At 35.9% G+C, this 54703-nt stretch carries 70 protein-coding genes (2 of these 70 cut by a window edge); 11 read left to right on the top strand and 59 right to left on the bottom strand.

From position 1 onward, the window contains the following. From ACNQGJ_RS04410 to ACNQGJ_RS04485, 16 genes are all read right to left on the bottom strand, one after another. A protein-coding gene (locus ACNQGJ_RS04410) for a hypothetical protein (RefSeq protein WP_417969695.1) crosses the window boundary here: on the bottom strand, nt 1-1366 show its 5' portion. 467 nt of this gene lie to the left of the window's left edge; only the first 1366 of its 1833 coding nucleotides appear in the window; it begins with the start codon at nt 1364-1366; its stop codon lies off the left edge, out of view. Continuing rightward, a complete protein-coding gene (locus ACNQGJ_RS04415; RefSeq protein ID WP_417969693.1) occupies nt 1344-3146 on the bottom strand; it encodes a hypothetical protein in 1803 nt (600 codons plus the stop codon). The genes ACNQGJ_RS04410 and ACNQGJ_RS04415 overlap by 23 nt, the downstream gene beginning before the upstream one ends. Before the next feature lie 4 nt (nt 3147-3150). Continuing rightward, nucleotides 3151-7446: a phage tail tape measure protein gene (locus ACNQGJ_RS04420; protein ID WP_417969691.1), complete on the bottom strand. Its 4296-nt coding sequence runs from the start codon at nt 7444-7446 to the stop codon at nt 3151-3153. An 87-nt stretch (nt 7447-7533) separates the two neighbouring features. Beyond that, entirely contained in the window at nt 7534-8076 is a 543-nt protein-coding gene (locus ACNQGJ_RS04425; protein ID WP_417969689.1) for a phage antirepressor N-terminal domain-containing protein, read from the bottom strand. Between the two features lie 129 nt (nt 8077-8205). Continuing rightward, nucleotides 8206-8607, bottom strand: a complete 402-nt coding sequence (locus ACNQGJ_RS04430; RefSeq protein WP_417969687.1) for a hypothetical protein — start codon at nt 8605-8607, stop codon at nt 8206-8208. Continuing rightward, complete coding sequence (locus tag ACNQGJ_RS04435; protein ID WP_417969685.1) at nt 8600-8875, bottom strand: hypothetical protein; 276 nt, start codon at nt 8873-8875, stop codon at nt 8600-8602. Before ACNQGJ_RS04435 ends, ACNQGJ_RS04430 begins: the two co-directional genes overlap by 8 nt. Before the next feature lie 306 nt (nt 8876-9181). Then, nucleotides 9182-9727 carry a hypothetical protein gene (locus ACNQGJ_RS04440; RefSeq protein WP_417969683.1) on the bottom strand — a complete coding sequence of 182 codons (546 nt, stop codon included), beginning with the start codon at nt 9725-9727 and terminating at the stop codon, nt 9182-9184. 65 nt (nt 9728-9792) lie between these two features. Beyond that, nucleotides 9793-10071, bottom strand: a complete 279-nt coding sequence (locus ACNQGJ_RS04445) for a hypothetical protein (protein WP_417969681.1) — start codon at nt 10069-10071, stop codon at nt 9793-9795. 130 nt (nt 10072-10201) lie between these two features. Then, complete coding sequence (locus tag ACNQGJ_RS04450) at nt 10202-10579, bottom strand: hypothetical protein (RefSeq protein WP_417969679.1); 378 nt, start codon at nt 10577-10579, stop codon at nt 10202-10204. A gap of 57 nt (nt 10580-10636) precedes the next feature. Continuing rightward, nucleotides 10637-10969: a hypothetical protein gene (locus ACNQGJ_RS04455; protein WP_417969677.1), complete on the bottom strand. Its 333-nt coding sequence runs from the start codon at nt 10967-10969 to the stop codon at nt 10637-10639. 10 nt (nt 10970-10979) lie between these two features. Continuing rightward, on the bottom strand, nt 10980-11165 hold the full coding sequence (locus ACNQGJ_RS04460) for a hypothetical protein (RefSeq protein WP_417969676.1): 186 nt from the start codon (nt 11163-11165) through the stop codon (nt 10980-10982). A 29-nt stretch (nt 11166-11194) separates the two neighbouring features. Next, a complete protein-coding gene (locus ACNQGJ_RS04465; RefSeq protein ID WP_417969674.1) occupies nt 11195-11674 on the bottom strand; it encodes a hypothetical protein in 480 nt (159 codons plus the stop codon). Then, nucleotides 11658-12593: a hypothetical protein gene (locus ACNQGJ_RS04470; RefSeq protein WP_417969672.1), complete on the bottom strand. Its 936-nt coding sequence runs from the start codon at nt 12591-12593 to the stop codon at nt 11658-11660. The genes ACNQGJ_RS04465 and ACNQGJ_RS04470 overlap by 17 nt, the downstream gene beginning before the upstream one ends. After that, nucleotides 12594-12905 (bottom strand): hypothetical protein, encoded by a 312-nt coding sequence (locus tag ACNQGJ_RS04475; RefSeq protein ID WP_417969670.1) that lies wholly within the window; start codon nt 12903-12905, stop codon nt 12594-12596. Nucleotides 12906-12933: 28 nt separating this feature from the next. Beyond that, complete coding sequence (locus tag ACNQGJ_RS04480) at nt 12934-13926, bottom strand: DUF6712 family protein (protein ID WP_417969668.1); 993 nt, start codon at nt 13924-13926, stop codon at nt 12934-12936. A 2-nt stretch (nt 13927-13928) separates the two neighbouring features. Beyond that, complete coding sequence (locus ACNQGJ_RS04485; RefSeq protein ID WP_417969666.1) at nt 13929-15290, bottom strand: hypothetical protein; 1362 nt, start codon at nt 15288-15290, stop codon at nt 13929-13931. Between the two features lie 719 nt (nt 15291-16009). On the opposite strand from ACNQGJ_RS04485, the gene ACNQGJ_RS04490 reads away from it, so the two are divergent. The 5 genes from ACNQGJ_RS04490 (at nt 16010) to ACNQGJ_RS04510 (ending at nt 17309) form a co-directional block, all read left to right on the top strand. Then, nucleotides 16010-16222, top strand: coding sequence for a hypothetical protein (locus ACNQGJ_RS04490; protein WP_417969664.1), 213 nt, complete (start codon nt 16010-16012; stop codon nt 16220-16222). 12 nt (nt 16223-16234) lie between these two features. Further along, a complete protein-coding gene (locus ACNQGJ_RS04495) occupies nt 16235-16417 on the top strand; it encodes a hypothetical protein (RefSeq protein WP_417969662.1) in 183 nt (60 codons plus the stop codon). Nucleotides 16418-16487: 70 nt separating this feature from the next. Further along, entirely contained in the window at nt 16488-16715 is a 228-nt protein-coding gene (locus ACNQGJ_RS04500) for a hypothetical protein (protein WP_417969660.1), read from the top strand. Next, entirely contained in the window at nt 16699-16893 is a 195-nt protein-coding gene (locus ACNQGJ_RS04505; protein ID WP_417969658.1) for a SymE family type I addiction module toxin, read from the top strand. Before ACNQGJ_RS04500 ends, ACNQGJ_RS04505 begins: the two co-directional genes overlap by 17 nt. After that, nucleotides 16890-17309: a DUF6943 family protein gene (locus tag ACNQGJ_RS04510; RefSeq protein ID WP_417969656.1), complete on the top strand. Its 420-nt coding sequence runs from the start codon at nt 16890-16892 to the stop codon at nt 17307-17309. The genes ACNQGJ_RS04505 and ACNQGJ_RS04510 overlap by 4 nt, the downstream gene beginning before the upstream one ends. Before the next feature lie 327 nt (nt 17310-17636). Here the strand turns inward: ACNQGJ_RS04510 and ACNQGJ_RS04515 are convergent, their stop codons facing one another. The 9 genes from ACNQGJ_RS04515 to ACNQGJ_RS04555 all read right to left on the bottom strand — a co-directional run bounded on the left by ACNQGJ_RS04515 (nt 17637) and on the right by ACNQGJ_RS04555 (nt 23596). Further along, a complete protein-coding gene (locus ACNQGJ_RS04515; protein ID WP_417969654.1) occupies nt 17637-18374 on the bottom strand; it encodes a hypothetical protein in 738 nt (245 codons plus the stop codon). Nucleotides 18375-18510: 136 nt separating this feature from the next. After that, complete coding sequence (locus ACNQGJ_RS04520; RefSeq protein WP_417969652.1) at nt 18511-20217, bottom strand: hypothetical protein; 1707 nt, start codon at nt 20215-20217, stop codon at nt 18511-18513. Then, on the bottom strand, nt 20189-20827 hold the full coding sequence (locus ACNQGJ_RS04525; protein WP_417969650.1) for a hypothetical protein: 639 nt from the start codon (nt 20825-20827) through the stop codon (nt 20189-20191). Before ACNQGJ_RS04525 ends, ACNQGJ_RS04520 begins: the two co-directional genes overlap by 29 nt. After that, complete coding sequence (locus ACNQGJ_RS04530) at nt 20817-21140, bottom strand: hypothetical protein (RefSeq protein ID WP_417969648.1); 324 nt, start codon at nt 21138-21140, stop codon at nt 20817-20819. The genes ACNQGJ_RS04525 and ACNQGJ_RS04530 overlap by 11 nt, the downstream gene beginning before the upstream one ends. Then, on the bottom strand, nt 21127-21291 hold the full coding sequence (locus ACNQGJ_RS04535; RefSeq protein WP_417969646.1) for a hypothetical protein: 165 nt from the start codon (nt 21289-21291) through the stop codon (nt 21127-21129). The genes ACNQGJ_RS04530 and ACNQGJ_RS04535 overlap by 14 nt, the downstream gene beginning before the upstream one ends. Before the next feature lie 2 nt (nt 21292-21293). Beyond that, a complete protein-coding gene (locus tag ACNQGJ_RS04540; RefSeq protein WP_417969644.1) occupies nt 21294-21482 on the bottom strand; it encodes a hypothetical protein in 189 nt (62 codons plus the stop codon). Continuing rightward, nucleotides 21479-21688 carry a hypothetical protein gene (locus tag ACNQGJ_RS04545; protein WP_417969642.1) on the bottom strand — a complete coding sequence of 70 codons (210 nt, stop codon included), beginning with the start codon at nt 21686-21688 and terminating at the stop codon, nt 21479-21481. Before ACNQGJ_RS04545 ends, ACNQGJ_RS04540 begins: the two co-directional genes overlap by 4 nt. Before the next feature lie 2 nt (nt 21689-21690). Continuing rightward, nucleotides 21691-22155, bottom strand: coding sequence for a phospholipase D-like domain-containing protein (locus ACNQGJ_RS04550; protein ID WP_417969640.1), 465 nt, complete (start codon nt 22153-22155; stop codon nt 21691-21693). Nucleotides 22156-22300: 145 nt separating this feature from the next. Continuing rightward, nucleotides 22301-23596, bottom strand: coding sequence for a hypothetical protein (locus ACNQGJ_RS04555; RefSeq protein WP_417969638.1), 1296 nt, complete (start codon nt 23594-23596; stop codon nt 22301-22303). On the opposite strand from ACNQGJ_RS04555, the gene ACNQGJ_RS04560 reads away from it, so the two are divergent. After that, nucleotides 23595-23756, top strand: coding sequence for a hypothetical protein (locus tag ACNQGJ_RS04560; RefSeq protein ID WP_417969636.1), 162 nt, complete (start codon nt 23595-23597; stop codon nt 23754-23756). The genes ACNQGJ_RS04555 and ACNQGJ_RS04560 overlap by 2 nt on opposite strands. A 10-nt stretch (nt 23757-23766) precedes the next feature. Here ACNQGJ_RS04560 and ACNQGJ_RS04565 read toward each other — a convergent pair whose 3' ends face one another. The 28 genes from ACNQGJ_RS04565 to ACNQGJ_RS04700 form a co-directional block, all read right to left on the bottom strand. Then, nucleotides 23767-24576, bottom strand: a complete 810-nt coding sequence (locus ACNQGJ_RS04565) for a hypothetical protein (RefSeq protein ID WP_417969634.1) — start codon at nt 24574-24576, stop codon at nt 23767-23769. Nucleotides 24577-24603: 27 nt separating this feature from the next. Further along, complete coding sequence (locus ACNQGJ_RS04570) at nt 24604-26751, bottom strand: hypothetical protein (protein ID WP_417969632.1); 2148 nt, start codon at nt 26749-26751, stop codon at nt 24604-24606. A gap of 25 nt (nt 26752-26776) precedes the next feature. Further along, nucleotides 26777-27649 carry a S49 family peptidase gene (locus ACNQGJ_RS04575; RefSeq protein ID WP_417969630.1) on the bottom strand — a complete coding sequence of 291 codons (873 nt, stop codon included), beginning with the start codon at nt 27647-27649 and terminating at the stop codon, nt 26777-26779. Nucleotides 27650-27676: 27 nt separating this feature from the next. After that, nucleotides 27677-28261: a hypothetical protein gene (locus tag ACNQGJ_RS04580; protein ID WP_417969628.1), complete on the bottom strand. Its 585-nt coding sequence runs from the start codon at nt 28259-28261 to the stop codon at nt 27677-27679. A 65-nt stretch (nt 28262-28326) separates the two neighbouring features. Next, a complete protein-coding gene (locus ACNQGJ_RS04585; protein WP_417969626.1) occupies nt 28327-28857 on the bottom strand; it encodes a peptidoglycan recognition protein family protein in 531 nt (176 codons plus the stop codon). After that, a complete protein-coding gene (locus tag ACNQGJ_RS04590; RefSeq protein WP_417969624.1) occupies nt 28847-29059 on the bottom strand; it encodes a hypothetical protein in 213 nt (70 codons plus the stop codon). Before ACNQGJ_RS04590 ends, ACNQGJ_RS04585 begins: the two co-directional genes overlap by 11 nt. Further along, nucleotides 29056-29373: a hypothetical protein gene (locus ACNQGJ_RS04595; RefSeq protein ID WP_417969622.1), complete on the bottom strand. Its 318-nt coding sequence runs from the start codon at nt 29371-29373 to the stop codon at nt 29056-29058. The genes ACNQGJ_RS04590 and ACNQGJ_RS04595 overlap by 4 nt, the downstream gene beginning before the upstream one ends. Nucleotides 29374-29459: 86 nt before the next feature. After that, nucleotides 29460-30020: a hypothetical protein gene (locus ACNQGJ_RS04600; protein ID WP_417969620.1), complete on the bottom strand. Its 561-nt coding sequence runs from the start codon at nt 30018-30020 to the stop codon at nt 29460-29462. A gap of 12 nt (nt 30021-30032) precedes the next feature. Beyond that, on the bottom strand, nt 30033-32549 hold the full coding sequence (locus ACNQGJ_RS04605; protein WP_417969618.1) for an SGNH/GDSL hydrolase family protein: 2517 nt from the start codon (nt 32547-32549) through the stop codon (nt 30033-30035). Next, the gene (locus tag ACNQGJ_RS04610; RefSeq protein ID WP_417969616.1) at nt 32546-33043 is read right to left on the bottom strand and encodes a hypothetical protein; all 498 of its coding nucleotides are present in this window, start codon (nt 33041-33043) and stop codon (nt 32546-32548) included. Before ACNQGJ_RS04610 ends, ACNQGJ_RS04605 begins: the two co-directional genes overlap by 4 nt. Nucleotides 33044-33737: 694 nt before the next feature. Further along, on the bottom strand, nt 33738-33929 hold the full coding sequence (locus ACNQGJ_RS04615; RefSeq protein ID WP_417969614.1) for a hypothetical protein: 192 nt from the start codon (nt 33927-33929) through the stop codon (nt 33738-33740). Nucleotides 33930-33952: 23 nt separating this feature from the next. Continuing rightward, nucleotides 33953-34081, bottom strand: a complete 129-nt coding sequence (locus ACNQGJ_RS04620; protein ID WP_417969612.1) for a hypothetical protein — start codon at nt 34079-34081, stop codon at nt 33953-33955. A 17-nt stretch (nt 34082-34098) separates the two neighbouring features. Continuing rightward, complete coding sequence (locus ACNQGJ_RS04625; protein WP_417969610.1) at nt 34099-34440, bottom strand: hypothetical protein; 342 nt, start codon at nt 34438-34440, stop codon at nt 34099-34101. Between the two features lie 166 nt (nt 34441-34606). Further along, the gene (locus tag ACNQGJ_RS04630; RefSeq protein WP_417969608.1) at nt 34607-36217 is read right to left on the bottom strand and encodes a DNA cytosine methyltransferase; all 1611 of its coding nucleotides are present in this window, start codon (nt 36215-36217) and stop codon (nt 34607-34609) included. Between the two features lie 5 nt (nt 36218-36222). Continuing rightward, nucleotides 36223-36999 carry a DNA adenine methylase gene (locus ACNQGJ_RS04635; RefSeq protein ID WP_417980314.1) on the bottom strand — a complete coding sequence of 259 codons (777 nt, stop codon included), beginning with the start codon at nt 36997-36999 and terminating at the stop codon, nt 36223-36225. Beyond that, nucleotides 36996-37262, bottom strand: coding sequence for a hypothetical protein (locus ACNQGJ_RS04640; protein WP_417969606.1), 267 nt, complete (start codon nt 37260-37262; stop codon nt 36996-36998). The genes ACNQGJ_RS04635 and ACNQGJ_RS04640 overlap by 4 nt, the downstream gene beginning before the upstream one ends. Beyond that, nucleotides 37259-37534 carry a hypothetical protein gene (locus ACNQGJ_RS04645; RefSeq protein WP_417969604.1) on the bottom strand — a complete coding sequence of 92 codons (276 nt, stop codon included), beginning with the start codon at nt 37532-37534 and terminating at the stop codon, nt 37259-37261. Before ACNQGJ_RS04645 ends, ACNQGJ_RS04640 begins: the two co-directional genes overlap by 4 nt. After that, nucleotides 37534-38247 carry a hypothetical protein gene (locus ACNQGJ_RS04650; RefSeq protein ID WP_417969602.1) on the bottom strand — a complete coding sequence of 238 codons (714 nt, stop codon included), beginning with the start codon at nt 38245-38247 and terminating at the stop codon, nt 37534-37536. The genes ACNQGJ_RS04645 and ACNQGJ_RS04650 overlap by 1 nt, the downstream gene beginning before the upstream one ends. A 1-nt stretch (nt 38248) precedes the next feature. Further along, a complete protein-coding gene (locus tag ACNQGJ_RS04655) occupies nt 38249-38386 on the bottom strand; it encodes a hypothetical protein (protein ID WP_417969600.1) in 138 nt (45 codons plus the stop codon). 11 nt (nt 38387-38397) lie between these two features. Next, the gene (locus tag ACNQGJ_RS04660; protein ID WP_417969598.1) at nt 38398-38889 is read right to left on the bottom strand and encodes a hypothetical protein; all 492 of its coding nucleotides are present in this window, start codon (nt 38887-38889) and stop codon (nt 38398-38400) included. A gap of 10 nt (nt 38890-38899) precedes the next feature. After that, nucleotides 38900-39067, bottom strand: coding sequence for a hypothetical protein (locus ACNQGJ_RS04665; RefSeq protein WP_417969596.1), 168 nt, complete (start codon nt 39065-39067; stop codon nt 38900-38902). Next, nucleotides 39068-39349: a DUF3127 domain-containing protein gene (locus ACNQGJ_RS04670; RefSeq protein WP_417969594.1), complete on the bottom strand. Its 282-nt coding sequence runs from the start codon at nt 39347-39349 to the stop codon at nt 39068-39070. Between the two features lie 17 nt (nt 39350-39366). Continuing rightward, nucleotides 39367-39549 (bottom strand): hypothetical protein, encoded by a 183-nt coding sequence (locus ACNQGJ_RS04675; RefSeq protein WP_417969592.1) that lies wholly within the window; start codon nt 39547-39549, stop codon nt 39367-39369. A gap of 24 nt (nt 39550-39573) precedes the next feature. Then, nucleotides 39574-39801 (bottom strand): hypothetical protein, encoded by a 228-nt coding sequence (locus ACNQGJ_RS04680; protein ID WP_417969590.1) that lies wholly within the window; start codon nt 39799-39801, stop codon nt 39574-39576. A 20-nt stretch (nt 39802-39821) separates the two neighbouring features. Then, complete coding sequence (locus ACNQGJ_RS04685; protein WP_417969588.1) at nt 39822-42701, bottom strand: hypothetical protein; 2880 nt, start codon at nt 42699-42701, stop codon at nt 39822-39824. 3 nt (nt 42702-42704) lie between these two features. Further along, nucleotides 42705-43214, bottom strand: coding sequence for a hypothetical protein (locus ACNQGJ_RS04690; RefSeq protein ID WP_417969586.1), 510 nt, complete (start codon nt 43212-43214; stop codon nt 42705-42707). Nucleotides 43215-43312: 98 nt separating this feature from the next. Further along, entirely contained in the window at nt 43313-43909 is a 597-nt protein-coding gene (locus tag ACNQGJ_RS04695; protein ID WP_417969584.1) for a hypothetical protein, read from the bottom strand. 10 nt (nt 43910-43919) lie between these two features. Beyond that, the gene (locus ACNQGJ_RS04700) at nt 43920-44189 is read right to left on the bottom strand and encodes a hypothetical protein (protein ID WP_417969582.1); all 270 of its coding nucleotides are present in this window, start codon (nt 44187-44189) and stop codon (nt 43920-43922) included. A 104-nt stretch (nt 44190-44293) separates the two neighbouring features. On the opposite strand from ACNQGJ_RS04700, the gene ACNQGJ_RS04705 reads away from it, so the two are divergent. Both ACNQGJ_RS04705 and ACNQGJ_RS04710 read left to right on the top strand, forming a co-directional pair. Next, the gene (locus tag ACNQGJ_RS04705; RefSeq protein ID WP_417969580.1) at nt 44294-44623 is read left to right on the top strand and encodes a helix-turn-helix domain-containing protein; all 330 of its coding nucleotides are present in this window, start codon (nt 44294-44296) and stop codon (nt 44621-44623) included. A 189-nt stretch (nt 44624-44812) separates the two neighbouring features. Then, entirely contained in the window at nt 44813-45622 is an 810-nt protein-coding gene (locus ACNQGJ_RS04710; RefSeq protein ID WP_417969578.1) for a zinc-dependent peptidase, read from the top strand. Between the two features lie 29 nt (nt 45623-45651). Here the strand turns inward: ACNQGJ_RS04710 and rpe are convergent, their stop codons facing one another. From rpe to ACNQGJ_RS04735, 5 genes are all read right to left on the bottom strand, one after another. Further along, on the bottom strand, nt 45652-46314 hold the full coding sequence (gene rpe / locus ACNQGJ_RS04715; protein ID WP_417969577.1) for a ribulose-phosphate 3-epimerase: 663 nt from the start codon (nt 46312-46314) through the stop codon (nt 45652-45654). 415 nt (nt 46315-46729) lie between these two features. Next, nucleotides 46730-47593 carry a sigma-70 family RNA polymerase sigma factor gene (locus tag ACNQGJ_RS04720; RefSeq protein WP_007137700.1) on the bottom strand — a complete coding sequence of 288 codons (864 nt, stop codon included), beginning with the start codon at nt 47591-47593 and terminating at the stop codon, nt 46730-46732. Nucleotides 47594-47756: 163 nt separating this feature from the next. Next, nucleotides 47757-49892 (bottom strand): polyribonucleotide nucleotidyltransferase, encoded by a 2136-nt coding sequence (locus tag ACNQGJ_RS04725; protein ID WP_417969575.1) that lies wholly within the window; start codon nt 49890-49892, stop codon nt 47757-47759. Nucleotides 49893-50045: 153 nt separating this feature from the next. Continuing rightward, nucleotides 50046-50312, bottom strand: coding sequence for a 30S ribosomal protein S15 (rpsO, locus tag ACNQGJ_RS04730; protein ID WP_066079886.1), 267 nt, complete (start codon nt 50310-50312; stop codon nt 50046-50048). 112 nt (nt 50313-50424) lie between these two features. After that, complete coding sequence (locus tag ACNQGJ_RS04735; RefSeq protein WP_417969573.1) at nt 50425-50880, bottom strand: GAF domain-containing protein; 456 nt, start codon at nt 50878-50880, stop codon at nt 50425-50427. A 75-nt stretch (nt 50881-50955) separates the two neighbouring features. Here ACNQGJ_RS04735 and xrtF point away from each other — a divergent pair, with 75 nt between their 5' ends. From xrtF to ACNQGJ_RS04750, 3 genes are all read left to right on the top strand, one after another. Then, the gene (gene xrtF, locus ACNQGJ_RS04740; protein WP_417969571.1) at nt 50956-51504 is read left to right on the top strand and encodes an exosortase family protein XrtF; all 549 of its coding nucleotides are present in this window, start codon (nt 50956-50958) and stop codon (nt 51502-51504) included. Continuing rightward, the gene (locus tag ACNQGJ_RS04745) at nt 51482-51925 is read left to right on the top strand and encodes an exosortase F system-associated membrane protein (RefSeq protein WP_417969569.1); all 444 of its coding nucleotides are present in this window, start codon (nt 51482-51484) and stop codon (nt 51923-51925) included. Before xrtF ends, ACNQGJ_RS04745 begins: the two co-directional genes overlap by 23 nt. 415 nt (nt 51926-52340) lie before the next feature. Beyond that, nucleotides 52341-53021 (top strand): DedA family protein, encoded by a 681-nt coding sequence (locus tag ACNQGJ_RS04750; RefSeq protein ID WP_417969567.1) that lies wholly within the window; start codon nt 52341-52343, stop codon nt 53019-53021. Nucleotides 53022-53090: 69 nt separating this feature from the next. Here the strand turns inward: ACNQGJ_RS04750 and groL are convergent, their stop codons facing one another. Beyond that, nucleotides 53091-54703: the 3' portion of a chaperonin GroEL gene (gene groL, locus ACNQGJ_RS04755; RefSeq protein WP_417969565.1), read on the bottom strand. The gene runs 13 nt beyond the window's last position; 1613 of the gene's 1626 nt are visible here — the last part of the coding sequence; its start codon lies beyond the right edge, outside the window; the stop codon is at nt 53091-53093.

The following is a 54703-nucleotide window of genomic DNA, read 5'->3' on the forward strand; positions in this document are numbered from 1 at the left end:
CAATGTCAGCAAATTTCAAAAGAAATGAGGTACCCTGACTGAATTTTCTAAGCGGTTTTTTAACCTCTGTAAACTGCAAATCTTCTACATGTTGATAATCTATTTCATCCTCAATAGGATTCATTATGGCCAGTTTGTCAATGATATTCAAATCATAATTGAACCAGTTTTTTACCACTTTGATAAAATCTACAAAGTTGATATCAGGAACCGCCCTGGTTAAATCAATTTTATTTTCATTTGCCACTGTAGGAACTGCAGCACCTGTACTGTCATTCAACCGCAAACATGATATGGTTAAATCAAATATTACAACTTCTTCTGAAAATGCCTGATAGCTTTCTATCAGCAATTCGTTTGGGTTTAAATCCGCAATGGTTTCAAAATCTAAATCGACACCTATGTACCTAACGCGATCAAAAAGAGTTCCATTGGCTTCATATTTATAAATAATTTCTCCTCGATATTTGATATAAAAATAGGAGAATTTCTTAGGAAACGTCACTAAATTAAAAGTGCCGGATATATTATATTTCCCCGGATTTGCTAGAAGTGTTAATGAATTGAATTGCAACGCTTTTACCCGCGGACCATTATTATAATTGATTTCTGAATAGTCCGCTGACATTTTTAGAACGGTAATAGCTGGCTGAAATGTTGGTTTTCCAAAATAATCTACATCACCAAAAAGACAAGCTTTTTTTAGCCGTGGATCATTCAAAATTTTTCCCGACAAAGTATAACCACCATCAATCATTCCGCGCTGCAGAATATGAATCCAATAGGGTAGCGGTTGCATCACATTTCTATTATATGTGACATCGGCAACGGTATCCACAGTATTTGTAAGGAATGCGCCGGACACACGATTGTTAATGATTCCTTCAAAGCCATTCCAAAGCGCATCGGTAGCATCGTATTTATCCACGTGAATTTGCGGGAAATTATAATTTACCGCAGGAAATGTTTGCAGGATTATCGTCTCGGCATGTGCATAGATTGTAGTTCCTTCGGGTAAGTCAAATTTATCAAGTGATAATTCCGATAGCTTCTTATCAAAACTTGGTAATTGTTCGAATCCAAAACGCACCGTGCAACTTAATTTATCCTGGTGCGATTCTATCTCAAAAACTGCCTTTTCAATTTTATTGTTATGAACATAAAGCAGTTCGAAATACGTTTCCGGAATAGAATTGTAAAACGAAATGAAATCGAACGCAATATCCAAATCCTCAGTCAAATCAATATTGAAAGGGAAGGAATATTTGGTAAAAAACGAATCGGAAAACCAATTGTTTTCTTCGGTATCTGATACTTTGAACGGCGTTAAATCCAGTTCAAATTTAGAGTGAATAAGTTTCCTCATTATACTTTTGGTTTATTTGAAATTCAAGTGGATAGGAAATCAATTCTTCTTCTAAATCCTTTTTTGGTAGTTTTTTACTAATTGGTCGCAGCGATATTGTAGTATTACCTTGCAACAACCACGCTCTTTTGGAACGCATAAGGCTTTCAACTGTATCAATATCTGAAAATAAAAGCCATCCGGTATTGATATATAATTTCACCATTTTAGAAGATGATAAATGTTCCAGTCGCTCCACTAAATCAATAAAAACAGTTTGGGATTGAAATTCACCTTCGGGATCTATCGATGCAGAACCGGTGCATTCCATGGCCGACTGAACCAAGAATTCATTTTCCCAAACAATCATATTCGAATAATTATTATCCGGGAAAAGAATGTAGGTTTTTTTTGGAGCCAAAGCATTTGTTTGCCCAACCACATCGATCACGTATTGTATCAAATCCCCTTTTTCAAAATCCGAAAACAATACTTTTTTACAAAGTACCACGCCAGTTGAAGCGGGCAAAGCTAAACTATTTAATAGGATTCCATTTTTGAATGTTCGTAATTCATAGCTACCTGCAGGTATTAAAATATTCAAATAGGCAAAGCTGTTTTTTGTCACTCGGTTCGGTGCGGGATTAAAATCCAAAAAGCCTACATTAGTAATCCCCCTACTTAATCCTGCAATAATAGGAATATCAGCCATCGTTCCGGAACGCACTACCGTTGTATCTGCAATATTTATTTCGCTGCAAGTGATTTTTAAAGTGGCTTGCTTGTACTGCAATAGCGAATCATTTACATCAGTAAACTTTCGCATCAAGCGATGGATGATTTGTCCTAAATTTTCTTTCGCATATCCTTTAAACAAAACAATTTTTAGTGGTATTAAATATTCATTAACGGCATTTGTAAAGAAATCGTAGGTCTTTATTGTGGAATCAAATTGAAAATACGTGTCCAGATTTGTGGAGCGAAACTCAAAGAATTTTGGATCTAATGTAAAGGCTTTGGCTGTAGCCAAATAAGGATTAGTCAGGAAGTCAGAAATCCGAGTTACTTCCATCGTAAATGCAATCGTTCCATAAGCAGCATTATTTTTTAGGACCGCAAAACTTCCTGCTAAGTCCGCAGGGAGAAACGTTCCTGATCCATCATAATAAGCGGTTGGTGTTATTGAAACAATGGCATTTCCAGAACCCGTAACCGTTTGATACGTTCCAGTTCCATCCGTAACGATTGCCATCGTAACACCTGCAGTTGTAGAGGAAAGAACAAAATTAGGTTTTCCCACCACTTTCCATAAATCGCCACTCATAGCTATACCAAATTCCTCAAACGCTGTATTTTGTTCGTGTCTGAAATTTAATGCTGTAGGACTGAACGTAATTACTCCAGCAGGTGGCGGAGTGAAGGTTTGATTGTTTATGGTTACTGTAACATTTGCAGTTGAAGTACCCAGAACAAAAACGGCATCACTATAATTAGCCGTAATTATAACTTGACCGGTTCCTTCATTTACAGGGCCATTAGTGGCGGTAATCGTAAATAAATTAGTGGCATTAAAATCTAGATCAAAGGAAGATTTATAGTGGTTGGAAATATATCCTATGTAACGTTCTGGATGAATTCCGTCATACTCATAAAACGGAGGTATTTTGACCGTTCCCGCAGTAGTTCTTGCATCTTTGAAAACTTCATTTAAATTTAACCCAAGTTTATTTTCGCTTATATTAAGTACTTCATTAAAGTTTGGTACCGTGAGGAAATCTATGGTTATGCTTGAATATGCCATGGTTTTATTTTTTAGATTTGTTTCTCAAATCGTTATAATCGTTAATACTGTCTTGAATGTTTTTGGCTGATTGCAAATCATTTTTAAAAAATTTACCCGTAACGCCTTTATCGCGCAAGTCTTTCAATACCGATGTATTCTCTGCAACTAGCGCCATCATCATTTGCATCATTTGATCATTACCAGAAGAAGAGGAGGAAGGAGCGGATGATGTAGCCGGAACTTCATATCGTTTCATATCCTGATTGTAGTATCCTTGCTCAAATCCTTTGATTCCCCTCAAGTCACGTACGAGTGCCTCTTTGACGTCAGGATTCATTTGCGTCCAAGCTTTATTGTCGATTACCATTTCGGGACCATTCTCAGCCACAAGGAAATGACTGGTATTGCTCACTAATCCTGAACGGGTTTTTCCCTGGTAACTTGATTTGAACATTTTACCATCTTGTTCGCGTTTTACGTATTCAGGATAAAGACCGCTTTCGTATCCTTTGGCGGGTAAGGGAGTTCTTAAAACCGTGGCTAATTGCAGTGCACCTAATGCGCCCACAACGCCCGACATAATACCTGCAGTGATACCAAAATCCGCTTTTGGAAATTGTGCCCAAATACCAATAATAGCTTGCGCGGTTGACTGGATGATACTTGCTGCAGAAATCAATCTTTGTCGTTTGGCTTGCTTGTATTCTAAGTCGGCTTTTTTGTTATCTAAATCCGAATCAATTTTCTCAACGCTTTTATTGTAATGACCCTGAGAAATCATACCAGAATCCAATTGCTTTTTTAGCTTGTTTTTCTTGGCATCTGATGCAGTAGTATATTTTTTTAATTGAGCATTTTCATTGGCACTCAAAAATTCATTGTATTTTGCATAAGCATCGGTTAAGGCTCCAACTGCAAAAACCATTTCGTTAATTCCCAATTTTCCATTGGCTAAATTATCAGAGAACTGCACCCAGTTTTCAGGAGTAAAACCAAATATATCAGTGTTTTTACCACCTAATCTTAATGCAGCTGCATCAGCACCCGCTTGTTTGCCGGTGAGTTCGTTTTTCTTGGCAATCAGTTCCGATAATGTCAAACCAACTTTGGCAGCTTCTTGGGTAAAACTTTCCACTTGCTCTGGGGTAAGCAAGGACATATCCATTTTACCAAAGTTGCCTTTACCTACTATAAGGTTGAATTGATCAACAAGTTCTTTAAGGAATTTTTCTTCTTCAGCCAATTCTGATAATGCAAAACTTTTGCGCAGTTTTTCCTTGGCAAGTTCATTGGTTCCAAGTTTCGCTAACTCCTCATTGAATTTTGTTTCACGGAGCGTTTTAGCGAGATCATACGCTTCTTTTCTTTTTTCTAAACTTTCCTTAGTACCTTTTTCTTGAATAATGCCAATACGAACGTTGTGGAGATTTAATTTATTTTCTTTAATGACATTAATTTTATCATCAAAAGCCTGATTTTTGGCGTCCCAACCTTTACGTAAACCTTCTAATCGGTTCAGTTCCGCTTTATCGCCTGACTCTTTAGCTTTAGCGATATCTTCATTTAGTTTTGCCAATTCTCCGGTATGCACTTTCTTTTTTTCTAAATCCGCAATTTCACGAAGGTATCTTTGCTGTTCAATTAGTAATTCTTTTTCAGCACCTTCAGCCATTAATGCCAATTTATCATCCTGATATTGACGATCGAGGTTTAATAACTCCTCATTATTTTTGGTAGCTTCTTCAAGGTTTTTACGGGCAATCTCCGCTTGTGAAGAATTTGGATTTCTCTTAGTACCACTTCCTGAACCAGCGCCTGTAATATTCTCAGGCGTATCATCTGGAGTAGTAGTCTCAACTTTTGTTACTAAACTATCTACTAAGTTTTTTTCGTATTCAGGTTTTAAAGCATTTTGTTGTGCTTCAATATCTTGGATTTGTTTGTCTTTTTCATCAAAACCAAAATCCGACATGTATTTATTTACAATCCTATTAAAATTCTCTTTGGTTACACCCTTAAATTTACCTCTAACATACTGCTCAAAGTCTTTTCTTGAAGTAAACGAATCCATTTCACTACTGCCTAAAAAACCGAATGTACTGTCTTCACGATAATCTCCAGCTGTTTTACTTTGAACGTCCAATTTCTGCTGTTCTAGCTGTTCCATTTTATTAACAACTGCGGTGGCTCTTGCTTTTTTATAAAGTGAATCAATATAACGGTCTAATAATTTTTTTCCTTCTAAAGTTTTAATGTTTTCTAAGGTTAATCCTTTAAGGTATTCTGGTGCAATCTCGTTCAACCTTTTTATTGCCGCTAATTTTTTGTCCTTAGATACCGTTTCGTCATGTATTACTTTGACTAAAGCTTCTACTTCGTTTTTTTCTTTAGAGATACTTTTAACAACTTCATTTTGAATATCCGCTTGCATTTGAGAAACCTTACTAGCTTTAGAAGTTTCTTTGCTAAATAAAACCATTGCGGCAACAACAGCCATAACAGCTACTAGAACTAAACCCAAAGGATTAGCACTAGCCGAAGCATTAAATAATCGCATTGCAGCAGTTGCCCTTACGGTATTACCAGTAATGGTGTAATATGAAGCCGCTAATAATAATTGAGCGCTTCGAAGAATCCCCGTCATTACAGCACCTCTATTTTGAATCGCGTTTAAAATCTGGGTTGCAGTAGCTAAGCCATTTGTCCATAATGCGGTAAGTTTTACTGCTGCATTGTACGATAGATATGAAGTTACTACTATAGCGATTATTTTTATCATGAAGATAAACCTATCTCTCAATCGTTGAGCTGAACCATCGGCGTCATCTGACGCACCGATTAAATTCGCTAAAGATGTTACTGCAGTAGTTAACCAAGAAACAAAAGTGTCCGAAGAAAACCATCCTGTTGTAGTTTTCTTTATTTTTTCTAAAGTTGCAGCAAGATTTGAGTTTTTAATATTGAATTCTTCTGTCAAGGAGGTTCCTTTGTTAAGTGATTCATTTGCCAAATCTATTTTTTGTCTGAATAAATCAGTATTTTTTGCTGCGGAACTAATAATCATTCCTACTTCATTGTCATTTAATTTTAGTGAATCCAGAAGTGAAGCCTGTTTAGTTGCATCTTTTACCTTGCCAAATGCTTCAGTAAACTTCAGGAAGAATTCTGTAGGGTCCGTATTTATTAATTTAGTAGCTTCCTCGTTTGTCATTTTCATAAATTGAGCAAACTTAGGCGTGTCACGCGCTGCAATACGGAGCAATTTTCCGTAATTATTTCCTGCAATTTCAGCATTTATACCAGTTTCTTCGAATGCGGCTCCAAGTCCTAATGCTTCCGTTATTGATGGTTTTAAACCAGCGGATAATGTACCTACTCTGGTCACGAAGTCTGAAATATTAGCAGCAGTTGCATTACCATCTGCACCCAAATCATTCAAAGCGGAACCTACACTTTCAAAAGCCAGTTCCACTTTAGCATCTTTCAATTCGTCATATAAGTTTTTTATTTTACCCAATTTAGTTGCGACTTCTTCGGCACCACCTTCAAATGAATCTCCAAGAGCTACTCCTGCCTTATCCATAACTTTTACGAAAGCCCCAACCTCTGACTTAGCAATGTTTAATTCTCCAGCAACCTTAGCAATACTTAATAAATCAATACGTTGCGAACGGGTTTTAAGTAGTCCAAAAGATTTAGTCAATTCATCGACTTCCTCTTTTGTCATTCGGGTAGTCTTCATTACATCAGCTTGAGCATCGGATAATTTACCGTTGTAATCAATTATTTTTTGAATGGAAAGTACCACCCCAGTTATTGTTGCAATAAAAGAAAGGGCTAAAGCTTGGTAACGATTGAATCCGTCAGCAAGGGAACTAATGGAAGACTGGGCAGTTCTGGAACGGCCTGATAATTCACCTAATCGACTATTGACTTGTGTCAGTTCAGCCTGATAACGTACATAATCGTCAGAACCTGGTATCAGATTTCGCAATGTATTGCGCAACATGGTAGCTTTGGATTGCAATTGTCCCATCGTTAAGCCAGTAAGTCCTATTTCTTTTTGAAGTTCAGACATGCGGTTTTTATTGGCTAAAACTTCCGCAGTATTTTGTTTCATCGTAGCGGTCAGTAATTTATACTGATCCGTATCTTTTTGACCTTGTTTCTCGAGTAATTTCTTTTGGAGCAGTAACGATTTGTTTTGTTCATTAAGCGAACGGGTACTTTTTTCTAAATCAAAAAGTTCTTTTTGAGCGGAATTACCATTGATTATCATGGTTAATTTCATTTGCTCGTCGGATATAGTCTTTGCCATTAGATACTGATTTTCAGTAAAATTGGCATTAAAAAAGGGGTAATGATGTGACACGAAAAAGCCCCGTAATTACGGGGCTTAGAGTGGTTATTCTTTGAAATCCATCATCAGTTGATTATTGTTAGCTTTCCATTCTTCGAAAGTTGTTTTTCTGAAAACATCGCGCTCGGTTCGAATTTCTTTTAAAAGTTTTTCAGCGTTCTTAAAATGGTTTCGTGCTTCAGCTTCTTTGTCTACATATTCATTCAACTTTTTTTCTTTTTCTTCTATGAATGATGAATGTTCGGTAAAATAATCAAATAGTGCTCTATGGCAAATTTTCTTATATTGAATTAATGATTCTCGAACTTCATCTTTTACGTTTTTAGAAGAAATTGAAAACACCCAGCCAAAGACAAATTCAAGAGGAATACATTTCATTTCCCTCGTTTTTCCATCTGCACCAACTGTCCCCCTCAGGGGGATAGTTGAATCTAATAAATCATCGTTTTCTAACTTTTCTAATTGCGAAGTATAGTTTACCCCAAGTGCTTCGCAAATTGGTTTTATTGGAACAAATTTTTGTCCTTCTTCATCGATTACAATTACAATTTTTTGATTGTTGATTGTAGAAATTAATTGTGTACTCATAAATAATTATTTTTTGTAGTTTATTTCTTGCAAATATATATTAAATACTTGACAAGCAATACTTTAATTAGACTAAATTGAAACTTTAACATTTGCAAATAAAAAAAGCCACAATTATGTGGCTTTTAGTTATTCGGCTATTTCAAAAATTGATACTTCATATTTGGTGGTAAAAACATTGTCATCATCTACGAGTACTAATGTTTTGTTTTCCAGCTTCCATAAACTTTCGGCATCTATCGTGAAATTGCCTTCGCCTTGAAAATCCTTAGTATTACGATACAATTCCTCGCATTGGGTTAGTTCTATAAGTTCCTGCATCGTGATATTTCCTTCTAGGAACGAATGAAATTGTGCCTTATCAGCATACAATGTTTTACCGGTGCTGGCAAAGATGATTTTGAGTGGTTCATAATCACTGAAAGCAGGTGATTTCCAAATCAAGATCATGGCTTCTTGAAAGGTTTTGTTTTTTAGCGATACTCTAATGCCCTTGGCGTAGAATATTTTTATGGCTATTACACTAGACATATCCTTGCTCTTTACAGGCTTCATAGACTTGCTCCGTAGAAAATGGCTGCATGGTTTTCCCAAATTCCCGAATGAGATTTAGGCAACGAATTAGTTTTTCTCGCATGTGTAAATCGTTGGCAAATTCTGTTTGCAGGAACAAATCAGCAATTTCTTGCATGTCATCTGGAAAATCTTCTACAAATCCTTCACTAGTTCTTTCGCCAACAAATTTGGCTACGGCGGGCATTACATCATGGTAAGATGTTTCGTTCTCTGTGTTCAGCATGATTTTGAGATATTAAAAAGCCCACAACAAAGACTGCTGAACACAAAGAAACTTTGAAGATATCCGGTCTTACTCCGGACTTCGATGTTGTGGGTGGATTATTTAACTTTTCTGGGTGAAACATAAGTTTCTGTTTTTTTGTATTCAGCAAAGCAAAGATATATTATTTATATATACGATGTGCAAATGCACATCAAAAAATATCCTACTCAATAAAGTAGGATATGATTATTACTATTGCAAGCACTATTATGCAGAAGTACCACCAATTAGGATCACGAAGTCGGTTGTAGTGAAAGTTACTCATTACAATTTAATTAATTTATAAAAGTCTAAGGTTTCCTTTAGCATTTCCTTCATGTATTTGTTTATTCTAAAATCAAAATTGTTTTTTTCTCCAACATATCTCACTTCAACATCTGAAGTAGTGTTAGATATTTTTTCCAATGCTTTAAATATATTTTCATCAACATAAATTCCTGTTATCTCAGATATTCCAGATCCATATATAACTTCTCTTTTTACATTATTAAGCTGGTATTCAATTCTTTCATTATCAACTAAAAATATAATAGAATTTAAGAAAATCCATTCCTTACCATAATAGGAAGTTTGCATGAAAAAAGAAGCTTTTCCTTGATTTATATTTAAATAAAATTGTAATCTTCTAGAATCATTTTTTTTTAATGCAATAGTAGTAATGTTTGTAAACTTATCTTCATTTATAGAAAATTTATTTAGAATGTTTTTTGGTGCCTTATCTAAATTTACATTGAAAAATTGTGGTTGATTCACATTTTGAGCAAACCCAATAAATGGCATAAATAACAACAATAAAATAATTTTTTTCATAGTTTAAAATTTAAGGTTAGGCTATAAATATAAGAAAATCCCTCGATTAGGAGGGATTTAGTAGGTTAAGTTACGTTTATTTTGTGTTGGTTTTTATAGTTTTCACAGGATTCTTGTATCTCATCCTCGCTAAATGGTGCTAGTGCTTTGGCAAAAGTAGTGGTGAGTTCTTTAAAACGGAGCATTTTACGTCGTGTTTGTAAATCATTGCCATATTCAGTATCTAGTAATAAATCAAATACTTCCTGAATATCGATGGGCATTTGCTGGATTTCTTCATGCAATAAATCACTGGATAGAAAATTAGTGATGGATCCAATGACAGTTTTTTTTTGGGGTAACATTTTTCATAATTAATTTTTATAATTAATCTCAAATATATTTATGAATGAAATTATTTCTTTACGGGAAACCGTAAAAAGTAGCGTTTTTTATGGGAAACCGTAAAAAAATAAATCCCTCGCAGTGGAGGGATTACTCTTCTAAATTTCTAAGTTCTTCTTTAATGGCATTGGTAAAACCAAAATGCAATTCCTTGATTACATTGTTGTAATGGCCCCAAATAATCTTATTGTGTATTGGGTGGGATTTCTTGCGTGTTTTGCCTTTACTGCTAGTGCGGGTTTTCATATCCACAAATCGATGTTTCTTTAAGTGAGTATATCCTAATTCATTTTGATTTACTGTGAAGCTTCTTCCAGAGTTCCAGTCGCTGTTCTCAAACCCACGCCCTGAAATATAGGAATGTTGGGCTTGATCAATATCCTTAGCGGTGTCTTGCAGCACACGGCGGATAAATCGCCCTTCAAGGATTTGGTCTGACAGGTTTTCTCTGGATTGAATTAAGTCCATAAATTAAAATATTATTTATTTTCATTACCAATAATTCACACAAATAGATGAGAGTAATTAAATATGCTTATCGAAAAATTTATTAAAGTTTTCCCCAGTAAAATCAATAGCTATAAAATTGGGAGTTTCCAATTTAAAAACTCCATTTTTATAATTTGAGAGTCTTTTTATTTGTGCGTGAGTCGGCATTTCTTTAGAAAAATAGTCTTTAAAAGATGTAACTGCATGCTCGAATAAATCAAAGGATTCAGGTTTAAAATGCTTCACAAAATTCATTTTAGATTGTTTAAGTTCAACTATGCAATAAAGCTCATTAAACATAATTAAGCCAACATTTATTCGTTCGTGTAAACCAGTATTGAAATATAAAATTGATGTATATGTTTTCATAAAAACCTATTTATGATTGGATTATTTCAATCTTCTTTAACTGGTACAACACATTAAGCATATCGCCAATGGTGGGTTGAGAACGATCATTGAGCCAGTTGAAAACGGTGTTTCTTGTGATGCCTTCGAGTTGGTTGTAAATGGCTTTTGTTTGAATAACTTCCTTAAATAATAATTCAATTTGTGCGGGTGTCATGGCTTTATGTTTTGCGTAAATATACGCAATTATAAAGCGCTATCCAAATTTATTGTTACCGTCCAGCCGTTGCATCCGTTCATTTTCCAGACAGGGCGCACACTGATGGAATCTTCTTTTAACCAAGAAAGAAATCCGCAGAAAACACCATCTACATTCGCTTTATCTTCCAATAATTTATACACAAAGGCTTTTGCCTTGATTTGTGTTTGAACAAAAATATTTAGAAAATCATCGCGATCATTATCTGAATAATCGGTTTTGTCCAGGATAAAGAATTGCAGGATGTTTTCCCATTTCTCAGTGTCTTGCTCGCCTTTCATAGTGTAATCCGGCATTACTGAAATCAGAAAGGTATTGTCTCCACTTTCGCGTTCTTTCAATAGTTTAGCAAGTTCGCTATCATCGATAATCATATCGGTGAAATTGAAAAGCTTATTGTTAGTTGAATCGCGCAAGGCTTCACATAATTCTGCTTGATATTCTAGTAATCTATTTAGTGGTAGCATTGGCTTCGTGTTTTATTCGTTCGAGATCTGTTCTTCGTAGGTCATACATACGTACCATTATTTCCCAAAAATTAGTATTATCGACTTCTTTTATGTTTCCAAACGTGCCACTTTCGGCCATCGAGAACGCAATACTATCCATGCCTATTCCTGGTACATCATTGTTGGACGATTCCTCAGTTTTACTGCTTTCGAATAAAATAGAAAAATCTATTTCCTGACCGCCCCAGAGTATTTTGGCATCAATAAGGTATTTTTGAAAGCTCGCAAACAGCAGATAAAATCCGTAAATAAAACCTATTGGCACAGTCTTTAATCCTTTGGCTCTTTCGTCCAAAGTGTTCGAATTATACCGCTCCCTAATGTTTCCGTCATATGATGCTAATCGCTTTTTGATGCAATGAAAAGACTTTTTAGGTCTGTAAAACAACGCTGTCAATAAGGTTAGAATATGCATATCACCGGTAGCGTGGAAATCGTGAAAAAGCCGTAATCCGTCCCGATATTCTCCAAAGGTCATATCGCGAAACTGATCTGCTGGACCGTAATAGGTTATCATGAGTGGTTTGAAACTAGGTACCGGATTATTAGTATAATATTGCTTGATAATTTTCACACCATTATCGTCAGTATCAAAAAATTCATCGATTAGTTCCGAGATCATATAAATGTTTGCAAACTTTTCGGCTTGTATTGCCTTCTGTTCCTCAGTTTGATTTTCTAATTCCTTTATTGTTTTTGGAATCATATTCATCAATTTATAAACGGCATGGGTGCGAAATTCATCGTAATTGATAGCATCATTCTGAAAATGAAAGATGAGTTCGCACATATCAATATACTGCTGTTGGTCACATTCAGATAAATCGCTGGGGATGTAGCGTTTTATTTTGGCATCAGGAAGTTCGATGGTATGCATCTATGCAGATAGTTTTAAGTTGTGGTATAATTTAATTCCAAGCTGCTCCATTTCTTCTCCATATTTATGAATCACTTCTTCTCTAATTTCAGCATTAGTTTTATACCACGGCGGAATAAATTCAGAAGATGTATTAATGGTTATATAATCCCGTACCATCTTAATAATTCGCCCTTTCAAAATAATCCTATCCACTTCACGATCTTCAATGGTTTTGTAGAGCTTATTGTTGATTTTCTTGAACTGATTTATGGTTCTAAAGTTTCTCAGGTAGTTAAGTAAAAAGGCAATTTTGTTAAATAAGTATTTCATTGATAAAGGTTTTGGATGGTTTTATTAATTAAGCTGAAAAATAATTGTCACCGTATATAATATCAGGAGTGACATTAGTGGTTTCGTCAACTACTGGTGGCGGTTCTAAAAGCGTTTCTATTGCTTTGATGGCTCTGTCAAAATCCAATCTCCATGCTTGAGCGGCTTCTTGCGTTTCGTTTTTCAACGATGGTTTTGCTCCTCGTGTTGTGGCTCGATCACTGGTTACATGTTGCAGGACACCTTCCGGATATAATTGTACGGATAGGCGGGGCATTGCCCATGCAAACGAATACGCTACCGATGCTTTACGGATTAAGCGAATCAACTCTATGTCCGTTGCATCGGTTATTGGCGTACTCTCTTTTAGCGCCAGTTTCAATGCGGTAATTTTTTCGACACTCACGCGGGGACGAATTTCATATTGCTCGCAATCCGAAATGCCTGGGGCTAATTTTAATAGTAACAGTCTGGAATTGATTGGGAAGATATCGTCAAAGTCTTTTACTGTTCTAATGAATAGATTATGAGTTGCTTTGAAGGCTTCGCTATTGGTCCAGATGGAGTATAATGTGGTTGTTAATTCGAAATCAACTTTGGAGCGATCCAAAAATTTAATTAAGTCATCTAATGATCGGTAATATCTTTTTTCGAGTGCTGCATTGTCACTATCAATCATCCATTGAAACGGTAGTTTTTCGCCCTCGTCCTGACGCATCTTTCGACCGTTATTAGTGTGCGCTAAATCATTCGATGGAGCGTGCAAACGATAGGCATTTACGGCTATTGGATACCTAATCGCATAAACGAAGGCTTTATCGTTCTCGGCTATGGTTCCATCAGCATACGCTTCAATAGCTTTTTTATAAACTTCGATTCCTACTAAATCAATCACATCGTTTGTGGCAGTGATAATATCCGGGATAAGATTTTTTAGCTTTAAATCGGCATCAATAAATCCTAGTAATTCTTTAAGTTCCGTATTTCCTGCAGTCGTTGTGGTATTGAATAATATTTTCATGACTATTGGTTTATTATTCTGTTTTTAGGTGCGATATCCTGCTCTTTTTCAGCTGGCTGATGATAGAATCCAAGTTTTAATTCAGATGTTGGGAAGTTGACTTTGATAGCATAATTTATTGCCTTCATAATGATCATTTCGGGAATATCAATTCCTGTTTGAAGGAATGTTTTTAACGCATAAATTTGTTCAGAACCGCTATCACTTTTCCCACTTTCGGAAACATTACCCAAAGCCGAATGTAAATTTAAACCTGCTGATAAAGCGTGATCCGCACGTTCTGATATTGATATTTGCGCCTGAACAAAATCCTTAATATTTTGGTCGATTACTTTTATTTCCCATCCGTGCTCAATTAAATTTGTTCCTTCAACCGTGAAGCTTTTTGTGGTATGCAGGTATTTCCCGGTGTTTTCATCCCCCGATAACACAACTGATATTTTTTCAAGGAATTGTTTTTGAAAATCCAACAACATTGATTCTTTAAAAGGAATTGAACGCTGATTGCAATTTGTTACCATTTCAGTCCGTTTTTTATCCCAAAAAGCCTGAGGCGAAACAATATGGTATTTTAAATTTATCGAATTCTTTGATAATGCTTTGAATATTAACGGCACTGAGGTAGAGCGATTCAACCATTCAAGCGAACCATATAAATCTGGTACGGTATAATAATCGGTACAAAAACTATACATATTGGAATACAATACCGAATTTGGATTAGCAAAAGGATCTGTGAAATCAAATAGAGGATACACTTTGTACTCGCTTAGCGAATTAACAGCGTTAAATGAATAATCAGATAGCATTGCATGAGTAGCTTCCCTGTTCTTGCTGCTCTTGGCTGTAGCCAAACGTGTTCTGTCCGGGAATAAATGATTTATTCTAGATATAAATGGTTTACCTACACGCGAACCCTTGGTTAACTCATAACGGGAGAATATTCCCTCTATATGTTGGAAGTCAGTACAGGCCTTGATTAAATACTCCTCAAAATTCCATGACTTCAACCAGTCCATGATGGCTTTATCCATTACCCACTTACGCGTTAGTACGCTATCAGTGATGTCTTCGCTGTATAATTGAGGACCTAATCCCCAAATCAATTGTGTCTTCTTTTTTAAAATACCAGGAGCGATATAGTTTGTTTGAACAGTGTGCTTGATTATATCTGGAAGATCATTGTTAGCACCAAAAGGATAAACCAAGTAATCACCAATGTAGTTGTGCTTATTGTTCCAGTCAAGATCGTTGCTCTTTCCCTTCAATTGGTAGAAGTCACGAGGTGTCTCGCTCACTTGGTACGTGAATGCTACGTCAGGCGTATCTACTATTGCGTCTCTGCCTACATACTCTATGTTCATGCTCATGGTGTTACTGTATATCCGTTAAACTTCATTAATAATGGTAGGTAGAACCAACGCTTGCCGTCATGTGCATTCACATATCCTATTAAGATGTCAGCCTTCTTGCTTTGGTCATCACGGTAGCCCTTTCTTAACTGTGCGTTTGTGACATCCTTGAACCCATCAGTAGTACCGTTTGTCTCATTGAATGATAGGAAACTAAACGTGAATGGAATACCTAATTCAGTAAGTTTTCGCATTCTTTTCAGTGCATCGTACAACTTGATGGTCGGTGACATGTAATTACCTTTTATTAATGTTATACAATGATACTATTACCATAGGTAATACAGTGTGACATGAACAATAGCAAGGGGTTAGGTTACCTGCGGAGCGTAAACGGTGGGCGGTGGGGCGTCGCCATCTGTCATATCTCTGCCCTTTCGGGTCGGAGGTAACGAGAAAACCGTTTTTGAGCGGGACGGTATTTCGAAAGAGAAAAAGCAGAATTAACCCTTTTTGATTAGTGTTAATTTGCTGATTTTCAATTTCTTACGGTTTTTGTTTTTTTTGTAACGCCTTTGTTATGAACTTTTTAAAAGGTAAATTTTCCTATTTATAATCATTCTTTATTTAGTTTTTAGGGCTGAAAACCCTATTTATTACCTCTTAATAATTGCGTATAAATACGCTTTTTTGTATCTTTAAGTATTAGTAATCAGATAAATAACAACAAAATGAACACAGTAAAAAAAGAGGTAGGACAGGTTTTAGTAGTTAAACCATTACCAACATTGGCAAAAGTAGAAACACCCGTAAAAGACGAGAAAGCAACCGTAACCGCATTGATTGAAAAGTTTGCTCCAAAATCACCACCAACCGCAGAGGAAAGAATTGGGAGAATACAACATTTTGAGGCGCATTCTAAAAGGTTCAAACACCTTAAATAAAAATCCAACGACTTGAAAATGTTTGATGCAGGGAATGACAAAACAAATGCAAAAATTGTTCTTAAAAACTCCGCAGGTTTTGAGTTTGAAGTGAGTAATTCTAACGTGATTAAAAAGGTTCGGGATGCGATGGAAACCGAATTAAACATTCTACTAGCAGAAGCAGAAAACGAGGTCTTAAACTTCGAAATCTAAACTAAAAACAAAAATCCTCTACTGGTCGAAGAGTAGAGGATTTTAAAAACCACTAAATTATATACAAGCCATGACGCCGATACAATCTAACAGCCACAAAAATACATCTTTTAAATTGTCTGAACAAGTAAAAGAAACACTCCACGCCAAAGGGTATTCCTTCCTTTTTAATTTTGAAGACTTCAAATACTACAAAGCACAAGCTAAAAAAGCCTTTAATAAAGTACAAGCGATAACAGATTTATTTATCCAGGATAACCAACCTACAAAAAGCGATTATCATGGATACATTTTTTAACATTCGAAAACTTACCGTTTCTTCTCAATATGTGAAAAACCTTTGGAAGAAACCCACCATAAAACCAAAATTGACTATTTCGGGCGAATGGATGAAAAAGGCAGGTTTTGAAGTAGGGGAGAAAGTAACCGTTTCAGTATCTCAAAATATGCTGATAATTACACGGATGAATTTATGACCATTCACCGATACAACCCCGATAAACCCAAGAAAGAAACCGTTTTTTATATACAATCTCATGGCTTGCACGCAGGGCGACCACTCAAAAAACCCATTCCCAACAGTTGGGAAATGGACACCGAAACAAAAAACGCTTTCGAAATTTGTTTTATGGTTTACAATTCTAAATTTTTAAAAAATTATTTACGTGGTTCCGTGATTCCTTTTTTGAGTTTGCACGAATACAAGAAAATAATACAACCGCTTTTTACTAATCCGGTACAACATGAAGAAACAACACTAAAAAAACTCAAAACATTGCAGCTGCTTGATGTAGCGATACAAAAACAGGAAGACACCCGAAAATATTACACCGAACTAAAAACTGCCATAGCGCATGAACTTTTAAACGTATTCCAAACAAAAAGCCATTAATTAAGTGGCTTTTCTGTTATAAAAAAAATTCCGCCCAAGCGGGCGGAGATTTGACTTAGATTTTTCTCTTTTTTATATTTACATAAATCATAAATATCATTATTAAAATACTGTAGTTACTAGGTTGTTTGTCCTGATAAAAATACAAGAATGACAAAGTTAAAAAGTAAATCAGTGGACTGTAAAAAGCAATTAAATCAATTACTTTACCTAATCTTGATATCATGTTATTTTTATCATTTTCTTTCATAATTCAAATTTATAAAAAAATTCCGCCCAAGTGGGCGGAGGTTTGACTTAAATTTTTTTTTCTAAAAACTATCGTTTTTATATTATGTTTATTGGAGTTGGTTTTCTATATATTTCTATTTCATCACCGAGCCCTATTTTTTTCAATAAAAGCTTTCCTAAAGTTGTTATACTAACATAACTAGTTTCAGGTTTTCCCGTATTTCTATTGAATTTTGGAAGTTCTTTTTCTCTATCCATTTTTATCTGACGATCAATTAACCCCAGTCTTTCTAAATGTTCTATATAGCTGTCTTGGACAATGTAATCAATAAATTCTTTTTCATTTTTATGTGAATATTTCTTTTTCTCATCGAAAACAACTTTGTGTTTTTCTCTGAATTCTTCATCTCCACCCATAGTTGGATGTAAATAAAATCGTAACCATATTATTTCAATATCATTTAACTCATTTATCAGTTTTAGTAACTGTTTATATTGAATCATTTTAAGCTCTTCCGACTCAATTCCATTAGCAATTATGTTAATGATATACTCTCGTCTTTCGTCAGACATTACTCTAGAGGATATATAAAAACTCTCTTCAATTAAATCTATAAATTCTTCGTTTTTTATTAATTTATTTAATTTTTCTACAGGAATTAACGATAATCTTTCGTCAAGCTGCTTCACGTATTTAGCTATTCTATCAATTCTTTGATTTGGAATTACATTTCCAATTATTTCACCTAAAAAACCTAATTCCGGAAAAATTATACTTGCAGCAATTTTACTTATTGCAACGCCATAATCTGTTTTATTGTTTCCTAATTGCATAAACATTTCATTTACAGGTTAATTTTAAATCAGCCATTGAAACCTTCTTACTTAAACGTTATTTTTCAGAAGGTTTCCCTACTTGCCAAATTATAGACTCGAAGTCATTTGCAGGTGACTTCAAATATACACAAATTTAATCCCCCACACTCGGGTCCATACCCGTAAACTGGCTATGCGTATTCACCATATCCACAAAAGCCCTGCGATAAATCAAATATTTGAAAGCATCCGAGAAATTCGTAGAATACATCGGTCGTAATAAAATCGGCAAACTTTCCGAAGATTTATCTTTAAACAAAGTTCGGGAACCAGTAGTGGTAAAAGATTTCAATTTGATTTTAGTGAGTTCTAAGGAACTTTTCAGGCATTTGCACTGGAACTTATCAATTTTAAGTTTTAGTAAACCCTCGGCCGTTTCTCCCATCAAGGCTTTGGCAAATGCAAACTCTTGGTCTTGGTAAATAGTCCCTTGACCTTCGGACATTAAATTGACAGTCCAACCAGTAGAAGAACCGTTTTCCCATTCAATCGCATTTTTGACCGCATTCGCCCAGTCACGTTTGGTAGATGCATTTTGATTTCCGGAGCGGTCATAGTACAAATCAATAATTTTCACCTTATGATATTCATAAAATTTACGAAATTTTTTACCCATTTGAACTTCATTCTCCGGAGCCAATGTATAGAATTCTTTAAGGCAATATAAGTAGTTCCCTCTAGGCTGTGCCGTCACTAAACTACACATATCGCCAAAATCCATACCGCCTTCCATCTTCGCATTGTGGTCGATGTATCGCAATGCCAAGCTGCTTTCCTCAATCACCTCCGTCAAAGAAAATTTGTCGTAGTAAGACGAAATCACGCCATCATCATAAAAATGATGCTCGCCAAGATTTCCATAAAATTTTTCGCCTTTCTTTAAATTGATTTTCAAAGAAAGAATCGCACTTTTAAATTCCTCAATTCCCAATGCTTTTAAACTATCGGCAAAATAGCCTTCGGTCAAAATATCAACGTTGACAAGAGAAGAAACCACATAAAAGAAAGTCAAATCCTTGCGAACCCGAATCCATCTTTCTGTCCAGCGAACTAAATTACCTTTCAGTTTTTCAATGGCTGCATAATCGCCAATTTGTTTGTAAGAAAGGATTTCCCGCTTAATCTCATTCAGCACCAATCCCACTTCAAGAGCCAGTTTTACCTGGTCTAAATCCATGTTCTTTTCATCCTGCATAATCCAATCTTCATCACCATCAATGATGTTTGGCATATCCGTAGTAAAAGTGGTACCACGATAATACACCGAGTGGCCAAACATGGTATATTCTCCACGAATAGCAGGAGTCAGTTTTTTTAACTTGGCAAATTTCAGTAAACGCGCTTCATCGCCATACATATGCTGGTACGAACCACCCGCTAATCCTCCTGGTTGATCAAGCGAACCCAGATTTATAAAACAGCCGTTAAACACCGAAATAGTATGCTTGTAAATTTCTACCGGCTTGTAGGGAAGTTTAAAATGCGCAGGAGGTCGTTTGTCCGTAACATAGTGGATTCCTTCTTTCCATCCTTTACGATTCCATCCCTCGAGTAGCGTAGGGACAATATTTTTTAAGCAGTTGACATACGTATCCGAAACTAATACCTGATAGCTTTTTGGCATGTCATAGATAACATTCTGTGACCTTTCGGCAATAATATCAGCCGTTTTTGCTGTAGCACGACCCGCTATTAATCTCAAATGTTTGGGAGCAATCAAGAAAATTAATGTTTTCAGCCAACTGGCATAACGACCTTGTACATCAGTATCATCAAGACTTACGTGGGTTTTCCTGCTCATCTGGGAATATTTTTAACTTAAATCCGGGGATTAAGGCTTCTTGTTTAATTCTTATTCTTTCTTTCTCAGTGATTTCAGGGAACTTATCAATCATTTCAGCTAGTTTCTGACGGTTTACTTTAGGCATATCAAGCGCGTCAGTGTCCCATGTGTAAACGACAAACGGCGCTTGAAAAATTTCAGCAGGAAGTTCCTCTTTGTCAGGATCATTCACTCCACGTAATACCGATGCATCAAGACACATTTTGATTACTTTTTGGGCATCACTTACATCTTTGACTGTGAGCATCGCAAAGTTGATCATCTTCTCCATTTTCTCTGCGTAAATGTTACGCCATGCGTCTTTAGAGATTTTAGAATCCCGATAAAAATATTCCTGCGCCTCGTCACAAACTTGTGCAGCTTTGTATCGGGATAGTTTGTATTTTGGGGCAACCATCAAATGCTTTATGATGGCTTCTTTACTGCCATATAAGTCCATCCGTAGAAACATACCCCGAACCATATCCAATAGTTCTAAGTAATCTACAATATGAGCAGGAGCATTTTTAGGATTACCGGAATCCATAAAAGCGTAAATGTCATTTATGTTAACTTGATCAATAGTCATCTCCAAAAAGTATTCTGTTTCTAATAGTCTCCACTTCCGTATCTTTTCGCAATCCTATAAAGATTTGCGCTGCAGTAATATTCCCTGCTTCGGCTAATTCCTTTTGTTTATTGCTAATGTTGAAATCAGATACTAATTTCCCTCGCTCGTACGCTTGCCTAACCAAACTTTCTTTCTGGTACCACAATTCCAAAAATGCCTTTTTATCTACATCAAGATAAAGCGCAATTTTCTCCGGCGAATAATTACACCCTGATAAATTATGAATATGAGTATATTCCTCTTCCGAAAATTTGAGTTCAAGTAGATTCATTTTTGGTTAGAATTAAAAGATAAATACCCAGTAAAAAATATCCAAAAGACAACGCTACTATTGGTTCAATAGGCATTGATTTTGGCAAATAATCAGTAATAATTCCAAGTATCAATGAAAGTGTGATCAAGGCAATCCCTATTTTTTTCATAGCTATACTTTTTTAGATTTCATTACCAAATTGTACAACAGCACCGGAATGGTCAACACAAAAAAGCACAACACCAGTACACCTATAAAAATGCCCACAACTGAAACCAACGATATCAAAACCGAAGCCGCCAACAGTATCAATGCAAGCACTACACAGGCTCTTATAAATCCAAAGAATATTTTTTTCATAATTCAGCTTTTTTAATTGCAAATCCCTGTTTTTCAACGTTCGAAAGAAATTTATCAAGAGACTTATCTTCAACCATTTCTAAAATGGCTCTTACATCACACATAGATATGACTTCCACTTGCCTTTTTATTACTGTAAAATTCCCTTTTTTAGTTTCTATAGATCTAGTTTGTAAATATTCTATAGCTTTTTTTATATCTGACATAATCAATATTTCTTAAGTTTCGAATCCGTAAACAACTTCATTCTAAAATCATATAACCCCTTGCTATTGGCAAACACGTACTGTTCATAATGCGCGTTCTCGCTCCAGTTCCCCGAGCCTTCAATCACATAATAATGATCGTGCGTCAGCAGTAAACAAACTTTTGCATGTACCCATGCATACAGTACGGTTACATTTGGCCGACTCTTTGCCATGGCCATCAGGTTATCAATCACAAGAGGATTTCGCTTGATCATACTGTCGCTAACGAGTAGCGTGATACGCTCAATTTGTCCCTTGTCATGCATTTCAATTAATGCATCAATAACCTTTCTACTGATGCTGTAAGTCGAAGCGTGCAATTCCTTGATAGGATATACTTTAGCCACAAGCGGAATAAAGGTAAACGCATTAAAAGCCGTATCACTTTGCAAAAAGAAAAACTCTTCCGGAGTGGGGACCCGCATCAGGTCATTCTCTAACGAAGACACCTTCTGATAATGCGCTGCCAAATATTTTGATGTAAATAATTCAGTATGTTTATCCTCCACTGGCACATCTTCCTTTGAAATGGGCGGGGGGAGGAGTTCCTTATAATCAAACAACCCCATTTTACTTAGGATTGATTCCTAATTTCTTATTCACTAAGGCTAATTTTACTTCACGTTCCGCAACCCGATTTGTAATCAATTCGATTTTCTCCGTGTTTTTGGCTTTCTCGGCTTTCGCCAAAGAGTTTCTGTTGTCACTAAAATATTTTGCAGAAGAACCCTTGTAATTATTTAACTGAGCAGGTGTCATCGCTTCCACTTCGCGAGTCAGTTGCAATCTTTTGAATATTGGATGCAATCCCAAGACTTTACCGGTAGTTTGATAGGCGTTCAGTTCATCGTATATTTTTTGATTTTCATCAAAAGACTGAATAGCTGAAGCCGCTATTTCTGCTTTTAAATTATCTTGCATGTGAACTTCCCCCGATTCTATTCTTTGTAAATCAGCATGATTTTTCAAATATAAATTCCAAGATGTAATTTTATCAGCTATCAATATTTTGAATTCATCCGGACAATCCTTTTCGTTCAAGAAAGGAAATTCAACACGAATAGATTTTGCATCTATTTTAGGCAAGCTTTTCAAGGTTTCAAGTTCATCCTTCAAAACTTCGTTTTCCTCCTCTAATTCGTCTTTTTCATCCTGTAAATCTTCCTTTTCCGCTGTTAAGTTTTCGTTTTCTTGCTTCAAAATTCCAAAATCAACACCAAGCTTCCCATCGATGTTCACGACACCATTGTCATTAACATCAATATCAATGATTGGAGTACCAGGATGCGAATCATCAGGACGAGTTCCTTCTATTCCTGTAATATTTACATTTTGTAGATTGTTAGGAACATTCTGCAAATCATTAGGCACATTCTGCAAATCGTTAGGAACATTATTTAAATTAGTAATCAATAATTTATCCGATTCAATTTTTTCTAGAGCTTTAATTAAACCCTCTGAAATTGTATCATAATTACTGTTTATTGCTAAAGTTAGAATTTCTGTTAAATCACCAGTAGATAATTCTCTTTCAATTCCCCACGCAATTAATTCTTCCTCAGTCATTTCAAATGCTGATTTAGAATAGAAATATTTAGTTTGAAAAGCACCTTCTGTACTTTCGACTTTCGACATTTGACTTTCGACAACTGACGCCACTTTCTCCACATCAGTAATCCCATGTAATTTTTGCAAATCATACAATAGGTTTTCCAAACCACGTTCTGAGAATCCCGCAGCATTGACAGACCTTTCCACACCAAAGTTTTTCCCTTCGGATTTTCGGTATAATTCAAAGGCTTCATTAAACTGATTGTATTTCTCTTTGGGTAAGTTCTGCAGGAACTCGATTACTTTTTGTTTCATGACTATTTTTAGTTTAGTTTTTCCACTCTGGCACCCTTTCCTTTGGAGAGGGACGGGGAGAGGATTTGGATTGATTGTAAAATTGGTAATTACCTATCAAAAACACTGTGACATGAAAAAAGCCACTGCAATTGCAGTGGCTTTTCATCCAAAATACTAACCAAAAAATACTATCCTCTAGATATCTCTGTGAAAATAGTTACCGCACCGGCTTTGAATACTTTTAAGTGAATTACAGCACCCGCTAATCCAGTCCAAGTAGTACCTGAAACTAATAAGGCTGATTTATCGGTCACCCCACTTGCTAATGTAGCAGGAGCAACACCACCACCACCTATCAGCGTGATAACATCACCATGCTCAAGCGTGTTTGTGGCAATCGCTATTGAAGCCGTGATTGCTAAACTAGGCAATTGATATGCAAACCCATTTGTAACGTTTAAAGCTACAGCTGTAGAAGAAACTACAGTAAAAGGATCTACACTTGGAAGTGGACCAGTAAAATGACCAGGTAACCATTCTGTTTTGGCAAATTGCTCAAAAACTAGCATGTGTTTACGACCGTCATTATCATCCTGTCCTGCAGGTTTCAATTGAACCGGAGCACAAGCAGTTCCTACCACTTTTCTAAACGCGTCCTGACAGCTTCCGTGAATCACAATACATGGCTCTCCTAACCATTCAGCAACAAACTCATTTATTTCTAATTGACTTCCCGGATGTTCTCCTTCAAACTTCTGTTTCAAGGAAATTGCATCTTCGTCACCATCACTTTCGTACGGCGCTTTAGTTTTAGAAGAAGTCAAATAGATTTCCGCTATTTTAGGATTTGGTTTTAAGGTGAAGGCTCCTTCCATCAAAACCTTCTTAGAATTTCGGGGAGGCCATGTTGCAATATCCTTTACTGCAACAATCAATACATTAGGCGTTTTTGCAGCTGCAGAACCCGAGGCCGTTTTCTTTATTTGTTGAATATACATATCTGTAAATTATTACGCTTATTTATACTAAGCTGTTATACTTCTTTCAGTCTCAATCCAAGTTCCATCCACTAATGTAAGTTGAATGAAATCGTTACTATCACCCAATGTCGCTGCAGAAGCTACATTGATGTTTCCAACATCAGATAAAGTAACATCAACACCTAAGGCATCAGTTCCAAATATCTTGATAGATTTTCCTTCTACACCATTAATCACGCTTGTAATTGCTGTTGATGCTGCTCCGTTAAATTTAAAAACAACTCCTTCATTAGCATCTACCGTTGCTGTATTAAAAGTGGCATCAGGAATTACCGTAGTATCTGGCGCAGCAGTTCTTGATAATTCTTTTACTGTACCGTCAGCATTTACATATAAAGTCAATGTTCCGCCTGATTTCAAATTGAAAGCAACATCACCAATTAAGGAAATTTTCACACCATCAACTACATTCTTAACCGCTAGTAAAGTAGTGTCTCCTTTTATTTTCAAAACAGTACCAGGAGTAGTTCCGGTAAATTCTGTTATATCAGTATGAAACCCTTTAGTCACATATAAGTTTTTGAAAACCGCTTTTACTTTTCCAGTTTCATCATCGTTCACAGGAACATAGAAATCAGTAGGGAAAACTGGAACTGTATTAGACCAAACCGTTTGTACCGCAAATTCTAATGGATCACCCGCTTCAACGGTATTACCAATATGAATGAAACGAACACCCATTTTATAATCAGCCCAGATATAAATCATACGTTTCAAGTACTCAAAGTGGTACATTGATTTTTCTGCAGGTACATTTTCAAGGATTTCAATATTATCATCAAAAGTCATGAACATAAAGTCAGAACCTGCCATGTCGATAATTCTCTCAAACTTAACGTTCGGGTAATCTTTTGGCGTTTCAGGATACCCTTTATAATCTTGGTTTACACCATACAAAGTTTCGCTTCTGCGTTTGTAGGCTCTCAACCACTCATCAGATAGGTATAAAACCAATCCTTGTTGCTCTCTCACGTCTTGTGGCAATGCTTTTATAAGACTATCTACATAATCCACAATGTTTGCAGTGGTAGGCATACCAAGGTCAAAAGCACGGTATTTTTTAGTAACATCACGCGCTTGCTGAGCAATGTACAATAAACCATTCTGACGGTTGATGGATCTACCGGCAACAGTAGCATCTTCCGGAGTGGCAACATAAACCCCTTTTATTGTAGCAATACGATCTTCCACTCTTGCTTTTTTGTCCAGTTCTCCTACTAAGAATTTCACGAATGAATCTTTGTACGGCTGAGAACCTTCTTTATTCATGAAGTTCAACCATGAAGCTTCAATTCTTTGCAAGAAGTAACCAACATACTCGATATCAATTTGGATTGGAAAAATTTGTCCTTCTTCCGCTTGAATCGTTTGTTTGTTTTTAGGCAACCAAGGCAATTTTCTACCTTGAGAGATTTCAGCAGTAGCGATGGAACCATCAGATACTTTGTCATCTACTTTCGTTCTTTTTAACCAGAATGTTGGCAAGCCAAAAGTATCACGGTGCAAAGACTTAATCGCCTCAGGATTCTGACGGAAATACAAATCTAAATCGTCATTCAATTTCTGAATAGTCGGCTGACTTGTAAAATCAGTAGCAGTAATTACTTGCGCTGCTGCTCTTTGATTCCAAGGGCGACCTTCAAACGCATCAAATGCATTAGTCGTAGCAAATAAATGTGTTGCGGAATGCGTTGCTTTTGTCATTTTTCCTCCTGTTACTACTGCGAAAGGTTTATCCCCTTCTGGCTCAGCGATTAATTTAGCAATGATACCTTCTTGCTGTTTTTGTTTTGCTCCAATCGCTTTAATTAATGCTAAGGTTTCAGAATCCCCTTTGTCATCTTTTGCAATTGTTGCCAGTTCTTCTGCAGTAAGATTAGATTCCGCCACTAAAGCAGCAATTTCATCTTGTACAGCTTTCAACTGTAGGTTGTTGTCAGACATCGCTTTTATCTCACCGTTAATTCCGTTGATTGCAGCTGCTGCATCTTTTTCGCCAAGCGTATCGACAATCTTTTGTCGTTGTGCGGCATCCAAATTAATTTCCTGCCCTTCGGCATTAATCGGGAGTTCTTTCACGCCCAATAGTGCGCTGAAGAAAGCGACTGTTTGAGCCATAAGTTTCCATTTCATAGGAGTTTTTGTTTTAGGTTAAAAATTATTTATAGTGGTTCAATTCACTCGTAACATGAAGCCTTTGTATGGCTTGGTCTTGGCTGCCTATAGCATCTATCATTCCGTACTCAAGGGCTTGGTCTGCGCCAAAGGTCTTTCCGGTCAATACGCCAATTTCTTCTTTTAAATTAGTACAGGCGGCTCGTACATCATCTTGAAATTTTATAGCCAGAGGCGAAAGATGTTCTTTCTTGATCAATTCATAATCTCCTTTAAGCATTAGGTTCCAAGCTTCGTTTTTATGCGCACTTTCATCTGGATATACATCATGAAATACATAACCAAAACTTTCAAGGTACTTTCTGGTATCCACATAAGACATCACGATTCCAACAGATCCAAAAGCGGCCGAAACATTATTGTCAGCCATTTTATAGTCGGATATGGCACACATGGCCCAATATCCTAACGAAGCGCATTGATCTGCTAATCCTACAATGGGTTTCTTTTTGGTTTTTCCAAATTCTTTAAAAGCACCAATTGCCGAAACGGCTCCCCCTGGAGAATCCACATTAAAAACAGTTCCAATGATGTTTGGATTATTATCAGCAGCACGAAGCGCATTGACTATTTCTAAACCGCCATAACTCCACCAGTCCCCGTATTTCATAATAGGACCTATCATATCAACAACGGCTACTGATCCTGCCGGAGCATCGAGCATTCCGTTAGAGTTGGGATAAACAGGCTTTCCGTTATCATCGAATATGGATAAAATTGCTTTTGTCGTTTTTTCAAATGAAATTTCTTCCCCAGTAATTATTTTATGAAAAATACCTGCGTAAGCATTAACGCCCTGCAGGGACATTAAGAATTCGCCACGCATCAAATCCATTAAAGAGTTATTTACTTTCATGACTTCTAATTTTTTACGAAGGTGAATTTATTTAGAGAATAACGCTGTGACACGTTTAAACCACTTAAAGTGATAGTTTAAGTAATCCAAAACAATCCCAATGATGACGATACCTATCATCCAAAACCAAGTCCAAAAAGTAAAACCTGATTTATCCAAAGTGTTTTTTACAACCTCAATTTTGGCAGCGGCGCTATCTTTTGTTTCTACTTTTCCTGCAGATTCCTTTTTATGGAATTTCTGGGAATTATCGGAATTATCGATTTTCTGATCCTTCAGTTCTGTGGTCGTTTCCTCCGTAAGACTGGCATTATTCAAATCGTGTTTTTTGCCTTGAGGATCTATAACGCTTGCAGGCTTGGTAGCATCTACAGGCGAGTACGTTTTTTTTACAGAAACCGTTTTGGTTTTATCATCAACTTTCGTCTTGATATCAACCTTCACATTCGTTTCGGAATTTTGGGAATTTTCGGATTTTTGGGAATTTTCAATCTTGATTTCCTGTAGATCGCTTTCAGTTGTTTTCTTTTTGGAGGAGCAGGAGGAATTTGCAATTCCAAATAGGATAGCTATTACCCATAACAAAATGTGATTTCGTCTTTGATTATTCATACAATATTTTTTATTATTATTATGTTTATACAGTCACCCAGTTCTGGGAAAGAACAGGTAGCGGATTATCTATTTTTAGGGAGTTTCAATTTATGATACATAACATTTTCTTTCAACATCAAATCCTCATATTCTGTGTAGGCATCAAATGAGGGACACTCTTTGATACGTTCCCATGACTCTATGGCTCCGTTTTTGTTTTTATCATTGGAAAAATGATAATGCCCCACAATCATTACGTTTTGCAAGTCGTTTCCATTAGTCGAAAGCCAATTCATCATTAATATGATTTCTTGCAGGATACCGTCTCGCTGTGCTTGCGTGCGGGTATCTTTTGCCACTTTGACATTTTCATGCAGCACACCACCACGGTAACTAAGATGTAGTGATTGCGAATTAAAACCGGCAACTCCATTTGTGGGATTGTTGTACTCTTCCAGTCTATGAGGAGTTCCGTCATAATCTATCCATGTGGCGTATCCTGGTGATTTCCATCCCAAGGTTTTTTTCCAGAAATCCTGCATGCTTTTCAGGGTTCCGTGTCCCGCTTGGCAATGAACTACTATGTATTTTATATTTTTGGCTCTATTGCTCATGAGATTGTTTTTCTATCTGAATACTGTCTAAAACTAGCGTGCATTCAATTTGACTAATCAGCGTATTAATTTTTTGTTCTTTATATGCCGCTACTTTTTTGCTTTGTACTATTATTTTTGGAGGATAATCAGGCAGTTGTTTTGGCGAAAGCATCAATGCGCTAAACGCCACTATTCCTAAAATGTAGAGTGGTGTTTTCATGATTCATTTTTTATTTGTTTCCGTTCTTTTTCCTGTTGAAGTAAGAGTTCCAGAAGATGATTGAATTTGTCCGTATAGAATTCCAATTTTGCATTATGCTCTTTAAAGTCTCTGGCGCGATAATTATTAATAGTATCATTTCGATTAGAAAGCACAGTATAATTTTCTCTATGTTGCTTATCATTGTAGTAGGATAATGTGATTATAAAAACAATAACTATGATATAATTCAATTGAACTCTTTTCGAAGGTGACAACTGAAAATACCAGTCAAATAGCTTGGGGAGTTCTCGGAAAAAGTCAAGGATTTTCATAGAGCATGTAGGTTTGATTCAAAAGTATATTTTACTTACAAAAAATACTGTGACAAGAAAAAAGCCTGACTTTTCAGGCAGGCTTTCTAAGCAATTTCGTAATTCATAATCTTGGCTGACTTCTTGGTCTGGAACCGAGAGATTATCTTACTGTTTTTTTTTTCGCGGTAATACAATTGCCGCAGGGTATCGTTAGAAAAACCAAATTCCAACAGATCATATTTATCTATAAACTTATCAATTGCCGAAACTACTACTGCTTCACCATTATTTTCAATACAGCCATTCATATACGATACGTAGGACATCCGGAACATATCTTCGAGCAAGTCATTTATATCGTCATTGGCTTCCTTGGGGAGCATCAGGAAGGAGTTCCGCCCGCTCTCGTGCTTGTAGAACTGTCCTTCGTATTTCTTTCCGTTTCCATCATCTGAAATGGTTAGGAATAAATTAAAATTATCCACGTTCAAATGCCGTTCCGCCTTCACCATCAGCAACCGTATGATTCGCCCAACAGTAGATACCATAGGAGAGTATATTACGGCTTTGACTCTCTTATTGCCATACGCCACTTCTTTACCATCGCTTTCTTTAAAAAAGAATGGTACTAAGTGTGGCCGGATAAGGATTGGGACTATGGACATGGTTGGGTTTTATTACTGCAAAACTCTTCTAATCATTGAATAAACACTATTTGCTATTTGCTCATTTCCGTATCCGTTAGGGTGAACGGTGTCTGCAAATTGTTTTTCAGTTTGTGAAACATCGGCAAACTCGCAAACTTTTACCATAGAATACGGATAGCCGTAATCTCTGTCAATTGTTAGAGAATTTGGAGCCACCCAAACATTTGCGTGATATTTGAATCCCGTTTCGTCCTGATAAAACTTGGCGGAAATTGCGTTGTTTAACAACATCATTTTACGTTTCAATTCGTTGGTGTTTCTCGATGATACAAAGTTCTCTCCGTTTGCTCCGTAAGGCTCTAAACCGATGATGATTTTGCAGTTTGGAAAACCTTTGTCAGCACTAAGCACTTTATCAACGATTGAAGTTAAATTCGTGATTATATCAGGTATAAGTGTTGCTCCGTTAAAAAAGATACCGCTTAAAACATCGTTAATACCACATTGAATATGAAATATATCAATTGAAGCCACCCCTTTAGCAGTAGCGTACGCTTGGTAATTAATTTGGCCACCTACATAAAAAGGGGAGATGGAACCCGTAAAAAATCCAAAAGTCTGCCCTGAATAACCCTCGTGTTTGACTGCCGAATTAAAACCGTTTACTTTTGTTCCAACCATAACAGGCGTGAAACCACCATCAGAAATAATTGCGTTGTAAAGTTTTAAAGCACTTTCTCCTGTACCACCTTCGGTTAAGGAATCGCCCGCCATTACGATATTCTTTGTGCCTGTTCCTGCTGTTTTTGAAACCGTTTTTATTTGAAAATCTTTCGTTCCCACAACCTGCCTTTTATAGTCTAAAACATTGCATCTGATTATATGCGACTGCCCTGCTGTTGTAGGTTTGAATTTCAAAGAACGGTCATTTATTGTTATCCCTGAACTATCACTGTTAGAAGTCCAACCTAAAGTAATGTTTGTCAAAATAATTTCAAAACTATCTATTTGGTTCGGAATATCTAAAATGGAATTTTTGTAGATATTCAATTCTTTACCTACCACCGCATAAATCACATCAGGGATTACAATTTTATTAGACAAATCTACTGTCAATTTTTTATTAGTTTGGTATTCCATTTTATTAACCAAAGCTAAAATAGGAAGCTGAGTCGTATATCCTGTTGCATCTAAGAAGTAATTAGTCTGCGGATTTCTCAATTCTAAAAGCGTTGAAGCTACTCCTGTATAAGAATTTTCATTTCTGAACATTCTTAACTTTTTATTTACATTTTCAAAATAAATGTATAAGTCTTTGTCATCAGGATATTCAATAACGTTGTCAAAAAAGCACTCAAACTGGATACCAGAATTAGCATTAAAATTGGTGAATTCTTTAGTTGCTATCAAAGCTGTGTTTGACGAGGTTGGATTCCATTGAGCGATTCCGTCCGTAGTTTTATATATTTTCATTGTTACTGTTTCTCCGATTGTAGAACACAAAATCCAAGCAGAAAAAAAGTTAAACTGCCCTTTAAATTGGTTTCTTTCCAATAACCAACCAAGACCACTACCATTAGTTGTCTGACTTTCAAGCGCTGTCATTTTTTGTTCCAACGGATCGTTTAAATAAACCACAGGAGAAACAATAATTTCAGCCGTATTTAAAAAAACATTTTTAACTTTTATAGACGGTAAAGTAAAAGGAATATAAGAACTCGTATTCACAGAACTCAACGTAAACATAATTCCGTTTATATCTCCTGTTCTGTAATGTATTTTTACAAAGTAAGCGTTAGCAGGAGTCGTAACGATATTGGCATAAAGCACCGATGACAAAAATTGTTTATTAGTGTCAAAATAATAAATGTAATATTCAGGCGTACCAACTCTTTTATAAGCAGTGTTTGGAGTTACTGCCATAAAATCCGAAGTTCCCTCTACTGTTGACGGTGTGAAATTAGTATAAGTGTCGCTATAAACCCCTGCCGAAACCGTTGCTTTATTAAATAAATTGACAGTTTTTGCTATATCAAATAGTGGTTCGCCTGAAATATAACCACTCAATCGGTCATCCCATTTAGTAGAAGTAGCAGGAACATCGCCTGACACCGTAGCGGAATTTGCCGTCCAATCTTTGCCTTGATAATTTACCTGATCTCCAGAAGAGTAAGATTGAGCTATCCAGGTTTTTATCTTACTGTCAGGAATAACTAAAGAAGATTTGGTGATGCTAAAAGCACCTGCAGCATCCCGTATAATAAACGCAATTTCATTAGCAGCAACAACAAATCCGCCATAATTTGCATACGTTCCTGGTTTAATTGCAAGCCAATACGCTGTGCCAGTTCCGGCAGGAGTAAAGGCAGGTTCAGCCGCGCCCAAGAATGTAGATTGCTGGATCACAGCCATTTCATTCACGGCATTGCGCAATTGGTTTATTTCTTCGGCGGTCATGCAATATTCAGCGCCATATTTAGCAATGAAATCAGCGAGTAAAGGACTGTTTTTCTTGTCAGCCCAAATAAGAGGTAAGTTAGCACTCATAAGTATAGTGATATAGGGATTAGGGTAGGCAGGCCTACGGAATGAACATTTGAAACAAAACCAGCCGGAGAGATAGCAATCGTCTGGAACTTCGCTTCGGCAGTCTTGATGTTGGTTTCGGTTTTTATTTTTGGTCGGGCATTTTGAACATAATCGTTTCGGCCGATGACCAGATCACGTCCATCAGTTAATTTTAACTTAACGAACTTCACTTTATGCATCAGTTCAATACGTTCTGCTCGGTTTTTGTCATTCGCCGGAAAACGAATCGTAACACTTTGTTTGTATGAGGTTCCGGCTAAGCTGCGTTCGCTTTCTTCACCAAAAGAAACCGAGCCTAAACCCACGTACGTTTTGGCAAAATCTACGGCAAACATTGTGGAATTAAAAAAGGGTTGCCAATCAGGAATATTGGCGGCGGTCACTTCGCCCCTAAAAGCGAGTTCTACACCACAAATATTCGGATTAACAGCAACTCTATCAAGGATTTCCATCGATTTTATTTTTTATAAATATAATCAAAAATATATTAATAGTAAATTTTTTACATACAAAAGTTTACTAAAAGTATATTTTTTGTTTTAAATAAATTGTGACAAGTTCTCCGGAGAATCTGTAAAAGGCGATATAAAAATGTAAACTTGTAACCGAGCAGTTTAATAGTGTGTGAGTACCAATAAAATAGGGGTTTCAGCAGTTACATTGAAAATGTAACCAAAGCCATTATTGATATTGTAAAAATGTAACCTCTTTTATAGTTACATTTTTTTTGTAACTGTAGTTACAATAATAAAAGTAAAATGTAACCTATAATCCCTTTGTTTTCGGCATCTTTCGGCAATGGTTACAAAGTTACATTTTTTTTGATGTTTTTATAATATAGGGGGCAAGGGGGAAAATGGGGTAGGAATGCGCCTACTTTGCATAAATTGCAAGGAAAAGTAACTTTATTGTAAATTGCTGTGAGAAACGGCCTAAAAACCGCTATAATAACTATGCAAAAAACCCACCAGTTACTATTGTTCACTGGTGGGTTTATAGCGATTTCGTCTACAGAAAGCATAAAGTTATTTATACAATCGCTTGAGGGGTTTTTTGTTATTTCATGGGGTAGTGTTTTAAAATTTTAACGTTGGCTAAGCGCAATACTCCCGATGGTCATACTGGCGCCTAGCCGGGCGTTATGCCTCATTCTGTAGAAACACGAAGCAAACGACCCGCAGCATCGCTATTCGATATTTGTTTAATTCCATATTGATACTTACAGCTGTCGCATTTTTTAACACTCATTTCTGAACCGTTTCTAGTTGTTTTAACTATTACTTTTACGTTCCCATTGGGGCATTTCCCACAATTAAGAAGTTCTGTTGTGATTTTCATGATAATCTAATTTTTATTTACTGTTACTCTTCCCGTTGCTTTAAAAATTCCTCAATTGCTTTTTCCGTGTTATCAAAAACATACCATACTTCATGACCGCAATCTTTAGCCCAGTCAATAAATTCTCCTAATAATTCTTTTATATCTTCCATTTTTTTGTCTTTAAAAGTTAATAATGCTTAGCACCGGTTAATTCATCAAATTCTTTGGAAAGATGATCCAAACACCCAAAATTGAAAGCCGTGGTGTCAGTTAAGAGTTTCAACATGTTGGCGGTATCAGCTTGTTTCTCCAATTGTTCCGTTGGGGTTTTATAATCCGCTGCTTTACTGTAAAACCGAACCTCATTATCCTGGTACATGTACGCACAGGAATAGGAAGGATTCAAGTGTACAAAATATTCACCATGTCCGGGCGAATGCAAAGCAACTGCAGCTGCTAAGTTGTGTTTGCGTAAAACTTCTTTTATTTCTTCAGCTGCTATTTTTAATGTGGTTTCTGCTTGATTCATTTTTTTTGATGTTTTTTACTAATTAATTCAAATGCCTCCTTCCAGAACTTAGACTCAGGTTGCTTTTTAAAGGCGGAATCCGTCAAGTTATAAAGATGGGCTACGTTCTTAGTATTGTTTATTGTTGTCTCTAAATTTGACCCTTTAAATGGTGATTCTTCCATGATTAAGCCGCTAATATCCATTCCACAATACCGTCATAATTTGCTTCGACCAGTTTTTGCGCAACCAGTGGCACAACTGAGTTACCTATAAACTTCTTCTGATCGGTTTGTGTTCCTTGCAGTTTGTAACCTTCCGGAAAACCTTGAATACGTAACATTTCATCTACGAGGAGCATTCGCATTTTGATATCGATTATCCCATGCTCAGCCATGAATTCCTTAATTTTTACCATAACGGGATTATCATCTTCATAAATGATAATAGATCCTTCGCCCGTTTCCGTACTTACAATGTAGGGCGGTTTCTTATCCATGCGGGCAATGAGCGTGAAGCAAGGCTGTTCGATAGAACTTCCTTTGCTCGAAAACTGCGGATTAAGCAACCATTTTTGAACATGTACCAAAGCTAATTTTGGATTATTCGTTATGGTTCCCGCTGGCACTTCAATCGAAGCAGGAAGTGAATTTCCATACTGTTGTTCGATGAAATGTGAATTGACTACAGCAACCCTGTCTTTTGTCGTAAGCGTAGGACATACACTGTCTAGCGAATGCAAACCGCTTTTGCCGTAATACGTATTCAAATGAATGGAAGAAACCACCGCATGACTGTTTTGTGTGGTTAGCGTTCCGATAGGTTCCTCCGGTGACTTGCATCGTTGCGCATCGTTCCCCGAATTATATGCAGCTGTGAAAATGGTTTTTACAATATTGTGAACGTTACCGGAAAGTATAGTTCCCATTGGTCTGTCCAATGATTTCGATTTTTCCTCTGGATTCACGCTTCCTCCATTATTTCTGTAGGTGAAATTTACTTCGGAACTGAATTTTACTAATCCTGCATAAATGCGTTCCAGTGTATTATCTACCAAAGGTTTTTTTCTGTTGAAAATACTTTCTCCTTCGATATCCAAAAGCAAAACTTCACGAACGGCCTTCCATTTTGTTCTTGGTTTTTCAAATAGACCAGGAGTGCTGTTTACTTTTTTGCTGTGGGTAGCCTGTGGCCAGTTGATGGGCATTCCTTTTTTGGCAAACTGACCAAAGAAGCGCTCACGGGAAGTGTACGCTCCAAAATCAGCTGCATTCAATAAACGATAATCAAAATTGAATCCTCTTTTCTTGATATTGTTTACCCATTTTAAATAGTCTTTGCCTTTATCCTTACTCACGGGTTTGCAAAATACATCCAGTGGACCCCACGCCATAAATTCCCGCACGTTTTCAATGTATAGATAATCCGGATTCAATTCGTCAATGTACATGAACAAATGTTCAGCAAGTGTGCGACTGTCCGCGTTACGAGGTTGACCGCCTTTGGCTTTGCTATAATTGGTACATTCGAGGGAAGCCCAAATATTGATTTTACAGTTTGGGTCTTTTGCTCTGATTTCGTCAACGAGTTTCTTAATTTTCAACACGACTGCAAAATCCCTAATATCTTCGGTAAAATGTATTGCTTTGGGATGATTAGCTTCGTGAGCTGCAATGGCTTTGGCATCGTGATTAACGCAAGCCAATACGATTGCATTGGCTTCGGCTAAATGGATTCCTGTGGTTGTTCCTCCTGCTCCGCAAAAGAGATCTATCCAGTATATGGTTGGGTTTGTCATTTGGGTTATTTTAAATCCATTGAAACTTGATCAATAGAATAATTTGTAATTAGAATTTCAATCTTTCTATTTTTGATATTTGATCTCTCGCCGATAGTTATAATATTCAAACCTCTTTTTTTTGCTTCAGCAATAACATATGGATGGTTGAACTCTGACATTGCCGATTTTATACCACATGTTTTCATTAGCTCGAGACAATCTAAAGTGTCATGTTTTGTCCATTTTGGAACCCTGTAAGTTGATTCAGTATCTAGGTAAACCGGATCTAAAAAAATGAAACAAGATTCTTTATCGTTCAGACCTTTTGAAAATGATATACAGGGAAGCACTTCTCTAAAATCTCTGGATAATATTTTACTGTTTCGTAAGTGATCAAATGTTGCATCCATATTTTTCAAGATGCTTTCTTTAGCATTATCCAGTCCAACTCGAAGGGTATCGCCTTTTCCTAAATAAGTGAAATTCGAAAGGAATAAAAACCGAACTGCTTTTTTAAGCGGATCTGATTCTTGATTTTTCTTCCAGTGCTTTATCAGACTTTCCGATATCGGCAATATTTCAATTTGTTTGATCAAGTCAGCTTTTCGATTTTGCACCATTAAATATAAATTAGTGACATCATCATCTAGATCGTTTAAAATTGAATATTTCGGTTTTGGTAGATAAAAGTATGAACCGCCAGCACCGAAAAATAATTCTACTCGCATACGATGAACTGGGAAATATTTACTTATTTTCGTCATTAGTCTCCTTTTATTTCCCATTCTCGTCAGTATCATGATGCTTCTTTTTTATCACTTGATTCGATTAATTCTACAGTTGCAGCTAAAAACATCATTTGCATCATTCCATCATTTTGATAGGTCTCGGTTTTACTGATTTCTAATAAAGCAGAAATTTCATCAATACTTTTTGATTTCATCACGGCTTCTAATTTTTCAGTGTAAAACTTGATTTTTTCGGGAAATTCAGCTGCAAAAAATCGTTTGGCAGTGTCTCTGCATTTTTTCATTTTTTGCGAAAGTTCAATTGCTAACATCATACTCCAATATGTTTTAATAGTTTCTCAATATATCCGTTCTTTTTAGTATGCGAAATTCGCTCCATTAGGTACACTTTTATCGGGTAGCTGTCATTGTCTTCGGCGGTGGCAAAATCTTCTCCACAAGTGGCTGAATTTCCTTTGGCATCAATCCAAATGTACTTTTCTGCCATTGGCAATTCCGGTATTGCTCCGGGAAAGGAATTGATCCAGTTTCTTTTGGAACCAACTACATGAACTAACGTTGCTTTTATTTTTATTTCTTCGGCCATTATATAAAATCTAAAGGTTTTTCGATTTTTTCAAACTCATACACCCAAACGAAAGGGTTTGCTTTCCAAGATTCCACACCGTTGATGTAGTGCCAAATGAAATAAAAACCATCTTTATAAGAAGCTTTATCTTTGTAGTAATTATCCCAATTTTTAAAGTTTTCTTGAATCATAGAACCGTTTTTGTAATACAAAAAATGAGCACCTTCGGCTTTTGCATCAACCTCACTGATATCTTGCAAACGTTCTGCACGAATGGATTTTATTTTAAGGAAAGTTCTACATGCTTCTTTTGGCATGAATATGGAAGGTTTCCATTTATGTAATTTCCCTTGCTTCTTGCACTGTTCAATGTCAATTAATGCTTTTAGAGCAAGTATTCCAGTAACATTAACTTTATTTAATCCTTGATTGTTTGTTGCTTTGTAGTTTATTTCTACTGATGATGTTTTGTTCAATGATTTATCATGAGGATTATAATCTGCTGAAAAATATTCAATAGTTTCTCTTACCCAAAGCACATCGCCCACTTCATATTGACAAAATTCTATCGGAGGTGGCTCTTTGCCTTCGCCTATAGATACAAGCCATCCTTTTAATTGCAAAGGATATTTTATAACTCTCCTGGTCTGCGTTTTTGTTCCGTTCATTATCGCCTGAACCATTGGCGTAGAAAACAATATGGGATGAAATTTGGTAGTTTTATTTTGCATTTTAAAAAAATATTATAATGGTTAGTGTCATAGCTGCTAAAAATCCAATCATAAACCAAAATACTTTGGTTACTCGGAGATCTTCTTTTTCTATTAATTGGCGCGTTTCTGAATACAAATTGTATTTTTCTTTTGTCATGGCTTGTTGTTTTAAGCGGTTTTTTTAAATTCTTTTATTCTAAAATGCTGTCTTTCGTTTGGGACAAAAATTTGGTTTTTGGCAACTAAATTTTCGAGATACAAACTCGTTATCGAGTTGTCAATATAAAACGGTCCCAATAGTTTCTGGTTAGCATAGGTATAATACAAGCGATTCATCTTGATGTGTCGCGGAGTATCTTTGAGGTCGTCTATTGAAGCTTCGCGCAGCACTAAGTCAAACAGGAACTCATTAGTCACCACGTTTGGCATGTGGGTAATAATCCCAACTAAACCCAGTTGCATCCTAATAAACAGATCAGTAAAGTCACTGTAATCAAAGATGGTGCGTGGTCCGTAAATGGCTTTTGTTTTTTGGTCTAAATAAAAAACCGTTACATTGTCCTTTACGCCTTGTTTCGATTGCATGTTATACAAATCGCCGGTAAACAAATCTTCCTTTGTGGCTCTTCTTATTGCTGTGCGAACTTCTAATAGTTTCATATGGATATTTTTAAATTTCCCGAACTCGTTGCTGTGATTTCTCGCGGATAAAATTCTCTTGAAGGATTGTAATATCTCCATCGCCCTTTAAAAAAAGCAATGCGGTCAATGCTCTAATGATTTCTTCAAAATTGAAGCAGTTATTGAATATCAGTTCCAGTTCTTGATCGCTGTACATCTACGCTAGTTTTTCGATTTTCCAACCTTCAATCGTATAGAAAACAGAAACAACACCTTCTGGATTTTTCCATTCCCGACCCTTCAGGTTGACATCTATTTTTAATTTTTGTTCTGGTGCTAATCCATCCAGTAACGCACAATTTCCTTGTTTGAATTCAATCTCCACCGTTTGTGGATATTGCTCGTCAGTAACTACATGAACTTTCTGTGTTTTGAAATCATTGGCTCCTGACAATTTTACTTCTAATACTCTTACTACTTTTCCTAAAACTTGATTCATGTTTAATTATTTATTAGTTATTTTTTTAAATTAGATAAAACTTTTACTAGCATATCAGCTATTTCTTGCGTTTCTTTTTCAGTTTCCTGTTCCTGTACTTTACATATAAAGCGCTTAATGGAAAATACATTCCCGGGCTTTACTTCGCCTTCAATAATATCAGTGCCTTTTCTGTCTGTATGCTTTATAAATTTTGACATGTTTTTTTTTATTTAAATGATTTATTATTCTTCAAAAGATTCTAATTCAATTTGATCTAAATTGTCTAGCAAGTTTTCAACTTCGGTTAAGTAATACTCCCATTCTTCACCTTTTTCACTCTCTTTATACTTGTCTGATTTTTCATCAAGCCAATCTTTTTTAGAGTCTAATTCTTCTCTGATTTGTTCTGATAATTCTAATGCATTAGCTAATATTTTGACTAATGCTTTAACATTTTTTAAATTTGCCATTTGTTTTTATTTTATTATTCTTAGTTAAAAATTTCTTCTTCAGTTTGGTATTCTGTTACGTTCTCCGCTTGTTTGAAAGCGTCCGGGGTTTCAATGGTTCTGATAAAAAAGGCTTCCTGTGATTTCCCATCTATCTTCTGGATAATGCGCCCTTTATCATTTTGTAATTCCTTTGGATTAAATATATATCCGTTCAATTTGGAATAAGCGATCATGGCTTTTTTGAATTTGGTCACCAACCACTTGCTTCCTTTGTTCGCGATTTGGTAATTTTCGAATGCAGCCTGTTTCGAAAAATAATTATCCAAGTATTTGGGTTCTTCGCTAAAAGTGGTTTCGTTTGGAGACATGGTTTCAAAAAACGCTTCGGCCCATCCCATAAATGCATCACCCATTTCGGCCTGTAAACTTCTTTTGGTCACATTATCCATCGGAGGATCTACTTTAGTTGGGTGTCCTAAATAAAACTGGATGCATTGAATGCAAAAGTTGTAGTAGGCATTCCATTCGGCTTCGGTGAAATCTTTGAATAAGTTTCGCCCTGCAAAATCATCTGATACCTGGCGCACTTGCTTGTATTCGCCATCCTTATTGTAGTGGTAATAATCAGAGAATACCGTAAACAATAATCGTCGTACCGTGGAAGGGTCGGGGTCTCTTACGGTAAAATTGGAAGAGATCACAAACTTGGGTGCTTTGCTGAAAGCGATTTCAAAAGGAGTTCCGTTTTTTGGATTCACCTTCAACGATCCTGTGATGGCCGAGAAGTAATTTTCGAACTTTAAATATTGTGAAGCATCATCGATCAAGATAAAATCTGTGTCTTCGTCAACACCGTGATATACAAATTCCGATTCCACGTTTTTTTGATTTCTTCCCTCAATATAGAAACGTCTCAAAAAGTTGTCTAGGTAGCTATATCCTAATGATTTTCCGCTACCTCCATGACTTTCGCCATTGTCAGAAATCTTATTGTCCATGGCAAAAACACACCACGCGCGGCTCTCGTCTTTGTATTTGTGCAGGATGTATCCAATGGAGTACATCTTATTAATCAGGTGTAATTTTTGCTCGTAAACTTCGTCTTCACTCAAATTAGGACCCGCAATATTGAACTGGTTGGCTTTGAAATATTCTTCTTCTAACGATGGTTTTTTACCTTCGAAAGATTCTTCCAAATCCTTACGCCAATGCACACGGGAAGTGTTTATGAGATAATTGAAAAACGGATTGTCTTTCTTGATAACATCAATGTCAAGATTCCCATCGGCATCAGTTGAAATATTGAAATGTGGCTCTTCTTTCTTGATGTTGAAATCAATAATCTTTTCCTCCCAAACAAACTTATCGACTTCGCCTTGCTTGTATTCAAGGATTTCCGTAGCGGTTACCTTCCAAACTTTCTTAGTGAAAAATAAATACTGCGTGTGCCTGTCAGCATCGGTGAAATCAATTTTTATCGTTGGTAAATTAGACATCGAGTTAGCGCCAACCTTTGGAGAATTATACACATAATCACGTAAATCAGGATGCATCTGGCGTTCCTGCAAAAATCCATGAACATAATTCTGTATTTGATCCGGACGCAAGATTTTTACAATACTACCTTCTTTTTTGATGTAGATATACCCATCTTTCACGTTCTTGTTTTCGTAACGGCCAAAACCCATCAAGGATAGAAAGTGATATAATCGAGTATTGGAAAGGTTGTAATTCGTTTTTTTATTGTGAAAGTATTCCGTCCAGAACTGCATAGGCAATGCGTTGTGAACGAGTTTGTCTAATCCAGTAGTAAATGCATTAGCATTATCCTTACGGTACATTTTCTCTACATAATCCTTCACATCTTTGCAAGGATTCCCGCGCTTGTCTTTGTATTGTTTTAGCGTTTGTGGCAACCAAAGCAATTTGATATCCAAAAATTTCAAGCCCATTCCAATTGCTTGTTTTATACCAGTATTATCTAGGTCAGCAACGTAGTAAATCTCTTTTGCCCAAACTTTTAATTGTTTAAATTCGTCCCACTCTAAATGGTCCGTTTCAGAGTTGAACCAAATAGGAAATTTACCGAAGCTTCGAAGGTTAATCCCATCAGAACCACCGCTGACAATAAATACAGCATCTAATCGTGGATCATTCTTTTTGGTCACTTTTCTTTCATCATCCCCATTATCGGATTCATCTGTTACAGAATAATCACCCTCCGCGTCTTCCTGTGCCTTTTTATTTGCTTTGAATTCCTTTTCAATTAAATCTAAACCAAATACATGACGGGCAGGTTTTGCTCCTGCATAGCTAAATCTGAACCCTTTATCTTCAGCATTTGGTTGGTATATTTTTTGCCATGTTCCAAAGTCAAAAACTGAAATAGGATATTCATCCGTAGCAGTAACGATTGTGGCTTGGTTGGTTTTTAAATAGGTAATTGATTCACAAGAACGCAACTTGAAATCCGCACAATGTTGTTTATTCACACGAGGTCCAATAAGTGCCAGTTCCGTAGCTGTAAATTCTTTGTAAACAATATGTTTAGTGTCGGGAATTTCTTCTGCAGAAAGAGAACGTTGCTTTATTATTGGTTTGTACACTTGCTTTTCAGCACCTTTAATATTATAACGTGAACCAAGAATAGCGCAAGCTTCTTCAAATGATTTGTCTTCCTCCAACATGCAAACTTCAATCCCATTTCTGCCAATACTGTCCCCACCATAATCAGTAACTCTCCATACTCCGTTTTTACCTTCTTTTAAAGCAGCAGAAGCAGTATTCTCTGATTCTCTAATCTTAAATTGTTTAGTGGTTTTGGTTGTTACTTTTTGAGCGTTTTGATAATAAGAAATTATAATTTCAAGACCACCGTTTGTGGCGTCAAGAATGTCGGAATATTTTACGTAGCTCATAGGTTAGGCCTCCTGATGGTTTGGGGTTAATATTTCAGCGTCAATAACTTTTATTTCCAATGTTTTTAATGGAGCAAAAAAGGTGTTATGTTTTGCTTTGGCATCGTGATATTCTTGGTCAGAAATTCCGTAATGGTTAGGAATGGTCGAAGGATTATATAGCTCGTCTTTGTATTTGTGCAGGATGTATCCAACGAAGTATATCTTATTGATAAAGTGTGATTCTTGGTCAGACATTCCGTGTGGGTTAGGAATGGACGAATGGTTAAAACACTCTCTAAATGTTTTAACTAAATCTGATAAATCAGCAGGAGATACGCCTAAAATCCTTTGGGTTTTTCCAAAAATTTCATTTTCCAATGCTTTTTTTTGAGTTTGAAGAAGGTTTAATTCTGAACGGAGTGGACTTGCAAATCTGTCCATTTCTTTTTCTGTAAAAAATCCTGAGTTTTCTAGGTTATTGATTTGTTCAAAAAGCAAATCCATTTTTGAGGCAACTAATTCTTGATTCATATATATTCAAGTATTGGTTTCGTTAAAAAAACCGCGCCACTACAGCGTGGTTTCGTGTGTAAGTGCACACACAGGCTGGGTAAGAACGTACATCGGTCTTACAACCGAATAAGGTTCAAGAAAAAGGAGATCATAACTCCCTCTTGTTTAGTCTGAATCCCCAGATTCATCCATAATATTCTTTTGGCTTTGTGTAAAGAACCCATTGGCATCTTCATTGCATCGCCTATGGCTTCATTTGTTTTATTGGTGGCAGTAAGCTGCAGCAATTGAACATCTTGCTTGGTAAGCCTTTGTTCGTTAAATACAGGAAGCTTACAAAGTGTTCCTTCATGCGGACAATTTCCATGATTAGGACATGGCCAGTATTCACCATCTTGCAGTTGGCCGTCTTTGATATCGCCTTGAAAATCCAATCCGCCAAAACGACATTTTGCAAATTGCTCTAAGCGTTTGATGCTGGAAGAAGGGTGCATATCGTGTAAGGCTAGTTTCGCATCTACATCATCATTGATGGCTTCTTTCAAAATTTGTTGTGTTGCAAAGGAAATTTCGCAAAAAGGAAGGATTTTCGAGTTTTGAATAATCTTTATTTCATTTTCATCAAGGAAGAACTCGGTGGCAGAACATACCATTCCGGGATAAAATGTATTATTTGAAACAATAGCTATTAAATTGCTTGGGTTGTGTGTCATGGGATTATTTTTAAGTGGTTCGGTTTTTCAGATCGATAATTGTTTGTTCATTTTCTTGAGCCACTTCGACTAGCGCAAGAAGAACATCATGTCTTAGGTTTGTTTTGTTTTTTACGTTTCTAATCGTTGAAGAAGAGATGTTTGTAATCCCCTTGGTTTTCAATTTTTCTATTACAGATAAAACATAATTAGTGGGCAAATGCGCTGTAATAATATCATACGCCTTGTCGATATGTATCTGCATATCGTTTAGTTCTTTATTTTTGCTTATTTTTGACATGTACTTGTTATTTCTGACACAAAAATAAATAAAAAATATACTCATAGTTGATTTTTTGCTGAAAAAATCTACAATTGGTAATAATTTATAATCATTCTAAATATATGTATTACGACAAACTGCATTTATTCTTTAAAAATAAAGGACTAAAACAGAAAGAGATAGCGGAAGCTTTAGGCTACAGTCCAGCAATGATTAGCAGATACTTAAGAGGTTCTGATAAGATAAATGCGGATTTCATTATAATCCTGATTAAAAAGTTTCCAGAAATTGACTTACAGTATATTTTTAGTGATGTAAAAAAAAATAGCACAATGGTTTCAGAACCAAGTGAAGATTACGGTATAAAAGAGGAAGATGTTATAAGAGAACTGGAATTAATCGAGAAGAAAATATCAAGTATTAGAAATGTTTTGGCACGAAAAAGAAATTAAAAAAACAAATAATAATTATCCCACATCTCATAAACTACCCAATAAAACTAGACAATGCCTATTTTACAGTACATAGCGAGATTTGAAGAAACCCTGTCGCGGTCACAAATACATACAAACATGCTTCAAAAAATCAAGTTTTCTTGAAATTATTTTGAAGCATTTTTTGTTTTAAAGCAGTTATAAAGTATGTCAGTACAAATTTTCATTTCAGTACTTTTTGGAACCTTATTTCTCCTGCTTTTTATTTTTAGAATAGTGGAGCCCGCTTATATTTTACTGTTTAATAAACCCCTTTATATTCATTGGTATCTTTACTCTAAAAAATTAAAATCTAGCCAACGCCAAATTTTAGTAAATGATTTTCCTTTTTACAATAGGCTTTCTGATAAAAGGAAAAAGTATTTTGAGCATCGAATAAATGAGTTTATTGCCAAGTATGAGTTAATAGCCAAGGAAACAGTTATCACCGAACAAATGCAAATGTTGATTGCGGGAACGTTTGTGATGCTAACTTTTGGGATGAGAAATTATCTGGTTAATGTATTCAATAAAATAATAATTTATCCATCAAGTTATTTTTCTACGGTGAATAAAGCATGTCACAAAGGAGAATTTAATCCTAAAATGAAAGCAATCGTTTTTTCATGGGACGATTTTTTATTGGGACATTTAACATCAAATGATAATGTTAATCTGGGTTTGCATGAGTTCTCTCATGTATTGCATTTTCACGGCTTAAAAAGTAATGATTCAAGTGCCATTATCTTTTTTGATGAATTTAATGAAGTTATAAAATATTACAACGATCCAATTTTAAATAACGAGTTGACTCAAAAAAAGTATTTTAGATTGTATGCTTATGAAAATCAATTCGAATTTTTATCGGTAATTCTGGAACATTTTTTTGAAACACCACGTATTTTTAAAACAAACCATCCGGAACTGTATGCGCACATTTCAAGAATGATTAATTTTAAAGAAGAAAATTTAAAATAAAAAATGGCACATAAAGCGCCATTTTTTTTCTAGAAGTTTGCTAATCTCTTTAAATCTTGTATGGTTTGCGTTGGATTTTCTGCTTTAAAAATAAAGCTTCCAGCTACCAGAACATCAGCGCCGGCTTCCACTAATTGTTTTGCGTTTTTATTGGTCACGCCACCGTCAACTTCTATAATTGTAGTTGCTCCTTTTTTAGTAATTAAAGCTTTTAGCTTTTCAATTTTAGCATAGGTATTTTCTATAAATGATTGCCCCCCAAAACCTGGATTCACACTCATGATACACACTAAATCGATATCATTTATTATGTCTTCCAATAAGTCAATATTAGTATGTGGATTGATAGCAACTCCAGCTTTCATTCCTTCGGCTTTGATGGCTTGTAGTGTTCGATGCAGGTGCGTACAAGCTTCATAGTGTACACTTAGAATATTAGCGCCTAACTCGGCAAAAGTTTTAATGTAACGGTCCGGATCTACAATCATCAAGTGGACGTCAATTGTTTTTTTTGCATGTCGGTTAATTGCTTCCAGTACTGGCATTCCATAAGAAATGTTTGGAACAAAAACGCCATCCATGATATCAATATGAAACCAATCGGCTTCGCTGTTGTTGATCATTTCGATGTCGCGTTGTAGATTGCCAAAATCGGCAGCAAGCACTGATGGTGCAATAAGTGTATTCTTCATTGTGTAATTATTATGTGGAGCTACACTGCAGCTTTACAGTTTGTGTCGTTTGTGCAAAAGTAGTTTTTTTTGCAGCAATTTCAGAAAGTTTTTTAAGGAAGGGACTACTCGCGAGCTATCCGTAAATCGCGTAAGGGATAGAGGCGGTATCCTCGAAGTGTAACGGAGAGATAAAGCCGAAAGCCCGACCCGAAGTTTTTACGGAGGGTTACGCCATATTAGTGAAAAGTGAAAAGTAAGAAGTGAAAAAATTCAGATTAAAAAATAAAACTCCGGTAATCAGCCGGAGTTTCAATCATCAATCAAAAAACGAACAGTTAATCAGACCGTCGTTACTTATTAGTCGAAATCCGAAAGTCAAAAGTCATAATGTTACTGAACTTTATGACTTTTGACTTTATGGTATTGGACTGTTTTATCCTAAATATGTTTTTAGAATTTTACTTCTTGAAGTGTGTTTTAATCTGCGGATTGCTTTTTCTTTAATTTGACGTACACGCTCACGAGTTAAGTCGAAAGTTTCTCCAATTTCCTCTAATGTCATTGGGTGTTGATCGCCAAGACCAAAGTACAAACGAACTACATCAGCTTCTCTCGGAGTCAATGTTTCTAGAGAACGCTCGATTTCGGTACGCAAGGATTCGTGGATTAATTCTCTGTCTGGATTTGGTGATTCACCGGAACGTAAAACGTCATAAAGGTTAGAATCTTCGCCTTCTACAAGTGGCGCATCCATTGATAAGTGACGACCAGAGTTTTTCATGCTCTCTTTTACGTCATTTACAGTCATGTCAAGTTCTTTTGCAATTTCCTCAGCAGATGGTGGACGTTCGTTAGATTGTTCTAATAAAGCGTACATTTTGTTGATTTTATTGATAGAACCAATTTTATTCAACGGCAAACGAACGATACGGGATTGTTCAGCTAATGCTTGTAAAATAGATTGACGAATCCACCATACGGCATACGAAATGAATTTGAAACCACGTGTTTCATCAAAACGTTGGGCTGCTTTTATCAATCCTAGATTTCCTTCGTTAATCAAATCGGGAAGGGTTAACCCTTGATTTTGATATTGTTTTGCTACCGAGACTACGAAACGTAAATTGGCTTTTGTCAATTTCTCTAATGCTTTCTGGTCACCGGCTTTAATTTTTTGTGCTAATTCTACCTCTTCGTCAGCGGTAATAAGGTCAACTTTTCCAATTTCTTGTAAATACTTGTCTAATGAAGCAGTTTCACGATTGGTTACCTGCTTGGTGATTTTTAGTTGTCTCATGTTTTTTTGTCTCCTCAATTTTTAAGTGTACAAATAGTTATACGTATGAAGTCCCAAAAAAGTTACAATAGTTTCTAGAATAATTTAAATATAAACAAAAATCCCGTTTCAAATACATGAAACGGGATTTTCTATAAATAAACCTTTAGTAAACTAAGATTGATTACTCTTTTCTTTCCTCACGTGGAGGTCTTGGTAAAAGTGCTTTTCTGGACACTTTTTCTTTTCTGGTTTTTGGATCCAGTCCTAGGTATTTCACCATAAAGACATCGCCCATGTTTACCACGTCTGAAACATTTTCAGTGCGTTCCCAAGCTAACTCAGATACGTGTAACAAAACTTCGTTTCCAGGAACGGCAGTGTATTCGACAACTGCTCCAAAATCAAGCATTTTGATCACTTTTACTTCGTATGCTTCGTTCATTTGTGGTTTGAAAGTAATGGACTCAATTTTGGCCAATACCGCTTCAATTCCAGCAGGATCTGTTCCAAGAATTTCGATCACTCCTTGTTCGTTAACTTCGTTGATTACGATAGTTGTTCCTGTAGCTTTTTGTAGCTCTTGAATTACTTTTCCACCAGGTCCAATCAACGCGCCAATAAAGTTACCAGGAATTGTTCTTGTGATAATTTTTGGGGCATAGGTTTTAACATCTGCTTTTGGAGCTGCTAAAGTATCTATTAGAATTCCAAGAATGTGCAAACGACCATCTCTGGCTTGCGCCAAAGCAGCTTCCATAATCTCGTACTTCAATCCGTCAATTTTGATGTCCATTTGACAAGCTGTAATACCTTCTGAGGTTCCAGTAACCTTGAAGTCCATATCACCCAAGTGATCTTCATCACCAAGAATGTCTGATAATACTGCGAAACGATCACCATCAGTAATCAATCCCATAGCAATTCCAGAAACGGGACGTATCATTTGAATTCCAGCATCCATTAATGATAATGTTCCAGCGCAGACTGTTGCCATAGAAGAAGAACCATTAGATTCTAATACTTCAGAAACGACACGAATTGTATAAGGACAATCTGAAGGAATCATGTTTTTCAAAGCACGTTGTGCTAAGTTTCCGTGACCAACTTCTCTTCTGGAAGTTCCTCTTAAAGGACGAGCTTCTCCTGTAGAAAATGGGGGGAAATTATAATGCAAATAGAATTTTTCTTCTCCTTGTTGAGATGGTGAATCAATTTGGTTTGCTTCTCTGGATGTTCCTAAAGTAGCTGTTGCCAAAGCTTGAGTTTCTCCACGTGTAAACAATGCCGAACCGTGAACCGATGGTAAATAATCTATTTCACACCAGATAGGTCTGATCTCAGTAGTTTTTCTTCCGTCAAGACGTGTTCCTAAATCTAGTGTTACATTACGAACGGCTTCTTTGTTGACTTTGTAGAAATATTTCCCTACTAAGTCTCCGTTTTCTGCTAATTCTTCTTCTGTAAAGGAAGCTTTTACTTCTTCTTTTACTTCTGCAAATGCAGCAGTTCGCTCTTGTTTAGAAGATCCGATTTTTGCAATATCATAAATTTTATCATAAGCAGCTGCTTTTACTCTAGTGTAAATAGCATCGTCAGATTTTTCAGTTTCGTAGGTACGAACTTCTTTTTTTCCAAATGCTGCTACCAATCTTTCTTGGGCTGCAATTTGAACTTTGATGTGTTCGTGAGCAAATTTAATAGCTTCAACCATTTCTGCTTCTGAAATTTCTTTCATTTCACCTTCTACCATTGCGATAGAATCTGTTGAAGCACCAATCATCATGTCGATATCAGATAACTCTAATTGTGCACGACTTGGATTGATAATAAATTTACCGTCAATACGACCTACACGAGCTTCAGAAATTAAAGTTTCGAAAGGAATGTCAGATAATGCTAATGCTGCCGAAGCGGCTAATCCTGCTAATGCGTCAGGCATAACGTCGTCATCATGAGACATTAATTGAATCATTACTTGTACTTCAGCATGATAATCATCTGGGAAAAGTGGACGCAATACACGGTCAACTAATCTCATTGTTAAAACTTCGTTATCGCTTGGACGAGCTTCTCTTTTGAAAAAACCACCAGGAAAACGTCCTGCTGCAGCAAATTTTTCACGATAATCTACCGTAAGTGGTAAAAAGTCGATACCTGGAGTTGCTTTTCTTGAAGATACTACTGTTCCTAAAATAACAGTTTTGCCTATTCTTACTACTACAGCACCGTCAGCTTGTTTGGCTAAACGTCCTGTCTCGATTGAGATGCTTCTGCCATCTCCTAAATCGATGTTTTCTACAAATAATTGTGGAATCATAATTTTAATTCTCTTTAGATTAAACAATGGGTTTTAGTTGTGTTGTAGTTGTTGTTTTGCGTAGTTAATGCCTAAAACCCAATGAAAAACCAAACTTTTTTATTATTGTATATAAAAACAAAAAGAGGCACTTTCGCACCTCTTTTATATTGATTATTTTCTGATATTCAATACTTTGATAATTTCACGGTATCTGTTGATTTCTGTTTTCTTCAAGTAATCCAACAAAGATCTTCTTTTCCCTACTAGCAATACTAATGAGCGCTCTGTGTTATAATCATGACGATTTTTTTTCAAGTGCTCTGTTAAATGGCTAATTCTGAAAGTGAACAAAGCAATTTGAGCTTCTGATTTTCCAGTGTTTGTTTTTTCTCCGTGTTTAGCGAAGATTTCTTCTTTAATCTCTTTAGTTAAATACATTCCAATATTTGTTTAATGATTTTTATGTATGCCATACAGCTATTGTAAGACGGCTGCAAAAGTAAAAAATAATTATGAAATATGAATTATGAAATATGAATTATTTTAAATCTTAATACAACTTCGCAATTTCCTTATTAACAAATTCCAAAAACTTTTCATCCTCTTCAGTGAATGGATCTATGACATGACTGTCAATATCAATTTGTCCTATATTTTCGCCATTTACAAAAAGGGGTACTACGATTTCTGATTTTACGGTAAAACTACAGGCAAGATAATTGTCTTGTGCTGCAACGTCCGGTACTATAAAATTTTCATTAGAAACGGCTACTTGTCCGCAAATTCCTTTTCCGAAAGGGATAATTGTATGATCTGTTTCTGCTCCTACATAAGGTCCTAAATGCAATGTTTTAGTTTCGTGATTTGCAAAATAAAATCCAACCCAATTATAGTAGTCTATAGCATCGCGTAGAAGCTCACAAATAGACAACAATTTTTCGTCTCTTGACAACGTTGTTTTTAAAATGATTTCGGTTACTTTTGGTTGTAATTCTTGAAATGTCATGATTTTAATTTTTATTTATGCAAAAGTATTTAAAGCGAGTTTCAAAAATTACATAAATTTGTTAAAAAATAAATTTTGAAAAAATATTTTATTCTCTACAAACCGTTTTTGCTTTTTTTGGCAACTTTTTTTTTGAGTTACATTGTGCTAACTTTTTTATATCAGCGTTTTCTTGATGGTTTTGAAGGTAATAAAATAGATCCGATTACACGAATGGTGAGTGAAAATACCCAGCAGGTGCTACAGCTTTTCAATACAGGATCTTACATTGAAGAGAGTGGTGCGCATCCTTTTATAAAGTTATTTTATAACCAGAAATATGTTGCGCGAATTGTAGAAGGTTGTAATGCTGTTAGTGTGATTATTTTGTTTATTTCATTTGTAATTGCTTTTTCGGGAAAATTAAAAGCGACCGTGCTTTTTATTTTTGGCGGAAGCCTCCTTATTTATGGGTTGAATGTTTTGAGAATTGCTGCTTTAAGTGCTCTTATTTTTTATTTTCCAAAACAAGAGTCCTTTTTACATGGAGTCCTTTTTCCGTTGTTTATTTACGGTGTCGTTTTTGTTTTGTGGTTAATTTGGGTCCGAAAATTTTCAAGATATGCGTCAAAAGATATTAAGTAATAAACTTAAAGTGGTCCAATTCCTTTTTTTGGTGGCATTATTAATGCTGGTTCGCGGTTTTGAAAATCAGTTGTTTTATGACCCTTTTTTAGATTTCTTCAAAAAAGATTTCACCAAGTCAAGATTACCAACTTTCAATTCAGCCCAATTATTTTTAGGACTGTTGTTCCGTTATACATTGAATGCCGCTATTTCACTGGGTATTATATATGTGCTATTCAAAGACGTACTGATGATAAAATTTGCCATTATCTTGTATTGCGTTTTCTTCATGATTTTAATTGTCGTTTTTTTCTATATTGTCAACTACGTGAATGAGGACAGTAATTGGTTTTTATTTTACGTTCGTAGGTTTTTGATTCAGCCTATTTTTGTCTTGTTATTTGTTCCGGGATTTTATTATCAAAAACTAAATAAGTAGTGTGTATTAAAGGAATGAAAAGTATATATTCATCAAATATTCTAGGGATATTGTCAAATTTAGTTTTGGTAAACTTATACAGGTGAATTCAAGGTGTTACACGGAGATTATGAAAATTTGCATTCTTGCTGTCAATATGAGAGAAAATAATTTTACAGAAAACCAAAGTGAAAGCTTTGGTTTTTTTATGTTGGATTTTTATGTTTTTTAAATGAAGTTAGGGTTGTTAATAATAAAAAGCAGGTTTTCCATAAAGCTAAAATTTGGAAAAAACAACTTTTGGTCATTCGCAATGTTAAGTTACTTCGGTTAATTAAAATAGTTAATAAAACTTTAAAATAGTACCATAAATTGTGGTTCAGATATATTATCCGTACTTTCACGCACGAATAATTTTAGCATAAAAAACCTAAGAATGAACGATTTTGATTGGAAGAATTTAATTGACCCACTTTTTTATATTCATTTTGATGTTAATGGGATTAAGCTGGGAATTTTTATAGTATTGTTTATTATTTTTGCAGAAACAGGTCTTTTTGCGGGTTTCTTTTTGCCAGGAGATAGTTTGTTGTTTTTGGCGGGGATTTACAGTCGGGAATTAATAGAGAACATATTATTTATTGATAATGATTTTATAAATGTTGTTCTTTTATCAACACTTGTAGCTTTGTCTGGGATATTAGGAAATATTGTAGGATATTGGTTTGGCTCGAAAAGTGGCTACTATTTATACAACAAGGAAGATAGTTTTTGGTTTAAGAAAAAGTACTTGGTTCAATCAAAAGACTTTTTTGAAAAATATGGAGGTAAAGCAATCATCTTTGCAAGGTTCCTTCCAATACTAAGAACATTTGCTCCTATAGTAGCTGGAATTGTGTCCATGGATAAACAAAAATTTATGTTTTATAATGTTTTAAGCTCATTTATTTGGTCTTTCACATTGATTTTTGCGGGACATTATTTGTATGGTTTTTTACTTGAAAATTATCAGATTGATTTAAAAGAACATATCGAGTTAATTGTATTAATTTTAGTTGGAATTACTGTTTTACCTGTAATCTATAAATTTAGTAGAAAATCAAAAACGAAAGAATAAATAATAATATGTCATAAAAAAACCGTCTCATGCAAATGAGACGGTTTTTTTGTATTGTGGATTGATGGATTACATCATTCCTGGCATACCTCCACCCATTGGGTTTCCACCGTTATCTTCTTTGATATCTATCAGAGCACATTCAGTAGTTAATATCATTCCAGCAACCGAAGCTGCGTTTTCTAATGCTACACGCGTTACTTTTTTAGGATCAATAATTCCTGCTTTAAGCATGTCAACATATTCATCCGTTTTTGCGTTGTATCCAAAATCACCTGTTCCTTCAGCAACTTTTGCAACAACAACAGAACCTTCAAGACCTGCATTTTCAACAATAGTTCTTAATGGAGACTCTATTGCACGAGAAACAATTTGAATTCCGGTTGCTTCATCAGCATTATCAGCTTTAATAGCGCTAAGTGCATTTTTAGCTCTCAATAAAGCAACACCACCACCAGCAACAATTCCTTCTTCAACAGCAGCGCGAGTTGCGTGAAGTGCATCATCAACTCTGTCTTTTTTCTCTTTCATTTCTACTTCAGAAGCAGCACCAACATAAAGTACAGCAACTCCGCCAGCTAATTTAGCCAAACGTTCTTGCAGCTTTTCTTTGTCATAATCAGAAGTCGTAGCTTCCATTTGACCTTTAATTTGGTTGACACGATTTTTGATCATATCAGCTTCACCAGCTCCACTTACAATCGTTGTATTGTCTTTGTCGATAGTCACTTTTTTAGCAGTTCCTAACATTTCGATAGTTGTATTCTCTAAAGTGTATCCTCTTTCTTCTGAAATTACAGTTCCTCCAGTTAGGATAGCGATATCTTCCAACATTGCTTTTCTTCTGTCTCCAAAACCAGGCGCTTTTACAGCAGCGATTTTTAGAGCTCCACGTAATTTATTTACCACCAATGTAGATAATGCTTCACCATCGACATCTTCAGCAATAATTAATAATGGTTTTCCAGATTGAGCAACTGGCTCCAAAACTGGTAATAATTCTTTTAAAGAAGATACTTTTTTATCATATAAAAGGATGTAAGGATTTTCCAATTCTACTTCCATTTTTTCTGAATTAGTAACAAAATAAGGAGAAAGATATCCTCTGTCAAATTGCATACCTTCCACAACATCAACATACGTATCAGTTCCTTTAGCTTCTTCGACAGTAATTACACCTTCTTTTCCAACTTTTGCGAAAGCAGCAGCGATTAACTCACCTATTACTTCGTCGTTATTAGCTGAAATTGAAGCAATTTGTTTGATTTTTTCAGAATCGCTTCCCACTACTTTTGCTTGTTTTGCTAAGTCAGCAACAATAGCTTCAACCGCTTTGTCGATACCACGTTTCAAGTCCATAGGATTTGCTCCCGCAGCGACGTTTTTCAATCCTTCTTTTACAATAGCTTGTGCCAAAACAGTCGCAGTTGTAGTTCCGTCTCCAGCTAAATCATTCGTTTTAGACGCAACTTCTTTCACCATTTGAGCACCCATGTTTTCCAATGGATCCTTTAATTCAATTTCTTTTGCAACGGTAACACCATCTTTAGTAACAGTTGGTCCTCCAAACGCTTTTCCAATAATTACATTACGACCTTTTGGTCCTAGAGTTACTTTTACTGCATTAGCCAATGCATCTACACCACGTTTTAATCCGTCACGTGCTTCAATATCAAATTTTA

This window comes from Flavobacterium cryophilum (assembly GCF_048286555.1).
Lineage (GTDB): Bacteria > Bacteroidota > Bacteroidia > Flavobacteriales > Flavobacteriaceae > Flavobacterium.

Excerpts from the sequence above, each read along its gene's own strand:
- ACNQGJ_RS04415 (WP_417969693.1), bottom strand. The coding sequence starts at position 3,146 with ATGGCATATTCAAGCATAACCATAGATTTCCTCACGGTACCAAACTTT.
- ACNQGJ_RS04420 (WP_417969691.1), bottom strand. The coding sequence starts at position 7,446 with ATGGCAAAGACTATATCCGACGAGCAAATGAAATTAACCATGATAATC.
- ACNQGJ_RS04425 (WP_417969689.1), bottom strand. The coding sequence starts at position 8,076 with ATGAGTACACAATTAATTTCTACAATCAACAATCAAAAAATTGTAATT.
- ACNQGJ_RS04430 (WP_417969687.1), bottom strand. The coding sequence starts at position 8,607 with ATGTCTAGTGTAATAGCCATAAAAATATTCTACGCCAAGGGCATTAGA.
- ACNQGJ_RS04435 (WP_417969685.1), bottom strand. The coding sequence starts at position 8,875 with ATGCTGAACACAGAGAACGAAACATCTTACCATGATGTAATGCCCGCC.
- ACNQGJ_RS04440 (WP_417969683.1), bottom strand. The coding sequence starts at position 9,727 with ATGAAAAAAATTATTTTATTGTTGTTATTTATGCCATTTATTGGGTTT.
- ACNQGJ_RS04445 (WP_417969681.1), bottom strand. The coding sequence starts at position 10,071 with ATGTTACCCCAAAAAAAAACTGTCATTGGATCCATCACTAATTTTCTA.
- ACNQGJ_RS04450 (WP_417969679.1), bottom strand. The coding sequence starts at position 10,579 with ATGGACTTAATTCAATCCAGAGAAAACCTGTCAGACCAAATCCTTGAA.
- ACNQGJ_RS04455 (WP_417969677.1), bottom strand. The coding sequence starts at position 10,969 with ATGAAAACATATACATCAATTTTATATTTCAATACTGGTTTACACGAA.
- ACNQGJ_RS04460 (WP_417969676.1), bottom strand. The coding sequence starts at position 11,165 with ATGACACCCGCACAAATTGAATTATTATTTAAGGAAGTTATTCAAACA.
- ACNQGJ_RS04465 (WP_417969674.1), bottom strand. The coding sequence starts at position 11,674 with ATGCTACCACTAAATAGATTACTAGAATATCAAGCAGAATTATGTGAA.
- ACNQGJ_RS04470 (WP_417969672.1), bottom strand. The coding sequence starts at position 12,593 with ATGCATACCATCGAACTTCCTGATGCCAAAATAAAACGCTACATCCCC.
- ACNQGJ_RS04475 (WP_417969670.1), bottom strand. The coding sequence starts at position 12,905 with ATGAAATACTTATTTAACAAAATTGCCTTTTTACTTAACTACCTGAGA.
- ACNQGJ_RS04480 (WP_417969668.1), bottom strand. The coding sequence starts at position 13,926 with ATGAAAATATTATTCAATACCACAACGACTGCAGGAAATACGGAACTT.
- ACNQGJ_RS04485 (WP_417969666.1), bottom strand. The coding sequence starts at position 15,290 with ATGAACATAGAGTATGTAGGCAGAGACGCAATAGTAGATACGCCTGAC.
- ACNQGJ_RS04490 (WP_417969664.1), top strand. The coding sequence starts at position 16,010 with ATGAACACAGTAAAAAAAGAGGTAGGACAGGTTTTAGTAGTTAAACCA.
- ACNQGJ_RS04500 (WP_417969660.1), top strand. The coding sequence starts at position 16,488 with ATGACGCCGATACAATCTAACAGCCACAAAAATACATCTTTTAAATTG.
- ACNQGJ_RS04505 (WP_417969658.1), top strand. The coding sequence starts at position 16,699 with ATGGATACATTTTTTAACATTCGAAAACTTACCGTTTCTTCTCAATAT.
- ACNQGJ_RS04510 (WP_417969656.1), top strand. The coding sequence starts at position 16,890 with ATGACCATTCACCGATACAACCCCGATAAACCCAAGAAAGAAACCGTT.
- ACNQGJ_RS04515 (WP_417969654.1), bottom strand. The coding sequence starts at position 18,374 with ATGCAATTAGGAAACAATAAAACAGATTATGGCGTTGCAATAAGTAAA.
- ACNQGJ_RS04520 (WP_417969652.1), bottom strand. The coding sequence starts at position 20,217 with ATGAGCAGGAAAACCCACGTAAGTCTTGATGATACTGATGTACAAGGT.
- ACNQGJ_RS04525 (WP_417969650.1), bottom strand. The coding sequence starts at position 20,827 with ATGACTATTGATCAAGTTAACATAAATGACATTTACGCTTTTATGGAT.
- ACNQGJ_RS04530 (WP_417969648.1), bottom strand. The coding sequence starts at position 21,140 with ATGAATCTACTTGAACTCAAATTTTCGGAAGAGGAATATACTCATATT.
- ACNQGJ_RS04535 (WP_417969646.1), bottom strand. The coding sequence starts at position 21,291 with ATGAAAAAAATAGGGATTGCCTTGATCACACTTTCATTGATACTTGGA.
- ACNQGJ_RS04540 (WP_417969644.1), bottom strand. The coding sequence starts at position 21,482 with ATGAAAAAAATATTCTTTGGATTTATAAGAGCCTGTGTAGTGCTTGCA.
- ACNQGJ_RS04545 (WP_417969642.1), bottom strand. The coding sequence starts at position 21,688 with ATGTCAGATATAAAAAAAGCTATAGAATATTTACAAACTAGATCTATA.
- ACNQGJ_RS04550 (WP_417969640.1), bottom strand. The coding sequence starts at position 22,155 with ATGCGGGTCCCCACTCCGGAAGAGTTTTTCTTTTTGCAAAGTGATACG.
- ACNQGJ_RS04560 (WP_417969636.1), top strand. The coding sequence starts at position 23,595 with ATGACTATTTTTAGTTTAGTTTTTCCACTCTGGCACCCTTTCCTTTGG.
- ACNQGJ_RS04555 (WP_417969638.1), bottom strand. The coding sequence starts at position 23,596 with ATGAAACAAAAAGTAATCGAGTTCCTGCAGAACTTACCCAAAGAGAAA.
- ACNQGJ_RS04565 (WP_417969634.1), bottom strand. The coding sequence starts at position 24,576 with ATGTATATTCAACAAATAAAGAAAACGGCCTCGGGTTCTGCAGCTGCA.
- ACNQGJ_RS04570 (WP_417969632.1), bottom strand. The coding sequence starts at position 26,751 with ATGAAATGGAAACTTATGGCTCAAACAGTCGCTTTCTTCAGCGCACTA.
- ACNQGJ_RS04575 (WP_417969630.1), bottom strand. The coding sequence starts at position 27,649 with ATGAAAGTAAATAACTCTTTAATGGATTTGATGCGTGGCGAATTCTTA.
- ACNQGJ_RS04580 (WP_417969628.1), bottom strand. The coding sequence starts at position 28,261 with ATGAATAATCAAAGACGAAATCACATTTTGTTATGGGTAATAGCTATC.
- ACNQGJ_RS04585 (WP_417969626.1), bottom strand. The coding sequence starts at position 28,857 with ATGAGCAATAGAGCCAAAAATATAAAATACATAGTAGTTCATTGCCAA.
- ACNQGJ_RS04590 (WP_417969624.1), bottom strand. The coding sequence starts at position 29,059 with ATGAAAACACCACTCTACATTTTAGGAATAGTGGCGTTTAGCGCATTG.
- ACNQGJ_RS04595 (WP_417969622.1), bottom strand. The coding sequence starts at position 29,373 with ATGAAAATCCTTGACTTTTTCCGAGAACTCCCCAAGCTATTTGACTGG.
- ACNQGJ_RS04600 (WP_417969620.1), bottom strand. The coding sequence starts at position 30,020 with ATGTCCATAGTCCCAATCCTTATCCGGCCACACTTAGTACCATTCTTT.
- ACNQGJ_RS04605 (WP_417969618.1), bottom strand. The coding sequence starts at position 32,549 with ATGAGTGCTAACTTACCTCTTATTTGGGCTGACAAGAAAAACAGTCCT.
- ACNQGJ_RS04610 (WP_417969616.1), bottom strand. The coding sequence starts at position 33,043 with ATGGAAATCCTTGATAGAGTTGCTGTTAATCCGAATATTTGTGGTGTA.
- ACNQGJ_RS04615 (WP_417969614.1), bottom strand. The coding sequence starts at position 33,929 with ATGAAAATCACAACAGAACTTCTTAATTGTGGGAAATGCCCCAATGGG.
- ACNQGJ_RS04620 (WP_417969612.1), bottom strand. The coding sequence starts at position 34,081 with ATGGAAGATATAAAAGAATTATTAGGAGAATTTATTGACTGGGCTAAA.
- ACNQGJ_RS04625 (WP_417969610.1), bottom strand. The coding sequence starts at position 34,440 with ATGAATCAAGCAGAAACCACATTAAAAATAGCAGCTGAAGAAATAAAA.
- ACNQGJ_RS04630 (WP_417969608.1), bottom strand. The coding sequence starts at position 36,217 with ATGACAAACCCAACCATATACTGGATAGATCTCTTTTGCGGAGCAGGA.
- ACNQGJ_RS04635 (WP_417980314.1), bottom strand. The coding sequence starts at position 36,999 with ATGATACTGACGAGAATGGGAAATAAAAGGAGACTAATGACGAAAATA.
- ACNQGJ_RS04640 (WP_417969606.1), bottom strand. The coding sequence starts at position 37,262 with ATGATGTTAGCAATTGAACTTTCGCAAAAAATGAAAAAATGCAGAGAC.
- ACNQGJ_RS04645 (WP_417969604.1), bottom strand. The coding sequence starts at position 37,534 with ATGGCCGAAGAAATAAAAATAAAAGCAACGTTAGTTCATGTAGTTGGT.
- ACNQGJ_RS04650 (WP_417969602.1), bottom strand. The coding sequence starts at position 38,247 with ATGCAAAATAAAACTACCAAATTTCATCCCATATTGTTTTCTACGCCA.
- ACNQGJ_RS04655 (WP_417969600.1), bottom strand. The coding sequence starts at position 38,386 with ATGACAAAAGAAAAATACAATTTGTATTCAGAAACGCGCCAATTAATA.
- ACNQGJ_RS04660 (WP_417969598.1), bottom strand. The coding sequence starts at position 38,889 with ATGAAACTATTAGAAGTTCGCACAGCAATAAGAAGAGCCACAAAGGAA.
- ACNQGJ_RS04665 (WP_417969596.1), bottom strand. The coding sequence starts at position 39,067 with ATGTACAGCGATCAAGAACTGGAACTGATATTCAATAACTGCTTCAAT.
- ACNQGJ_RS04670 (WP_417969594.1), bottom strand. The coding sequence starts at position 39,349 with ATGAATCAAGTTTTAGGAAAAGTAGTAAGAGTATTAGAAGTAAAATTG.
- ACNQGJ_RS04675 (WP_417969592.1), bottom strand. The coding sequence starts at position 39,549 with ATGTCAAAATTTATAAAGCATACAGACAGAAAAGGCACTGATATTATT.
- ACNQGJ_RS04680 (WP_417969590.1), bottom strand. The coding sequence starts at position 39,801 with ATGGCAAATTTAAAAAATGTTAAAGCATTAGTCAAAATATTAGCTAAT.
- ACNQGJ_RS04685 (WP_417969588.1), bottom strand. The coding sequence starts at position 42,701 with ATGAGCTACGTAAAATATTCCGACATTCTTGACGCCACAAACGGTGGT.
- ACNQGJ_RS04690 (WP_417969586.1), bottom strand. The coding sequence starts at position 43,214 with ATGAATCAAGAATTAGTTGCCTCAAAAATGGATTTGCTTTTTGAACAA.
- ACNQGJ_RS04695 (WP_417969584.1), bottom strand. The coding sequence starts at position 43,909 with ATGACACACAACCCAAGCAATTTAATAGCTATTGTTTCAAATAATACA.
- ACNQGJ_RS04700 (WP_417969582.1), bottom strand. The coding sequence starts at position 44,189 with ATGTCAAAAATAAGCAAAAATAAAGAACTAAACGATATGCAGATACAT.
- ACNQGJ_RS04705 (WP_417969580.1), top strand. The coding sequence starts at position 44,294 with ATGTATTACGACAAACTGCATTTATTCTTTAAAAATAAAGGACTAAAA.
- ACNQGJ_RS04710 (WP_417969578.1), top strand. The coding sequence starts at position 44,813 with ATGTCAGTACAAATTTTCATTTCAGTACTTTTTGGAACCTTATTTCTC.
- rpe (WP_417969577.1), bottom strand. The coding sequence starts at position 46,314 with ATGAAGAATACACTTATTGCACCATCAGTGCTTGCTGCCGATTTTGGC.
- ACNQGJ_RS04720 (WP_007137700.1), bottom strand. The coding sequence starts at position 47,593 with ATGAGACAACTAAAAATCACCAAGCAGGTAACCAATCGTGAAACTGCT.
- ACNQGJ_RS04725 (WP_417969575.1), bottom strand. The coding sequence starts at position 49,892 with ATGATTCCACAATTATTTGTAGAAAACATCGATTTAGGAGATGGCAGA.
- rpsO (WP_066079886.1), bottom strand. The coding sequence starts at position 50,312 with ATGTATTTAACTAAAGAGATTAAAGAAGAAATCTTCGCTAAACACGGA.
- ACNQGJ_RS04735 (WP_417969573.1), bottom strand. The coding sequence starts at position 50,880 with ATGACATTTCAAGAATTACAACCAAAAGTAACCGAAATCATTTTAAAA.
- ACNQGJ_RS04745 (WP_417969569.1), top strand. The coding sequence starts at position 51,482 with ATGCGTCAAAAGATATTAAGTAATAAACTTAAAGTGGTCCAATTCCTT.
- ACNQGJ_RS04750 (WP_417969567.1), top strand. The coding sequence starts at position 52,341 with ATGAACGATTTTGATTGGAAGAATTTAATTGACCCACTTTTTTATATT.